We start from the raw sequence: 55,531 nt of genomic DNA on the forward strand, positions 1-55,531 counted from the left end.
AGAAGAAGTGGTTCGCCACCGTCCAGGCCAATTTCGAGAAGAACACCGGCAAGCCCCTGGCCGCCTGGATCGAGATCATGAAGGCGTGTCCCGAGACCACGCCGCGCGCCCAGGCCGCCTGGCTGAAGGCGGAATACGGCGTCGGTCAGAACCATGCCGCGCACATCCTGGACGCCTGGTCGTCCAAGGACGGCATGGGCTGGGACGAGCCGGAGGCCCTGCGCGCGGCCTTGTGGAAGGACTCGGCGTCGCTGGCGATCCTGGAGGCGGTCGAGCGGATCGCCAGGACCGATCCGACCGTCATCTCGGGCCAGCGCAAGGGCTACACCAGCTTTTCGCGCGCCGTGCAGTTCGCGGCGACGCGGCCGTTGAGGGGCGGGCGCGCCCTTCTGGGGCTGAAGCTGGAGCCGGACGCCTCCCCTCGCCTGTCGCCTTCGGTGCGCAGAGAGAGCTGGTCCGAACGCCTGGCCGCGGTCATCGAGCTGGACGCGCCCGATCAGGTCGACGCCGAGGTCGCCCGCCTGTTCGCCCTGGCCGCCGAGCGCGGCTGAGGGCCGCACCGCCGCCCGTGCATTGTTCCCGGCCTTTCGACGGCCTATCTTGACGCCATGAGTATGCGTTGGAACCCCGACAGTTGGCGGACCAAGCCCGTGGTGCAGATGCCCACGGACTATCCCGACCCGCGCGCCCTGGCCGCGGTCGAAGACGAACTGAGCGCCATGCCCCCGCTGGTCTTCGCCGGCGAGGCCAGGAAGCTGACCGAACGTCTGGCCCAGGTGGAGGCCGGAAACGCCTTCCTGCTGCAAGGCGGCGACTGCGCCGAGAGCTTCAAGGAATTCTCGACCGACAACATCCGCGACGCCTTCCGCCTGATCCTGCAAATGGCCGTTGTCCTGACCTTCGCGGGGCGCAAACCCGTGGTGAAGGTGGGCCGCATCGCCGGCCAGTTCGCCAAGCCGCGCTCGTCGTCGCTGGAGCAGATCGGCGATCAGACCCTGCCCAGCTATCGCGGCGACATCATCAACGGCATGGCCTTCACGCCCGAGGACCGGCTGCCCGATCCGCAGCGGCTGCTGAAGGCCTATAACCAGTCGGCGGCGACGCTGAACCTGCTGCGCGCCTTCGCCGGCGGCGGCTATGCCGACCTGTACAACATCCATCGCTGGACCCTGGGCTTCGCGGCCGACAACGCCTACGGCGCCAAATACCGCGACCTGGCCGACAAGATCGGCGAGGCCCTGGCCTTCATGGAGGCGGTGGGCGTGACCCCGGCCACCCATCCCGACCTGGCGCGCGTGGAGGTGTTCACCAGCCACGAGGCCCTGCTGCTGAACATGGAGAGCGCCCTGACGCGCCTGGACGGCGCCACGGGCGAATGGTTCGACACCTCCGCGCACATGCTGTGGATCGGCGAGCGCACCCGCCAGTTGGACGGCGCCCATGTCGAGTTCATGCGCGGGATCAGGAACCCCATCGGCCTGAAATGCGGCCCGACGCTGGAAGCGGACGAGCTGCTGCGGCTGATCGACGTGCTGAACCCGGACAATACGCCCGGCCGTCTGACCCTGATCGGCCGCTTCGGCGCGGACAAGGTCGGCGATCGCCTGCCCGCCCTGATGGCGGCGGCCAAGACCCACGGCAAGCGCGTCATCTGGTCGATCGACCCGATGCACGGCAATACGCTGAAGGCCGCCAACGGCTATAAGACCCGGCCGTTCGACCGCATCCTGGCCGAGGTCCGCAGCTTCATCGACGTGGCCGAGGCCGAAGGGGTGCACCCCGGCGGCGTGCATCTGGAGATGACCGGCCAGAACGTCACCGAATGTCTGGGCGGCGCCCAGGCGGTGACCGAGGACGACCTGTCCAGCCGTTATCACACCCATTGCGACCCGCGCCTGAACGCCGACCAGGCGCTGGAGCTGGCCTTCCTGGTCGCCGAGCGGTTGAAATCGGGCCGTCAGGATCGTTCGGCCGCGGCCTGACCGCTATCGACAGCGCGCCTTCCGATACATAACTGGTCTGCGTCAGACCGGAGGCCCGCATGACCCATGTCGACAGCGCCGCGGACGGCAAGGCGCCGCCCCTGATCACGGGGCGCGTGGCCTATCAGGGCGCGCCAGGCGCGTTCAGTCATGAGGCCTGCCTCAATCTGCGCCCGTGGGACACGCCGGTCGGCTTTCCGACCTTCGAGGCGGCCATCGAGGCCATGACCTCGGGCGACTGCGGCTGCGCCCTGATCCCGGTCGAAAACTCGTCCATCGGCCGGGTCGAACCGGCGGCCAGCCTGGTCGAGGCCCTGGAGCTGGAGCCGATCGCCGAGGTCTGGAGGCCGATCCGCCTGGCCCTGATGGCCCCGCCCGGCGCGCGCCTGACCGACATCAAGACGGCCGAAAGCCACCCCGCCGCCCTGGGCCAGTGCGTCCATACGCTGAAGGCCATGGGGATCGCGGCGGTCGAGGCCTTCGACACCGCCGGCGCGGCCCAGATCGTGGCCGAGGCGGACGACCCGACACGCGCGGCGGTGGCGCCCATGCCCGCCGCCGACGCCTATGGCCTGTCGATTCTGCGCAACGATCTTCAGGATTCCGCCGACAATCGGACGCGATTCGTCCTGTTGAGCATCGCTCCGGCTTGACGCCGCACGATCCTTGCGCGATCCGCATGGGGTGGATCGACCCAAGATCCCGACGGAACCGGACCCATGTCCTCGCTGCGCGCCAAGGCTGAACTGACGAACCGCTCGCGCGCGGCCGGCTATTATTTCGGCTTTTACGGCTTTCGATACGCCGGCTGAGGCGTCGGGCACGACACGCTCCTGACAGTCTCGCCGGCGACCGCTCCGCAAGAGCGGCCTTTTCGCCTGCATCGAAATTCCGTTTCTCCGAAAGCCTAGAGTCCCATGTCCAAGTCCAACATCCAGCAGATCTGGCCCGCCGCGCCCGCCGATCCGCGCGACCTGACCCCCGAGCAGATGGCCCTGGCCGCCCTGCGTCACGAGATCGACCTGGTCGACGAACAGATGCTGGCCCTGTTCGAGCAGCGCCTGCGTCTGGCCGACCGCGTCGGCAAGGCCAAGGACGCCCCAACCGGCCCGCACACCAAGCTGCGTCCCGACCGCGAACAGACGGTGCTGAACCGCATGCTGGCCCGCTGCGCGCCCGACAATGTCGAGCCGGTCGAACATCTGTGGCGCGAGATCGTCGGCTGGGGCCTGGCGCGCCAGGGCCGCCAGAAGGTTCAGGTCTGGGCGCCGGTCGATCCCGCCCGCGCCTTCGACGGCGCCCGCCAGCGTTTCGGCGCGGCGGCCGAGATCCGCACCGCCCACACGCCTGAGGCCGCCCTGGCCTTCGCGGCCCAGGAGGGCGGGGTCGCCGTTCTGGCCGTCAACTCGGGCGATCCCTGGTGGATCGGCCTACGCCGCGATTGGGACAGTCTGACGGTGTTCGACGGTTTCGGCGGCGAGACGCCGACGGCCCTGGCCGTCGCCAAGATCGACCCTGCCGCCCTGCCCAAGGGCCGCCGCGTGGTGGTGTCGGCGGGCGGCGACGCCGGCGACGGCGCGGGCGCCCGCCGCTGGGGCCTGGCCACGCATCACGGCTGGTCCCTGCACCTGACCGACGCCGTCCTGCCGCTGGGCGAACCGCACGGCTGCGTGGGGGCGATCGGGTAATCAGGCGCGAGTGGTTGGTGATTAGTGGCGAGTGGTTAGTGTGGGGTCACGCTCTGACCGCAAGCCACGGCTCATGAAGCTCTATGATCCCGGCTACGTCTCACTAACCACTAACCACCGCGAGATTGTCGATCAGCCGCGTCCTGCCGATCCAGGCGGCGGCGAGGATGCGCGCCGGGGCGTCGACCGTGCCGGAGAAGGCCGCCAGATCGTCGGCGCGGCGCACGGCGACATAGTCGATGCGGTCGAAGCCGGCCTTCAACAGGGCGGCGTGGGCGTCCTTCTCGACCGCCGCCAGCGGACGGCCCACGGCCGCCTGCGCGCCCGCCTGGGCCAGCACGCCGTTCAGGCGCCGCGCGACCTCAAGCTGGGCCGGGTCGAGGTAGGCGTTGCGGCTGGACAGGGCCAGGCCGTGATCGTCCCGGGCCGTTGGCGAACCGACGATGTCGGTCGCGATGTCCAGGTCGCGGGCCAGACGGCGCACGACCATCAATTGCTGGTAGTCCTTCTCGCCGAACACGGCGACGTCGGCCTGAACCTGATTCAGCAGCTTGGCCACCACCACCGCCACGCCGCCGAAGAAATGGGGTCGGAAATCGGTCTCCAGCCCTTGCGACGGCCCGCCGACCTCGACGCGGGTGGAAAAGCCCGCCGGGTACATTTCGACAGCCGTCGGCGCCCACATCAGATGACAGCCCGCCCCAGCCAACAGTTCGGCGTCGCGCGCCTCTTGTCGGGGATAGGTCCCCAGATCCTCATGCGCCGCGAACTGGGTCGGATTGACGAAGACGCTGGCCACCACCCGGTCGGCGCGGCGCAACGCCTCGGCCACCAGGCCCAGATGCCCCCGGTGCAGCGCGCCCATGGTCGGCACGAAACCGACGCTGAAACCTTGCCCGCGCCAGCCGCGCACGATCGCGCGCAGATCGGCGACGGTGCGGACGATGGGCAGCGGATGATCATCGGACATGGTGAAGCGATTAACCTTCGGCCTTAAGCCTGTTCCTCAACGGGACCTCAAAGCCTGCCCGCTAGGGTCCGCTTATGGCCCTGCCCGTGTCCCGTCCAGTCCTGGCTTCCGTGTTCGCTCTGGCGCTCGGCGCCTGTAGCGGCATCGAGAACGATCCCGACCGTTTCGAGTCCATGGCCCGCGCCGTCGCGGCCATCGACGTGCCGATGACGCCCGTGTCGCGCGACGCGCCCTCGGTTCCCGTCCTGGCGACCGCCGCCCAGTCGGGTCTGCGCCCGGCCTTGCAGGTTCAGGTCATGGACCCCCACGATCTGTGGGACGCCCGTGACGGCGCCGTCGAAGGCGCCGTGCGTCAGGCCGTGGTCCGCACCGCCGTCGAAGCCGCGCCCGTGGCGGCCCAGGCCGCCGTGCGCCGAGCGTCGGAACGCGCCGGTCTGCGCCCCGCCCTGGCGTCCGCCGCCGGGTCGACGGTGATCCAACTGGGCGCCTTTTCCTCGGAAGCCGCCGCCCGCGCGGCCTGGGCCGAGATCAGCAAGGGCGGCGCGCTGCCGGGCCTGTCGCCGCGTTTCGAGGCGGTCGAGGTCAACGGCAAGCGGCTGACCCGCCTCAAGGTCGGTCCCATCCCCGTCCAGGCCGCCGCCGGCCTGTGCCGCGCCGCGCGCGTGGCCGACCCCTGGTGCCGTCGCGGGGCCTGACCCCCTGCAAGTCCATCCACAAACACGACGTTAACCTGTCGTTGACCTTCGCCCGGCGCGGCCCGATTCTGAAGGTCCTGGACCGGCGCACAGTGAGTCGCGCGTCGGCCGTTTCACACGGGTTCATCGCGCATGTCGCAGCCGCTGGTCGTCGTCGTCGGCAATGAAAAAGGCGGGGCGGGCAAGTCCACCCTGGCCATCCATATCGTCACCGGCCTGCTGCACGCGGGCAGGCGGGTCGCCATCATCGACCTGGACCTGCGCCAACGGTCGATGGCGCGCTTCTTCGCCAATCGCCAGACCTGGGCCGAGGCGAACGGCCATGTCCTGCCGATGCCGACCGAGCCGGACATGGGCGACGGCAAGGCCCTGGCCCGCGCCGACGAGACCGAGCAACTGGCCCGGTTCGAGACCGCCTTCGCCGAGGCGAAACAGACCGCCGACGTCATTCTGATCGACACGCCGGGCGGCGACACCGCCCTGTCGCGCACGGCCCATGCGCGGGCCGACCAGATCATCACGCCGATGAACGACAGTTTCGTGGATTTCGACCTGCTGGGTCAGGTCGATCCGGTGACGCTGGAGCTGCAAAAACCCTCCATCTATTCCGAGAGCGTCTGGGAGGCGCGCAAGCACCGGGCCATCACCCAGGGCCGCAACGCGACCATCGACTGGGTCGTGCTGACCAACCGCCTGGCCGTGGCCGAGGCGCGCAACCGCCGCCGTCTGCAAGAGCGGATGGACAAGCTGGCGAAACGGGTCGGCTTCCGCGTCGGGCCGGGCCTGCGCGACCGGGTCATCTATCGCGAGCTGTTCCCCTTCGGCCTGACGGTGGCGGACCTGTCGAACGAGGTGCGGCCGGTGGCGGTGTCCCTGGCCCATGTCGCGGCGCGCCAGGAGTTGCGCAACCTGATGCAGGCCCTGGGCCTGGACGAGGCCCTGACCCCGCTGAACGCGGCGGCGTGAGTTGAGCCTGATCTGGCTGGCGCTGGGCGGGATCGCCCTGTGGGCCTTGATCCGGCTGGGCCGCCAGACCGAGGGACCGCGCCGGGGTCATTGGCGCGTCGCCGCGACCATCGTCGCCGCCGTCTGCATCGCCGGGGGCGTTCTGGCCTTGTCGAAGGGGGCTTGGCTGACCGGCGGCGGCCTGTCGATCGCGGGCCTGTGGCTGACCCTGGCGTCGCGCCAGAGACGGCCCGCCCCTGCCCGCGCGGACCTGTCGGACGCCGAGGCGCGCTCAATACTGGGCGTGCCCCCCGGCGCCGACGAGACCGCGATCAACGCCGCGTGGCGGCGGCTGATGACCCGCGCCCATCCCGACCAGGGCGGCACCGAGGGCCTGGCCGCGCGTCTGAACGCGGCGCGGGATCGTCTGCTGAAGCGCTAGCCCGCCGAGACGTGCCCTGACGCCTGCTTCTCCTTCAGGGTCACCAGTTCTTCGGCCATGGTCGGGTGGACGGCGCAGGTGGCGTCCCATTGGGCCTTGGTCAGGCCGGCCTTCACGGCGATGGCGGCCAGTTGGATCATCTCGGGCGCCTCTGGCCCGACGATGTGGACGCCCACGACCTTCTGGCTGGCGGCGTCGACCACCAGCTTCATCAGCACCCGTTCGTCCGAGCCGGTGAAGGCGTATTTCATCGGCCGGAACCGGGTCAGATAGACATCGACCGCGCCGGGGCAGCTATGGCGCGCCTCGCTTTCGGTCAGACCCACGACGCCGACCGGCGGCTGGCTGAAGACGGCGGTGGCGACGGCGTCGTAGTCGAAGGCCTGAGGGTTGTCGCGATAGACGGTTTCGTGAAAAGCCACCGCCTCGCGGATGGCGACGGGGGTCAGGTTCATCCGGTCGGTGACGTCGCCGATGGCCCAGATGTTGTCGGCCGTGGTCCTGGAGAAGCCGTCGACCTTGATCGCCCCGTTCTCAGTCAGCGCGACGCCCGCCGTCTCCAGCCCCAGACCCTGGACGTACGGAACCCGGCCGGTGGCGAACATGACCACGTCGGTCTCGATGTCATGGCCGTTCTCCAACCGGTTCAGCAGGCCGGTCTCGGTCTGTTCGATGGAGGCGTGTCGACTGCCCAGGATGACCTTGATCCCGCGCTTCTCGATCTCTCCGGCCAGATGGGCGCGCACGTCGTCGTCGAAGCCGCGCAGGATATTCGGCCCGCGATAGAGCAGGGTCGTCTCGACCCCCAGTCCGGCGAAAATGCCCGCGAACTCCACCGCGATATAGCCGCCGCCCGCGATCAGGATGCGTTTGGGCAGTTCCGGCAGGTGGAAGGCCTCTTCCGAGGTGATGGCGTGTTCGACGCCCGGCAGGTCGTCCGGCTTCCACGGGCGGCCGCCGGTGGCGATCAGGATCTTCTCTGCCGTGATGATCCGATCCCGGCCGCCGTCCTTCTTGAGGATTTCGACCGTATGGGCGTCTTTCAGCACGGCGCGGCCATGCACCAGATCGACCCCCGCCTTGCCCAGGTTGGCGGCGTAGATGCCGGACAGGCGGGCGATCTCGACATCCTTGGTCTGGATGAATTTGGGCCAGTCGAAAGACGCGCCCTCGAACGACCAGCCATAGCCCTCGGCGATCTCTAGGGCGTGGCTGACCTCTGACGCCATGACCATGAATTTCTTGGGCACGCAGCCGCGGATCACGCAGGTGCCGCCGACCCGGAACTCTTCGGCGACCGCGACCCGCTTGCCGCCCAGCGCCGTCAGCCGCGCCGCCCGCACCCCGCCCGAACCGGCGCCGATGACGAAGAGGTCGTAGTCGTAAGTCTCGCTCATTTTATCCGCTCATCCCGGCGAAAGCCGGGACCCAGTGCTTTGGGCGATCGGTCGTGCCGATCAGAAAGGCCGCCTATCCCATGCACCCTGCCCCACGAAAGGACTGGGTCCCGGCTTTCGCCGGGATGAGCGGGTTGAGGTTACGGAAGTAGTATGTCCACGCCCGAATCCAAGCCGATGATCGCTTCGTCCGCCAGGTCCAGGAACAGGCCGTGTTCGACGACGCCGGTGACCAATTTCAGGTCGTCGGCCAGGCGCACCGGGTCGTGGATGGCGCCGCAGCGGGCGTCATAGATCAGATTGCCGCCGTCGGTGCGCACCAGACCGCGCTCGGCCTGGCGCACGCGGGCGGGCATGGCGATGTCGTGGTCGGTCAGAACGTCGAGAATGCGGTTGGCCGTGGTCTTGTGGCCGAAGGCGACGACTTCGATCGGCAAGGCGAAGGCGCCCAGCACCGGAACCACCTTGGCCGCGTCGGCGATGACGATGCAGCGGGCCGAGGCCTCCCACACCAGTTTCTCGCGCAGCAGGGCCGCGCCGCCGCCCTTGATCAGGGCCAGACCCGGCCCGACCTCGTCGGCGCCGTCGACGGTCAGGTCGAGGCGCGGCGTGTCCTCCAGCGTCGACAGGGGCAGGCCCAGGTCGCGCGCCAGTTCGGCGGTGGCCTCGGACGTCGGCACGCAGCGCAGGCCGGTCAGGCCGCGCGCCGCCAGCGCCTTGACGAACCAGGCGGCGGTGGAGCCGGTGCCCAGGCCCACGACCATGCCGCTCTCGACGCGCAGGGCGGCGGCCTCGCCGGCTAGTTTTTTCTGGATTTCAACAGTCATGAAAGGCTCCCTCTCCCGGCGGGAGAGGGCTTGAGGCTCGCAGAGCGAAGCGATGCGCCAAGCCGAAAGGGTGAGGGGTTACGGTGCGAAACGGCGAGACCTAAACCCCTCACCCTTTCGCGCAAGTCCGATCGCTGCCGCTCCCGGGCGCTCAAGCCCTCTCCCGCCGGGAGAGGGGTCATGATTTTTGCGCCTTCTTGGCCCTCATCATGGACATGAAGCGGGCGGCCCAGCCGGGCTTCACCTCTTGCCGCGCGCGTGCCAGGGCCAGGGCGCCGTCGGGCACATCGGCCGTGATCACCGAGCCGGACCCGACCATGGACCCCGCCCCGATGGTCACTGGGGCGACCAGCGAACTATTGGAGCCGATGAAGGCCCCCTGCCCCACCGTGGTGCGGTGTTTGAAGACGCCGTCATAGTTGCAGAAGATGGTCCCGGCGCCGATGTTGGCGCCCGCCCCCACCGTTCCGTCGCCCAGATAGGCCAGGTGATTGGCCTTGGCGCCCTGGGCCATCGTAACGTTCTTCACCTCGACGAAATTGCCGATCTTGACGCCCTCGGCCAGGTCCGCGCCGGGACGCAGGCGGGCATAGGGACCGACCTCGGCCTTGGGACCGACGGTCGCGCCCTCCAGATGGCTGAAGGCGCGGATGCGGGCGCCCGACGCCACCGTCACGCCGGGACCGAAGACGACATTCGGTTCGATGGCGGCGCCGCCCTCGATCTGGGTGTCCCAGGCGAACCAGACGGTGTCGGGTGCGGTCATGGTCACGCCGCGTTCCATGGCCGTTTCGCGCTGGACCTTCTGAAACAGGGCCTCGGCCTGGGCCAGTTCGGACTGGGCGTTGACGCCCATCACCGCATCCTCGTCCGCAAAGACGGCGCGGGTCGGGGCGCCGCGTCCGCGCGCCAGTTCGACCACGTCGGTCAGATAGTATTCGCCCTTGGCGTTGTCGTTCCTGACCTGGGCCAAAAGGTCGAACAGCAGGTCGGCGGGCGCGGCCATGACGCCGGAGTTGCAGGTCGTGACCTTCAACTGATCGGGGTTCGCCTCCTTGTGCTCGACGATGGCCTCCAGCCCGCCGTCGGCGTCGATCAGCAGGCGGCCGTAGCCGGTCGGGTCGCGCGCCTCGAAGCCGACCACGGTGACGCCCTGACCGCCGAACACCGCCTCGATGTCCTCGGCCTTCAACAGGGGCACGTCGCCATAGGTGACGACCACCTGGCCCACGAAGCCCGCCAGCGCCGCCTTGGCCGCCAGGACGGCGTGGCCGGTGCCCAGCGGCGGATCCTGGACCGCCACGGCGGCGGCGCCCAGCCGCATCTCCACATGGGCGCGGACCTGGGGCGAATGGTCGCCGACCACCACCACGATCCGCTCGCAGCCCAGCCCCTGGGCCGCGTCGATGGCGTGATCCAGCATGGCGCGGCCCCCGACGGGGTGCAGCACCTTGGGCAGGGGTGACTTCATCCGCGTGCCCTGTCCGGCGGCGAGAATGATGGCGGCGCGTGCCTGGGTGGTCATGAATCGGTCCAACGGCTAGGGCGTTGCGGGAGGTCTAACCCATCGGGCGGCCCGAAGGGAGACGAGGATGATCGAACGCGACCTGGAAGGCTGGACCCTGGCGTTCGACCTGGACGGCACCCTGGTCGAAACCCATCGGGACCTGGTCGGGACGCTGAACCGGATGCTGGCGCTGAAGGGTCTGCCCGAAGTTCCGATGGAGGGCGCACGCGACCTGATCGGCGGCGGGGCGCGGGCCTTGCTGACGCACGGTTTCGCCCTGGCGGGCGCGCCGCCCGAGCAGGCGAACGATCCCGCGCTGTATGACGCCTTCATCGCCGACTACATCGAGCACATCGCCGACCATTCCCAGCCGTTCGAGGGCTGCGTCGAGACGCTGGACGGGCTGGCGGCCCGCGGCGCGACCCTGGTGGTCGTGACCAACAAGCGCAGCGACCTGTCGGAAATGCTTCTGGATCGTCTGGACCTGACACGCCGGTTCGCCGCCGTGGTCGGCCCGGACAGGGTCAGCGCCAAGAAACCCAGCGGCGCCCATCTGGTCGAGGCGGTGCGTCTGGTCGGCGGCGATCCGGCGCGTTCGATCATGGTCGGCGACGCCGAACCGGACATCGGCTGCGCCCGCGACGCCGGTCTGCCGGTGATCGGGGTGAGTTTCGGCTACACCCCCACGCCGGTCGAGGAGCTGCTGCCCGACGTCATCGTCGACGCCTTCGCCGACATCGAAGAGGCGGTCGACATGATCGTGGTCGACCACTATGTCGCGCGCGCCCTGTCGGGGGTCTGACAGCAGGGCTTGCGCCCATCAAGGCGCCGGGCTATGTCCGCGCCTCCCCGATCTGATGGATGCGTAGCTCAGCGGGAGAGCACCTCGTTCACACCGAGGGGGTCACAGGTTCAATCCCTGTCGCATCCACCATCTCCTTCCCTCATGATCGTCCGGCGACAGCGCCTTGCGGCGCGGCTGTAACCGTTTACGGTGGCGGCGAAACAAGCGCTCGGGTGAGGAAAACATGGCGGACGTCCGGCTGACCGGCGTGACCAAGGCGTTCGGCGCCGTGCAGGTGTTGAAGGGCGTGGACCTGGCGATCACCGACGGCGAATTCGTGGTCTTCGTCGGTCCCTCGGGCTGCGGCAAGTCGACCCTGTTGCGCACCATCGCCGGGCTGGAAGAGGCGACGTCGGGGACGCTGGAGATCGGCGGGCGGGTCGTCAACGACCTGTCGCCGTCGGATCGCGGCATCGCCATGGTGTTCCAATCCTATGCGCTGTACCCGCACATGACGGTGTACGAGAACATGGCCTTCGGCCTGACTCTGGCCAAGGCGGACAAGGCCGAGATCGACCGCCGCGTGCGGGCCGCCGCCGAGACCCTGAACATCACCGACTATCTGGACCGCAAGCCCAAGGCTCTGTCGGGCGGCCAGCGCCAGCGGGTGGCCATCGGCCGAGCCATCGTGCGCGAACCGCAGGTGTTTCTGTTCGACGAGCCGCTGTCGAACCTGGACGCCGCCCTCAGGGTGCGGATGCGTTACGAGTTCGCGGCCCTGCATCAGCGGCTGAAGACGACGATGGTCTATGTCACCCATGATCAGGTGGAGGCCATGACCCTGGCCGACCGGATCGTGGTGCTGAACGGCGGACGAATCGAACAGGTCGGCGCGCCGATGGAGCTATATGAGCACCCTAAGAACCTGTTCGTGGCCGAGTTCATCGGCAGCCCCAAGATGAACCTGATCGCCGCCGAGGTGGTCGAGGCCTCGGCCACGGGCGCGACGGTGAAGACGGCGGGCGGCGAGACGCTGAAAGTCGCGATCGACGCCTCGGGAGCCAAGGCGGGCGACATGGTCACCCTGGGCGTGCGGCCCGAGCACCTGACGTCAGACGGCGACGGCGGGGTGCTGAAGACCACGGCGGACTTTGTCGAAACCCTGGGCAACGCCACCTACGCCTATGTGCGGCACCCGGGCGCGAGCGAAACCCTGACGGTGCAGTTGCCGGGGGACATGCGGCCCAGAGCGGGGGATGCGATGGCGCTGCACGTGGCAGCGGACAAGGCGCATCTGTTCGACGCGGACGGAACGGCGTTCCAGCGCATCTGATCCTTCTCCCCTTGCAGGAGAAGGAAGAGGTCAGCGCATCTCGACCCGTCGCGCGCCGACCGGGATCGACAGTTCGCCGTCGGTCCAGGCCGCGTCACGGCCGTCGATCATGACGCGCGCGGGCGGCGTCGCGCCTTCGGGCCAGCGTAAGACGAAGCCGCCGGGCGGGACGGCGCCGGGGGACAGGGTCAGAACGTATCCCTGCCCTTCCCGCTTCAGCCGATAGGACAGGGCGCCATAGGGGGTGCGCAGCCGCTCGACGCCCACGCCGGTCTCGCTGTCGATCCAGGCCAGGGGAACGCCCGCCGCCAGAACCAGCGCATGGTCGCTGTCGCGTTCATAGGCCAGAAGATCCAGCGCCGAACGGATGTAGTCCGAACTGATCCACGCATGGGGCATGTCGCCGATGAAGACCGGGCGACGTTCGTCGCGCCCGGCCACCTCGGCCCAGCCGTTCCAGGCCTGGGGCCGCACGTCGTGGAAGAACCAGTCCAGGGCCTCCAGCGCGCGATCCCTCTGGCCCAGGCGCACGAAGGCGCCGACGACGCGCAGCTCATAGGGGGTGTAGACGTCCCAGTCCTGACGGTTGGACAGACGATCCTGGAAATTCGCCCAGTATTTGTCGAACGTCCGGTGCAGCAGATCCCGCGGCAGGTCGTCGATCAGGCCGCCGGGCGACAGGCCGATGGTGGTCGAGGTCGCGTCGAAATCGCCCCGGTCGGCGGCGCCGGCGATCCAGTCGATGTCATGATGGGTCGCCGTGTTGCGGATCGAAGCCATCAGGTTGGAGCGGAACTGACCGGCCGAGACGCGGATCTGGGCCGCCGTTTCCTCTTCGCCCAGAACCTCGGCGATGAAGGCGGCGTCGCGATAGCCCAGCAGGCCCCAGAAATCGTCCCAATAGGAATAGGCGGGGCGGTCGGAATAGCCCTCATGGCTGATCGACGGCGGCAGAAGCCCGAACAGATGGGCCTTGTCGGCGGCTTCATACGCCTCAGTTCGGGTCTCGGCGCGCAGGGCGTTCATATAGGCGACGGCCTTCTTCACCGGCTCCCAGACCTGGCGCAGCAGGGCGTCGTCGCGGGTGTAGCGCCAGGTCTCGGCGGCCAGGAAGATGAACTCGCCGTGGCTGTCGTTCTCGGGCACGGGGTCGGCGCCGCGTGCATCGACGCAGCACGGCACCTTGCCGTTGTCGAAGACGCGCGGAGCGTACCAGCGCAGATAGGCGGCCGACAGATCGGCGTGGCCCAGACGGTTCAGCCCCTCGGCCATCATGGCCCCGTCGCGGATCCAACTGCGGTTGTAGCTGCGGGTGCCAGGCTGGAGGCTGGGTCCCTGACGCGACATCAGCATATGGGCCAGGGACGAGCGGACCGTGTCCTCGATACGCTGGGCCTGGGGCGGCAGGATCAGATCGACGCGGTCCAGCTTTTCCCGCCAGGCGGCGGCGACCCGGCCCTCGACGGCGCCCAGAACCGCCTCTGCCGAACCGGCGGCGGGCAGGGCGGGCGCAGGCCCGGACAGGGGCGCCGTCCAGCCGAAGGTGCGGGTTTCGCCGGGCCGCAGCGTCACATCGTACAGCAGGGCGCCGGACATCAGGTCCGAGGCGTCGTCCACGATCAGTCGTTCGGCCGCGGGTGAACGACGGCCGGTCGCCAGCAGGCTCTGCGGATCGGCGCCCGCGTCGAAGGTCGCGGCGACGACGACGTCGGGACGGGCCAGGGCGCTGACGCGGATATCGTCATTGAGGACCAGGGCCGCGCCGTTCCAGTCCGCCCGCCGGATCGGGCCGACGCCGCCGGGAATGGCCAGGAATTGCAGCGGGCCGTTGACCTGATACGGCCGCGCGGCCAGCGCCAAGGTCAGGGTCAGCGGCCGGGTCGAGGTGTTGGTCAGATCATAGCGGCCATAGAGCTGCGCCCGCTCAGGCGTTCCGTCGGCGAAGGCGGTGACGGTCAGCCGCCAGTCGTCGGCGGCCCAGGTCACGGCCGGGATGGGCAGGTCGCGGTCGCGTTGGCTCTGGGTGATGTTGACGTCGGCCCAGGTGACCAAACGGCCGTTCTGCAAGACGAAGGGTTCGATGGACGGGCCGGAGCGGCGCAGTTCGATGGCGCCGTCCTCGCCGATCAGGCCGCTCTCGCCGCCGCCGTCGACGCCGACCAGGGTCCAATAGGGCTGCTCGCCGTGAAAGCCGCGCGGATAAAGACCCCGGCGGCTCTCGCCCGCCACGGCCGTCACGAAGGCGGTCGGGGTCTCGCCGAAGGCCAAGGGTTCGATCTCCAGCGCGTTCAGGGCGTAGGCCGTCTGGTCGCCGCCCTGCCGCTGCGCCAACGTCAGGCGAAGATGGCGAGCCGAGGCCTCGGGCGTGCGCACCCAGTCGACGCCGCCGTTTCCGTCGACGACTGAAACGAGCGGACGCCAGGTCTGGCCGTCGGGCGAGGTCTCGATGCGATAGGCCGAGGCGGCGCCCTTGTCGGCCCAGCGCAGGGTCAGGCCGCCGAATTCGCGCTCATAGCCCAGGTCCAGCGTCAGGCTCTGTTCGCCCAGGCCGGTGGTGCGCCAGGCGGTGGCCGGATCGTCGTCCACCGCCCGGGCGGCGACGTCGGCGCCCGATGTGCTGGAGGCCGTGGCGAGAGGGCGCGGGTCGACCGAGGGTTCGGGCGGCAGATCGCGGATCGTCAGTTGATCGACCTCGATGAAACCGCGTCCCCCCTCGCCCGCCGTGACGACGAATTCGATGCGCGCGGCGCCGGTGAAGGTCTTGTCGGTGGTCGGACCCCAGGCGAAGGCGATCTGGCGCTTCTTGATGGTGAACAGGGTCCAGCCGTTGGGCGCCGTCCAGCCCGGCACGCGGCGCCAGTGGACGTTCTCGCCACTGGCGTCGACCAGTTTGATCTCCAGCGTATTGGTTGGTCCCTGGCCCCGCACCCAGAAGGCGATCTCATAGTTGTCGGGCACGGTCAGCGGCAGGGCGCGAGCGGCGAAGGCGTAGCCCGAACGCCCGTTGAAGTCGTAGGTCAGGCGCATGGCCTTGCCGTCATGGCCAGCGACGGCGGTCACGGCGGAGTCCACATCAGTCGAAGCGTCGGCGGTCCACGGCGCAAGGCCCTCAAAGGCATCCAACACCCGTGTCTGGGCGGCGGCGGGCGTGGCGAACAGCAGGGTCAACGCTACGATCCAAAACGTTTTCAGCGCGCCCATGCCTCTACTCCATCGTCATCCTCGGGCTTGACCCGAAGATCAGGCGATCCGTCGCCCTGTCGTTATGAAAGGACGCACGAACCGACGTGCGTCCCGGTCTTCGTCTCGGCTCGTCGTCGCCTCTGATCCTCGGATCAAGTCCGAGGATGACGGAGCATGGCTTCAGCCCTTCACGCTGCCCGCGAGCATGCCGCGGATGTAGTAGCGTTGCAGGGCCAAAAAGAGGATCAGCACCGGGGCGACCGTCAGCACGGACCCGGCCATCATCATCTCGATGTCCTGAACATGCTCGCGCGACAGGGCGGCCAGGGCCACCGGCAGGGTGTAGTTGGACTGGTCCGTCAGAATGATCAACGGCCACAGAAAGTCGTTCCAACTGCCCAAAAACACGAACAAACCCAGGGTCACGATGATCGGCTGAAGCGTCGGCAGGACCACGCGGCGGAAGATCTGGCCTTCCGAGGCGCCGTCGATGCGGGCGGCCTCCAGCATCTCATCGGGGATGCTGAGCGCGTACTGACGCACCAGGAACAGGCCGAAGATGGAGGCCAGCCACGGCACCAGCGCCCCGGCGTAGGTATTCACCAGCCCCATGCCCTTCAGCATCAGAAACAGCGGCAGGGTGCCGATCTGGGCCGGGATGACCAGGGCGCCGACCAGCATCTGGAAGATGCGCTCCCGGCCCGCGAAGCGCAGCTTGGCGAAGGCGTAGCCGGCCGGAACGGTGAAGCCGAGGGCCAGGATGGTCGCCAGCGTCGCCAGGGCGAAACTGTTCCCCATGTAACGGCCCATGCCCTGACTGACGAACAGGTCGCGGTAGTGGTCGAAGGTGATGCGGCTGGGGATCAGCGGCGGCGGGAAATTCGCCGCCTCGCCGGTCGGCATCAGGCTGACCGAGACCATCCACAACAGCGGGAAAAGGACGATCAGAGCCACGACCGCGACGGCGAGGTTCAGCAGGATGACGCGGGGCTTCATGTCTCGGCCCCCATGCGGCGCGCGGCCCAGAGTTGGACCATGGTCACCGCGAAGATGCACAGGAACAGGATGAAGGCCACGGCGCTGGCGGAGCCGAGGTTCCACCATTTGAAGCCTTCCTCGTACATGAAATACAGTACCGTCACGGTCGACTGGGCCGGCCCGCCTTGCGTCATCACATAGGGTTCGGCGAACAGTTGGAAGAAGCCGGCCACCGAGATGATCGAAACCAGCAACAAGGTCGGGGCGATGGCCGGCAGGGTCACATGGCGGAACTGTTTCCACGGCCCGGCGCCGTCGATGCGCGCGGCCTCATAGAGGTCGTCCGGCACGGTCTGGAGAACCGCCAGGAAGATCAGCATATTGTAGCCGAAGATCTTCCACACCACGAACATCAGGATGGCGGGAATGGAGGTCTCGGGCTGGCCCAGCCAATCGACGGCGGGCAGGCCGACGGACTGCAGCGCCCAGTTGATGACGCCGTAGCGGGTGTGCAGCAGATAGCGCCAGACCACGGCGGTCGCGACCAGGGTTGTGACATAGGGGGCGAAGAACATCACCCGCCAGATCGGCCGCCACTTCACCACCCGCGCGTTCAGGATGACGGCGGCGGCCAGGGACGCCGCGATCGACAGGGGCACGCCCAGAACGCTGAACCACAGGGTGTTCTTCATCGCCCCCCAGAACAGGGGATTGGACAGCAACTGCTCATAGTTCCGCAGGCCGACGAAGCGTAGATTGTCGAGATCGGCCAGGGCGTAGATGTCGAAGTCGGTCAGACTGAGCAGCAGGGCCGACACGACCGGTATGACGAAGAAGATCGCGATGGCGATCAGGGCCGGGGCGACGAAGCCCCAGGCGGCGCGTTCGCGGCGGCCCATGCCGTGACGGCGCGCGGGCTTGGCGAAGGCGGCGGCGGCGGCGGCGGCGGCGGGCGCGTCGGTCATGTCGTGCGCCCCCGTTCCAGCATCCAGCGGCGTTTCTCCAACAGGCGGTCGGCGCGACGGTCGATCTCGGCGCCCGCGGCCTCGGGCGTGTATTCGCCACGCACCATACGCTCGGCCACGATCTGCATCTCGGTGACGATCCGCTCCCATTCCGGGGCCTTGGGCACGGCCTCGGCGCGGGCCAGTTGGGCCTCGAAGGCCTTCAGATAGGGATCGTTCGCCACCGACGGCGTGGACCAGGCGCTGCGACGCGCGGGCAGGTCGCCGGTGATGCGGGCGAACTCGGCCTGGACGCCCGGCTCCAGCAGATAGCGGACCAAGGCCCAGGCGGCCTCCTGGTTCGGCGAAGACTTGAACACGGCCAGGGATGAGCCGCCGGGGGCCGAGGCGCCGGGACCGGTCGGGCCGGGCACGCCGGCCGTCATCCAGCGCGTCTGAGGCGGCAGGCGACGGCGGAACTCGCCCACATTCCAGGGACCGGACATGTAGAAGCTGAAATAGCCGCGCGCGAACTCGGTCCAGACGTTGGAGATCTGGGTGTTGGAGGCGACGGGCGCCAAACCCTCGTCGAACAGGCTCTTGTAGAAGGCCAGGGCCGCGACAAAGCCGGGGCTGGCGAAGTTGCCGCGCGTGGCTTGATCGACCAGCAGCGGCTCATCGACCTGAAGTCCAAACGTCAAAAGCTGCTCGAACTCATTGATCGGCAGCAGGATCGCATAGTTCCCCTGCCCCGCAGCGCGCTTGACCGCATGCATGGCGCGCTTCCAGTCGGCCCAGGTCGTGGGCATCTGGTCCCAGCCCGCACGGGCCAACAGATCGGCGCGATAGAACAACAGGCGGGTGTCCACATACCAGGGCGTGGCCATGGCGCGGCCGTCGACGGCGTTGGTGTCCAGCACCGCCGGGAACTGGTCGGTCAAGAGATCGCGCGCGGCCGTCGGCGTCGGCGACAGGGCGCCGATGGCCGACAGCTCCGCCACCCAGGTGTTGCCGATCTGGCTGACGTCCGGCAGCGAGTCCCCGGCGTAGGAGGTCAACAGCTTCTCATGCGCCGCCGTCCAGGGGACGATCTGGATCTGGACCTTCACGCCGGGATTGCGGCGCTCGAACTCGGGGATCAGATCGCCGACGTGGTCGCCTTCGTTGCCCATGGCCCAGAAACGCAGGCGCGTGACGCCGTCGTTCGCGCCGGAACAGGCCGACAGGCCCGACGCCGCCGCCCCGGCCAACAGGCCCAGCGCCGCGCGACGATCAGGCCGGGTCTGGATCATGCCTTGTCCAGCCAACCGCCGGTGAAGCCCGCGCGTTTGAGGCCCCGGATCAGGTTCGGCTCGCCGCGCATCCGCTTCCAGACGATGTCGGAGCGGTGGTTCTCGGTCATGACCACGATCGGTCCCTGGTCGATGCCCAGATAGTCGCCATCGACCCAGCCCACGCCCGGGACCAGCTTGCCGTGCATCAGCGCGGGGATGCGGTCGGCGGTCGTCAGGGTGGGGTTGAACGAATCCAGGAAGCCCCACTGGGTGTAGATTCCGGCACCGTATTTGGCCTTCATCGCCTTGACGCAGGCGGTGACGTCTTCCGGCGCGAACGGCAGGGAGGCGGCGGCGGCCGTGGGCGCGATCGTGCCGTCGTCGCGGTCGCCGGGACCGCGCGCCGAATAGCTGAAGAATTCGCGCTCACGCCCGCCGATGGTCGCCTTGAAGTCGCCAGGACCGTCACAGGCGGTCAGCCCCCAGACATCGGCCGAATAGCCGGCCCAGCCCATCGGATTGTCGACGGCGTATTTCTTTTGCGCCTGAACCGCGCGGCGGCTGTTCTCGAAATAGTCGAAGGGGCGGTCGATCTCGGCCGACTTGGCGCGCATCCAGGCGTCCTGAACGCCGCGGAAGTCGATGAACATATGGCTGTACTGGTGGCCGAACATCGGCGCGAAATGCAGGTGCGCGGGTCCCCGTTCGTCGGTCCAGCTCCGGCCATAGGCGCCGGTCCACTGGCTCCAGACGCCCTCGCCCACCGGATGGGTCGAACTGCCCAGGGCCAGCAGCAGCACGATCATGCCCTCGTTATAGACGTGCCAGTCGTGCGGGATGTGGCCCGTCTCAGGGTGCCAGCCCATAGAGATCAGGTCGGGTCGCACGACCGCCCAGTCCCATTCGATCCGGTCATAGATCGCCTGGGCCAGGCGACGGATCTCGGCCTCGTCGGCATGGTCGCCATCGAACCAGCGCGCGGCGAACAACATGCCCGCGACCAGCAGGGCCGTGTCGACCGTCGACAGCTCGGTGGTTCCGAACCGGTGGCCGGTCTTCATGTCGAGGAAGTGGTAGAAGAAGCCCTTGTAGCCGCCGTTCCCGGTCGGCTCGGGTCCCTGCGGCAGGTCGTGGAAGAAGCGCAGGGTGGTCAGGGTGCGCGTGCGCGCCTCGTCCCGCTGCATCCAGCCGCGCTCGACGCCGACGGGCCAGCAGGCCAGGGCGAAGCCGACGGCGGCGACGGAGGCGAAACTCTCGGTCGGCCAACGGTCGCGAGTCAGGCCGTTGGAACGGTCGGTGGCCTGCAGGAACCAACGGAAGGTGCGCTCCTGAAGTTCGTCGATCTCGGGGTCCAGCGTCAGGGGCGTGGACGCATGGCCGCGGGTCCCACAGGCGCCCAGGGCCAGCGCGACGGCCCCGGCGGTCGATCCCATCAAGAACAGTCGACGATCCATGGGGCGGTCTCTCAACGCGAAACACTCATACCAAAAAAGAAGGGCCGCCTCCCCCATGCGCGGGAGGCGGCCCAAGGGTCAGGAGTCTTTACCAGCTATAGCGCAGCGTGAACTGGAAGGTCCGCGTGGGCAGGGCCTGCGACGTCGGAAGCCCGAAGGTCGGGTTCAGGGCGGCGGTGGCCGAGTTGCTGGTCCGATAGGTCTGGTTGAAGCCGTTGTAGTTGTGGAAGTCGAAGATGTTGATGCCGTCCACGATGGCTTCGATGCGTTGGCCGTTGATGTTGAAGGTCTTGGCCAAGCGCAGGTCGATCTGACGGGTCGCGAACTCCAGACCCGGCAGGAAGGGACGGCGCTCGGGATAGGCAGCGTACCAGTTCGGCTTGCCCCCGTCATAGTTGAACATGGTGAAGGGGCGGCCCGAACCCAGGGTGATGACCGACGAGGCCTTCACATCCCAGGGCAGGCGCAGGGTGCCCGAGGCGACAATGCGGTGACGCTCCACTCCCGGCGTGTTGAACCAGGGCGAGACGTCGGGCGTCATATAGTCGAAGTCGAACGGCGACATGTTCTGGTCGCGGCTGCCGTTCTGTTCACCGTCGGCCAGGGTGTAGGCGACGTTGAAGCCATAACCGCTGACCTCGGTATAGGGGCGGTCGATGGTCAGATACATGGCCTTGTAGCGACGCTCACGGTCGTTGTGGGCATAGAAGACGCTGTCGTTGAAGGCGTAGGGCTGGCTGGTGTTGGGGTTGGTGAATTGCGACGGCCGCACCGTGATGGCGTTGGAATCGTTGACGTTCAGACGGTTCCAACCGAACTCGTCGTTCGTCTTGGAATAGGAGAAGGTCAGGGCCACCTGGATGTCGTCGAACCGTTGACGAATGCCCAGGTTGAACTGGTCCGTATAGGGCACCTTCAGATCGTTCTTGATCAGGAAGATCTCGCCCCGCCCCTGAACACCGCCCAGCAGGGCGTCCAGCCCGGCGCGGGTCGCATAGATGGGGTTCCAGGCGATGGTGTCCGTGCGTCCGCCGAAGGCACCGCCCGACGGCGAGAAGTAGATGTCGCGCGACAGGTTGAACGGCGAGAACCGTTCCGAGTTGGCGAAGTTGAAGCCGACACGGTCATAGTAGCGCCCGGCGCCGCCGAACAACACGGTGTGTTCGTCGCCGAACACGTCGTAGCTGAAGCCGATCCGGGGCTGGAAGGCGCCCTTGAAGCCGTCGCGGTCGCCGTCCGAGATATAGTCGTTGATGTCGACACGACGGACATAGGTCGGATCGGCGACGATGCGGGCCAGCACGTCGCGGATGACCTGAGGCGTGGTCCAGTCGTTGTTGAAGGCGTTGGTCTCATAATCCCAACGGATGCCCAGGTTCAGTTCAAGCCGGTCGGTGACCTGCCAGTCGTCCTGGATGTAGAGACCGATCTGTTCGTTCGAGACGTCGGTCGGCACGGTGGGCAGGTTCAGCGACACCCGCGTCGGAATGGTGGTCGAACCGAAGATGTCCGGGTTGGCCGTCACGTCATAGGTGTACTGCGGGTTCCGGTTGAAATACTTCTGCACATAGTAGTCGCGCATGACGTATTTTGCGCCCATCTTGACCGTGTGACGGCCCATCCATTCGATCTCGTTGAACGTCAGATCGTTACGGAACGTCAGGCCTTCGTCCCGAATGTCCTGGTTGTTGGTGCCGCCGCCGCCGCCGAAGATGAAGTCGCCGGTGTTGTAGTTGAACTGGAAGCCCGCCGTGGTCGTGGAATTGTCGCGATAGGCGATATAGCGCGTTCCCGGCGCGTCGAAGTTGAGCGCATGCGGGTTGTACTGGGACAGCATATATTCGACAGAGAAGACGTTCAGGAAGCTGTCGCCCTGGAACTGGTGCTTCAGAACCGCCGTGCGCACGTCGATGTCGATGGCGTTGGCGCGGGTGTAAGCGTTCTGCCCGCCAAAGTCGCGGATGTCCTGCTCAGTGCGATAGGTCGCGCTCAGCTCCACGATCTGACGGTTGTCGATCTGCCAGGACAGCTTGCCGAACACCAGGTCCTGTTCGAACGGCGCCTCGAACGTGCCGAGCTGGGTGTCGAACAGGCTGGTGAATTCAGTGCGGTTCAGGAACACCGAATTGCTGCGCGTCTCGTCCTTGCGCTCATAGCTCAGGAAATAGTGCAGGGTGTCGCGGATGATCGGGCCGGCGACATAGCCGCCGTATTGCAGGCGATCCAGTTGCGGCTTGGCCTCGCCCCGGCGCTGCGAGAAGACGTTCTGCGAGGTCCAGTCCGTGTCCTGATAGGTCACGAACATATTGCCGTGCAGGTCGTTGGAACCCGAGCGGGTCACGGCGCTGATAATGGCCGAGGAGGCCTGTTCGTACTCGGCCTTGAAATTCTGGGTCAAGACGCGGAATTCCGCCACGGCCGCCTGCGGGAACGGGTTGCCGCGGCTGTCGTCTTGGCCGGCCACGCCGCCGTCGATGATGTTCGACTTCAGGTTCTGACCGTCGATGAAGACGTTGATGGCGTTGGCCGACTGGGCGCCGGCGTAGATGGTGCGTTCGGCCGGGTCCTGCTGGACCACCACGCCGGGGGCCAGGGCGGCGAAGTTCAGGAAGTTGCGGTCGACCTGGGGCAGGTCGTTGATCTGCTGCTGGGTCACATTGGTGGCGACTTCGGGGGTGCGGACCTCGAACAGGCGGCGGCCGACCACCACCACGTCCTCAACGGTCGTGCCCGAACCGGGCGCGCGGGCGGCGACGTCGAGATCGAGCGTCGCGACCTGGCCCACGCCGATCGTGACCACGTCGCTGGCGGACTGGCCGTCCGCGGTGGTGACCGCGACGCTATAGGTGCCGGGCCGCAGGCCGGGCACGACATAGGCGCCGTCGCCGCCGATGCGCCCGCGGCTGACGAAGCCGGTGTTCACGTCCGTGAGGGTGATCGAACCGCCGGTCTCGGCCCGGCCGCTGTCATAGACCGAACCGCGCAGGGTGGCGGTCGAGATCTGGGCCGCGGCGCCGCCCGCGATCAGCAGCGAGGCGGCGACCGCCAGGGCCGAGGCGGTCCCCAGGGTGCGGATGCGGTGGGTGGATCTGGACATGGTGATATTCCCCCTCAGGAAGCGAGAACCGGTTCGGGACGAGACCCGCCGGAAGGTTTCAGGACGACGGTGCTGCTGGACTGACGAACGACCAGTTCGGGCGTGACGACCTCGCGAGAGGCGTCGGCTCGGTCGGGACCGTCGATCATTCCGACCAGGCGCTCCAGCGCGCGTCGGCCGGTTTCGGCGATGTTGATGCGCATGGTCGTCAGCGACGGACGCATCAGGGCGGCGATGGGCACGTCGTCGAAACCGACCACGGCCACATCTTCGGGACAGCGGACGCCCCGGTCTTGCAAGGCCAGGAGCGCGCCCACGGCCATCATGTCGTTGGCGGCGAAGACCGCGTCGGGCCGCGAAGGGCCGGACAGCAGGCCCAGACAGGCCGCATGGCCCGCCGCCTGGGTGAAATCGCCCTGGACGCTGACGGGCTTCAGGCCCGCGTCGCGCATGGCCTTCTGATAGCCGGCCAGACGGGCCTGGGCCTCGGCGTTGTGCAGCGGGCCGCCGATATGGGCGATGCGCGTGCGGCCCTGGGCGATCAGATGCTGGACCGCCGCGACGGCGCCGTCATGGTTGTCGACGACGATCGAGGGCCGTTTGGCGTCCACGGCGCCGCCGTTCATCAGCAGCACGGGCAGACCGCCCGCCAGGCTGCCGGCCAGCTTTTCGGCGTCGAGATGGGGCGACAGCACGATCAGGCCATCGACCCGCCCGCGCATCGAGCGGATGGCGGCGGCCGCCTCTTCCGCATGGTCGTGCGAACTGGAGACGATCAGGTGATAGCCTGCGTGACGCGCGGCCAGGTCTAGGCCGCGGATCAGCTCGGAGAAGAATTCGCCGAACAGGTCAGGCAGAATCACGCCGACGCTGTTGGTCTTGCTGGTCGACAGGCTGCGGGCGCCGCTGTGCGGGACGTAGCTGAGGGCCTCGACCGCCTCCATGACGCGGGCGCGGGTCGCCTCGGTCACCTGGCCGGCGCCGGTCAGCACGCGCGACACCGAGGCCACCGAGACCCCCGCGCGGCCCGCGACGTCGCGAATCGTGGCCGGCTTCACCATGCCGACCGTCGCGCGCCGATGTCAGGGATCGCCCCGTTTTCCAACTCGTCCTCCCTGTCCCGCCGGTCCCGGCTCCCTTATTGAGAGTCCGTCCGCGAAAAACTTGTAACCGATTACATGACACACTAGCCATCCGCCCCGCAAGTGCCCTAGTTTGGCCACACCCGACGCGCTGACAGCGCCCCTCCCTCCGCGACCCGGCCGCAAACCGGCGCGGAACCTCAGTGACCACGTATCGACAAGGCAGGCCCGAATGAGCGCCAGGTATCAGTTTCCCGACGGTTTTCTGTGGGGCGCGGCGACCGCGGCCTATCAGATCGAGGGGTCCTCGATGGCCGATGGCGCGGGCGAGTCGATCTGGGACCGATTCAGCCACACTCCGGGCAAGATGCTGAACGGCGACACCGGCGACGTGGCCTGCGACCACTACAACCGCTGGCGTGAAGACATCGAACTGATGAAGCGTCTGAACCTTCAGGCGTACCGGTTTTCGGTCAGTTGGAGCCGGGTGATTCCCGAGGGTCGCGGCGCGATCAATCCGAAGGGTCTGGACTTCTACGACCGTCTGGTCGACGGCCTTCTGGAGGCCGGAATCACGCCGCTTTGCACCCTGTATCACTGGGATTTGCCGGCGGCGCTGGATGATCGGGGCGGCTGGCTGAACCCCGACATCGCCGACTGGTTCGCCGACTACGGCCAGGTGCTGTTCGAGAAGTTCGACGGCCGGGTAAAGACCTGGGGCACGATCAACGAACCGTGGGTCATCGTCGACGGCGGCTATCTGCACGGCGCCCTGGCGCCGGGCCACAACTCGGCCTTCGAGGCGGTGATCGCCGGTCACAATGTGTTACGCGCCCACGGAGCGGCAGTGAAACGCTATCGCCAGGTCGGCAAGCACGACATCGGCATCGTCTTGAACATCGAGCCGAAATACCGCGCCTCGGACAAGCCCGAGGACGAGGCCGCGCGCCGTCGCGCCGAGGCTCAGATGAACCGCTGGTTCCTGGACCCGCTGATGGGCCGCGGCTACCCCGAGGAGTTGAAGGACGTCTATGGCGAGGCCTGGCGCGAATTCCCGGCCGAGGATTTCGAACTGATCGCCCAGCCGACCGACTGGATGGGCCTGAACTGGTACACCCGCTCGGTGCCCGAGAACGCGCCCGACGCCTGGCCGGTGCGCGCCCGGCCGGTGAAACAGGTCCAGCACGCCCATACCGAGACCGGCTGGGAAGTCTTCCCGCAAGGGTTGACCGACACCCTGGTCTGGCTGCACGAACAGACCAACGGCCTGCCGCTGATGGTCACCGAGAACGGCTCGGCCTGGTACGATCCGCCCCACGCCATCGACGGCCGCATCCACGACCCGATGCGGGTCGACTATCTGAAGAACCACCTGAAGGCGGCGCACGACGCCATCGGCAAGGGCGTGGACCTGCGCGGCTATATGGCCTGGTCGCTGCTGGACAATCTGGAATGGTCGCTGGGCTATTCCAAGCGGTTCGGCATCACCCACGTGAACTTCCTGACCCAGGAGCGGACCATCAAGGATTCGGGTCTGCTGTACGCCGAGGTGATCAAGACCCACGGCGCGGTGCTGGACACATTTTATTAGGCGGCTTCGGGCGCAACGTCGCCATCGGTCCACTCCGGCTCACCAAAGGCCGCAGCAAACAGGATGGCGCGCAGTTGCGCGGGCGGCCCAAGGCGTGGGGAAAAGTACAGACCTCCCCATCGACGCCCTTCGACGGATATGTCGTAGCCTGTGATCGGCCCATCCGGGCGCAGATCGACGCCTCCTCCCAGCAGCGGGATTTCGGCGTCCATGAAACGCGGCGCCGACCAGAGGCAAGGGTCTGCGAGTAAGGCGGCGATACGGGAGCGGACAGTGTCATTCAGTTCGACTCGCCGCCAAGGGGACCAGACACCCCAGGGATCGTCGGGATTCTGGCGGGCGTAAGCCTCCCATCCACTCGATGAGCGACGAGCCACGACCTCGCGCGCCTTGTCTTCGGTGGAGAGCGGCGCGCGGCTGCTCCAAATTCGCAGACTGACGACCGGATTGGCCGTTCGCCAATTCACGTCGAGCGGCGCATTCGCCCAGCTCGCCCAAGCGGTCTCCAGGGATTGTTCCGTCGGATCGTCGTTCAAATGAGTTGGCAAACGAGCGCGATCCACGGCTCTGAACGCGGGACATTGATCCAGTACGGGCGGCGCGGGCCGGCTGGCCGGATACGGCGCCAGGACGGCGGACAATCCGACAAGCACCGTAACTGGCCCTCTCATTGTCATGGCGCCGACTGAACCCGCGCATAGAAAACTTCGATCAGGTCGAGCCGGTCCTGGAACGGCGTCGGCTTGGCCTCGGGTCCATCGTTGGTGAACTCCAGCAGCCGATCCGGTTCGCGGCCGAACTCGGGCCAGGCGGGGCGGCCCTGGCCGTTCGGATCGCCGATCTTGGCGAAGGTCGTCCAATAGTCGGCCATGGCGGTCGCGGCGCGGGCATCCCGGTCGCCCAGCGGACGCCCGACCGTGTGCAGATTGTCGAAGACATAGGGCCGTTCCGACGCATGGGTGGCGCCGCCGCTGGGTTCGGGATTGGAATCCGGCACGACGTCGAAACGATAGAGGAAGGTCGGATTGCCCGCCCGGGCATGCAGCCGGGCCAAGGCCCGCACCGGCTCGTTGAAGGCCAGGTCGCTGACGACATGGGCGTTGTAGCCGTCCAGACCGCCATAGGCCGCGTGGAAGGCGACACGCTCATCCACGGTCATGGCGTCGTCCAGTTCGCCATAGGGGCTGACCTCGGTCGGCCTGACCCACCAGAACTCGGCGCTGTTCGTGCCCAGGATCAACGGAACCGGCGCCTGACGCCCGGCCGCGAAGGCGGTCATGACGTCCTCGGTCACCACCTGGCCGTCGATCGGCAGGTTGTCGCCGCCGTAGAAGCTGGGCGCGGGGCGCAGCAGCCGTTCGGCCGGGACCGCGCGTAAGGCCTCGGCCGAGGCGCCGATCCTCGCCTGGTCGGCCCAGGCCGCGCCGCGATCCTGCAATGACGGTCGGCCTGAGGCGCTGGGCTGGTCCAGCGGCGCGCCCTCGTCACGGCCCAGACCCGACTGGATCACCGCCTTGTGGAACAGACCCCGCGCACGCGGCGAGATCATCAGCCGCGTCACGGCCGCGCCGCCCGCCGACTCACCGAAGACAGTGACGTTCCCGGCGTCGCCGCCGAAGCCGCCGATATTGTCGTGCACCCATTCCAGGGCGGCGACGATGTCCATCATGCCGTAGTTGCCGCCCACCTCGCCGTTCGGCCGCTCAGCCGCCAGGGCGGGATGATCGAAGAAGCCGAGACGGCCTAGGCGGTAGTTGATCGTCACCACCACCACGCCGCGCCGCGCCAGGTTCGCGCCGTCGTACAGGGCCGCCGTGCCCGAACCATTGTTGAAGCCGCCGCCGTGGATCCAGACCATGACCGGCAGCGGTCCCGCCCGGTTCGTCGGCGTCCAGACGTTCAGGGTCAGGCAGTCCTCGCTCATCGGCGGGGGACCGACGCCGGGGTCGCCGTTGGCGGGCGGCTGGACGCACAGGGCGCCGTAATCGACGGCCGGGCGCGGATCGGTCCAGGTCGGTGCGGCCTGGGGCGGACGCCAACGCAGCGGCCCGACCGGCGGCGCAGCGTAGGGCAGCCCCTTGAAGCTCTCGATCCCCTCGGCCGTGCGGCCGACCACCGGTCCCTGACGGGTCTCGGCGCGCGGGGCGTCGGGTGCGGACGGGACGGTCATCAGGGTCAAGGCGGCGAACAGACTGGCGAGGATCATCAAGCCACCCTAGAGGCCGCGCGCCCGCCGCGAAGTCAAAAATCGTGACGAATCGGAACCAGGTCCGGCCGTGATCGTTCTGGCGTCGCGCGAAAGCGGGGCCGGCGTTGAAGCAATTGGCGAAATCGGACGACCAGGCCTTTGACGCCGGATACGATCTCGGCTCGTCCCACCGGGCCGCCGCGACCATCGCGCATCACAGCCTGGCCTTGGAGACCCAACACGACCGCCTGGTCGAAATGTTCATGCAGGCGCCGGGATTCATCGCCGTCCTGGGCGGGCCGAGCCATGTGATCCAACTGACCAACGAGGCCTATCTGCGCCTGGTCGGCCGCGACGGGATCGAGGGGCGGCCGATCCGCGACGCCTTGCCGGACATCGTCGGCCAGGGCTTTTTTGAACGATTGGACGCCGTCTACGCCACCGGCGAACCCTATGAGGGCCGCCACCAGTCGGTGCGGCTGGTGCGCACGCCGAACGGGCCGCCCGAGGAGGTGTGGCTGGACTTCATCTATCAGCCGATCCGCGACAGCGACGGCGGCGTGGCGGGCATCTTCGTCCAGGGTCAGGACGTCACCGACACGGTGCGCGCGGCCGAGCGCCAGAAGCTGATGATCGACGAGTTGAACCATCGGGTGAAGAACACCCTGGCCACGGTGCAGTCGATCGCCATGCAGACCGCCCGGCACCACCCCGATCCGCAACGGTTCGCCGAGGCCTTTCAGGCGCGGCTGATGTCGCTGTCGCACACCCACGACCTGTTGACCCGCAGCCATTGGGAGGGCGCCGATCTGCGCGCGGTCTTGCAGCATGAGACGGACGCGCGCGGAGGTCCCACGCGGATCGTGCCGAACGGCCCGCCCGTAGCGCTGGATTCCGCCCAAGCCCTGTCGCTGGGGATGATCTTTCACGAACTGGCGACCAACGCCGGCAAGTACGGCGCCCTGTCGACGCCCGACGGCCGGGTGTTCGTGGACTGGTCCCTGGCCGACCAGCGCGCGCCGCGCCTGACCCTGAACTGGCGCGAGAGCGGCGGCCCGCCGGTGGCCGAGCCGCACAGGCGCGGTTTCGGCAGTCGGCTGATCGAACGGAACGTCCGGCACGATCTGGCGGGCGAGGTCGAACTGGACTACGCAGCAGGAGGATTCACGGCGGAAATTTCTCTTCCGCTGGACAAGGGGCGCTAGACGCGATGGACGGACTGGCGGGCAAGCGCATTTTGGTGGTCGAGGATGAATCGCTCGTCGCCATGCTGATCGAGACGATCCTGGAAGACCTGGGCTGCACGCCCGTCGGACCCGCCGCCTCGGTCGATGAGGGCCTGGCCCTGGCGCGTGGAAACGCGGTGATCGACGCCGCCCTGCTGGACGTCAATGTGGCCGGGCGTCAGGTGTTTCCGGTGGCCGAGGCGCTGGCGGCGCGCGGCGTGCCCTTCGTCTTCTCGACCGGCTATGGCGAGGCGGGCCTGCCCGACGAATGGCGCGGCCGCCCGACCTTGCAGAAGCCCTTCACCGAAGACGCGGTGCAGACGGCGATCCGCGCCGCGCTAAGCCTCTAGCGCCTCAGATCCTTCAGCACGGCGTGGGCGGCGTTGTGGCCCGGCGCGCCGGTGACGCCGCCGCCCGGATGCGCCCCGGCGCCGCACAGATACAGGCCCGGAACCGGCATCCGGTGATCGGCGTGGCCCAGCACCGGCCGGGCGCTGAACAACTGATCCAGCGTCAGCCGCCCGTGGAAGATGTCGCCGCCGACCAGGCCGAAGCGCCGCTCCAGATCGCGCGGTCCCAGCGCCAGCCGCCCCACGACCGACGCCTTGAACCCCGGCGCATGACGCTCGACCGTCTCGATCATCAGATCAGCCACCGTGTCGCGATGCGCGTCCGCCAGGTCGGGCGAGACATGCTGACAGAACAGGCTGGCGACGTGCTGACCCGCGGGCGCCAGACTGTCGTCCAGGGTCGAGGGGATCAGCATTTCGACGATGGGATTGGACGACCAGCCGTTCAGACGCGCTTCGGCATGGGCGCGGTCCATATAGGCCAGGCTGGGGGCGATGATGATCCCGGCGGTCAGGTGATCGCCCTTCTCCGGCAGGGCCGTGAAGCGCGGCAGCTCCGACAAGGCGACGTTCATGCGGAAGGTGCCCGAGCCGGACGCATAGCGGCCCATCCGCTCGGTGAAGTCGGCCGGGACCATGGCCGGATCAACCAGACGGTCGAATAGCAGGCGCGGGTGCAGGTTGGAGACGACGGCGCGGGCGCGGATCGTCTCACCCGCCTCGGTGACGGCCCCGATCGCCCTGCCCTTTTCGGTCAGAACCTCGGCGACCGGCGCATCCAGCCGGATATCGACGCCTTGTTCAGCACAGGCCGCGGCCATGGCCTGGGTGATGGCGCCCATGCCGCCGACGGCGTGGCCCCAGGCGCCCTTCTTGCCGTTCACCTCGCCGAAGACATGGTGCAGCAGCACATAGGCCGAGCCGGGGGTATAGGGGCTGGCGTAGTTGCCGACCACGCTGTCGAAACCGAACAGGGCCTTGATCGGATCGCTGTCGAACCAGCCGTCCAGCCAGTCGCCCGCCGACTTGGCGAACAGGTCCAAGAGGTCGCGCCGTCCCTGCACGTCCAGCGCCGCCGCCTGACGCCCCAGACGCCCGGCCGACAACAGCTCCGGCAGGGCCGACAGCCAGCCGCCCTCGGCCATGTTCGGCGGCGCGCGCAGGACCCAGTCACGCAGGACGGCGGCCACGACCTCAAGCCGCTGTTCGTATTCCGGCAGGCGTTCGGCGTCGCAGGTGGAGAATTTGGCGACCTGCGTCTGGGTCAGCCCCTCGCCCGCCAGCAGATAGCGGCCGTCATCCAGCGGCAGGAAGTTGGCCATCCTGCGCTCGACCACCCGCAGGCCGTGCCGGGCCAGGTCCATGTCGGCGATGACGCGCGGGTTCAGCAGGCTGACGGTGTAGCTGGCGGTCGAGTTACGGAAGCCGGGGTGGAATTCCTCGGTCACCGCCGCCCCGCCGACGACGCCGCGCCGTTCCAGCACCGTCACCTTCAGCCCGGCGCGCGCCAGATAGAAGGCGCAGACCAGCCCGTTGTGGCCGCCGCCCAGGATGACGACGTCGGTCATCGCCCCGGCCATGGATCAGGCGGCGGGGGAAGAGCGGGCCATGCGCTCGCCCAGCTCGGTCAGCGCCCGACCCTTGTCCATGACGACCTGGCCGCAACGCTGTGCATTGGCGTTGAGATCCGCGTCGGTCAGGGTCGTGACGAATTCGTGGAACCGCTCCAGCCAGTCCGTCCGAGCGTCTCGCCCCTCAAGCCTGCCGAGGAAGTAGAAGACACCGACGGCCGCGCTTTCGGCCTGTCCAGGCTGGGAGGCCAGCACGCTGTAAAGCGCCATGCAGTGCAGATCGGCGGTCTCTTCGGCGCTCAACGGCCGTTCCGGTTTCGACTGCGCCAGGGTCGGCGCAGGGGTCAGGACCGACACCGCCAGCACGGCCGACACGGCCAAGAGGGTTTTTCTCATCCGGCGTCTCCTTCGGCGACCGTGGCCAGGACGGCGCCGTCTGGCGCCTGATCGCCGACCGCGACATTGACGGCTTCGACCACCCCGTCGAACGGCGCGGTCAGAGCGTGCTCCATCTTCATGGCTTCCAACACCACCACGGTCTGGCCCTTGGTCACCGCATCCCCGGCCTTGACCGGCACGGCGACGATCCGGCCCGGCATGGGCGCGCGCAGAGAGCCGTCGGAGGCTGTGCCGGTCGCCCCTGAACCTCGGGCCGACTCGGCACCCGAGCTGATCTCATAAGCCTCGCCATCGAGGAAGAGCACGGGGCGACCGATGGCCTGGTTCAGCCGAACGCCATCCACGACCAGGCGCGCACCCTCGTCGATGACGGATGTCGAACAACCATCGATGAGAACCCGCCATGTCAAACGGTCTCGCCAGTTGTCGCTCCGGTTGTCCGGCAGGCTGGCGTCACCGATCACAAGTTGGCCATTGATCTTGATGCGCTGTTCGCTGCGTTCAGAACCGTTCAATCGAAAACCGTGCGCGCCGGTCATCGAACTCCAGACATCCGCCTCCCACTCTCCTCGGCGACTGAGATTCTCCATGCCCGCAAGCGCCAGACCGGCGGCCTTGACGGCATGCGGCATGTCAGAGGCGAGCAGAGATTCGAGTTCAGCGGCGATAAAGCCCGTGTCGACGTCGCCGGCCACGAAACGTGGATGTGAAGCGCAGCGAGCAAGGAAGGCTGCATTGGTCTTGATGGGCCAGACCTCGACCTGACGGCACAGATGGGCGAGCTGCGCCGCCGCATCTTCCCGAGTGTCGGCCTCCACGATGAGTTTGGCGATCATGGGATCGTAGAACTGACTGACCTCGCCGCCTTCTTCGACCCCGGTATCGACGCGATGTTCGTAAGGTAGGGAGAAGCGCTCCAGCTTGCCGATGCTGGGCAGGAAGCCGTTCGCGGGGTCTTCGGCGTACAGCCGCGCCTCCATGGCCCAGCCTTTCAGCGCGATCTGATCCTGCTTCAGCGGCAGGGGTTCGCCCGCCGCCACGCGGAACTGCCATTCGACCAGATCGACGCCGGTGACGGCCTCGGTCACCGGGTGTTCGACTTGCAGCCGGGTGTTCATCTCCATGAACCAGATGCGGTCGGCCTTCAGCCCGTCCGAAGCGTCGGCGATGAACTCGACCGTGCCCGCGCCCACATAGTTCACCGCCTGGGCGGCGCGGACGGCGGCGGCGGTGACGGCGGCGCGGGCGGCGTCGTCCATGCCGGGCGCCGGGGCCTCCTCGATCACCTTCTGGTGGCGGCGTTGCAGGCTGCAGTCACGCTCGAACAGGTGGACGACATTGCCGTGGCCGTCGCCGAACACCTGCACCTCGATATGGCGCGGACGGGTGATGTAGCTTTCGATCAGCACGCGCGGATCGCCGAAGGACGACTGGCCCTCGCGCTGGGCGCTGGCCAGACCGTCGGCGAAATCCTCAGGCCGGTCGACGCGCTTCATGCCCTTGCCGCCGCCCCCGGCCACGGCCTTGATCAGCACCGGATAGCCGATGCGGGCGGCCTCTGCCGTCAGATGCTCCGTCGACTGGTCCGCGCCTTGATAGCCGGGCGTGACCGGCACGCCCGCCTGATCCATCAGATTCTTGGCCGCGTCCTTCAGGCCCATGGCGCGGATGGCGGATGGCGGCGGGCCGATCCAGACGATGCCGGCGGCCATGACGGCCTCGGCGAAGTCGGCGTTCTCGGACAGGAAGCCATAGCCGGGATGGATGGCCTCGGCGCCGGTCTGTTTGGCGGCGGCCAGCACCTTGGCGGCGTCCAGATAGGACTCCCGCGCCGGGGCCGGGCCGATCAGCACGGCCTCATCGGCCTCACGCACATGCAGGGCGTCGGCGTCGGCCTCGGAATAGACGGCGACGGTGCGCACGCCCATGCGCTTGGCGGTGCGGAAGACGCGGCAGGCGATCTCGCCGCGATTGGCGACCAGGACGGACTTGAACATGGGCCACCGTTAGCCAATCGGCGGGATCGGGGGAAGGCGTCGCGTCATGCGGGCAACGCCATGGCGATGTCGGACGCAGGCGGCTATGAGAGCGGGTCGCATCCACCCGGAGGCCTTCCTTGTCGCGTAATCCGTTCGATCGCCTTGGGCGTGTCCTCCGCAAGCGTATGCGCAATTGGTTGTCCCAACCGCCTGTGAGCGTCGCCCCCGGGCAGCCGGCGCCGACGGCGGGGATGCCGATTGAAGAGCGGATGACCAGGCTTGAGCACCTGAACCACTCCATTTTCATGGAGGCCAAGGAGATCAAGCTGATGCTGGCGGCCCATACCCTACCCCCTGCCTCGGTCTGGAAAGGCAAGCCGGAGAACATTGAGGGCGCCCCAGGCGTCAACGCCTTCCCCATGTCGACCATCTGTCGCCAGGACAGTTTCGAGCAGCCGCATTTCGCTTATTGGGCGCGCCGCATCGGCGAGGGTGTGCGCTATCACCGCAAGCTGTGGGAATTCGTCTTCGTCCTGCAGAGCTTGTGGGAGCGTGGCGTCATCAAGCCCGGCGCCAAGGGCCTGGGATTCGGCGTTGGGCAGGAGGCCTTGCCCGCCTTCTTCGCTTCGCAAGGCGTGCGCATCATGGCTACGGACATGACCGCCGAACAGGCGGCCCGCGCCGGCTGGATCGCCAGCAACGAGCACGCGGCGGGCAAGGCCGCCCTCGCCCGACCGGGCATCTGTCCGCCAGAACTGTTCGAGACCAATGTCGATTTCAGCGTCTGCGACATGAACGCCATTCCCGAGACCCTGCGGGGCTTCGACTTCTGCTGGTCGGCCTGCGCCTTCGAGCATTTGGGATCGATCGAGGCGGGTCTGCAGTTCGTCGAGAACTCTCTGGACACGCTGAAGCCCGGCGGCTGGGCCGTCCACACCAGCGAATACACCATGAGTTCAAACGACGTGACCATCGCCACGGGCGACACCGTCCTGTTCCGCAAGCGGGATTACGAGGAACTTGCCCGCCGTCTGACCGAGAAGGGCCACCACGTCGCGCCGTTCGACTTCACGCCCGGCGACGGGCCGATCGACCGCTATCTGGACATCCTGCCCTATCGACCCGAGCCGCACGTCATCATGGCCCTGTGGGGTCACCAGACGACTTCGATCGGCGTGATCGTGCAGAAAGCGGGCGGTTAGGCCGCCGCCTACTCCGCCCAGCGGGCCTTGCGCTTGTCCAGGAAGGCGCGGACGCCTTCCTGGCCCTCGTCCGAGACGCGGGCGCGGGCGATGCGTTTGGCGGTGTCTTCCATCAGGCCGTGATCGATCCGCCTGCCCGCCACATCGTGGACCAGGCGTTTGGCGTCGCCCATGGCGCCGGGCGCGCAGGCGCGGACGGACTGGCTGAAGTCGGCGATGAAGGCGTCGATCTGGTCCGCATCGTCCAGGACTTGATCGACCAGGCCGAACCACTGGGCCGCCTCGGCGTCGAAGACGTCGCCGGTCAGGAACAGGGCGCGGGCGGTGCGGGCGCCGACGGCTTCGATCACATAAGGGGCGATGGTCGCCGGGATCAGGCCCAGCTTGACTTCCGAGAAGGCGAATTTGGCGCCCTTGACGGCCACGGCCATGTCGCAGGCGGCGACGATGCCCGCCCCGCCGCCCATGGCCGCCCCCTCGACGATCGCCACCGTCAGGGCCGGAATGTCGTGCAGCGCCTTGAGCATGACCGCCAGGCCCATGGCGTCGTCGCGGTTGTCGGCCTCGCTCCAGCCGGCGGCGTCGCGCATCCAGCCTAGATCGGCCCCGGCGCTGAACGTGCCGCCCGCGCCATGGATGAAGACCACCCGCACATGATCGGCGCCGTGCAAGGTCTCGAACGCCTCGTGCAGGGCGCCGATGGTGGCCGCGTCGAAGGCGTTCTTCTTGTGCGGCCGGTTGATGGTGATGAAGACCACCCCGTCGGGCGTCGCCTCGACGCGCACCAACTGCTCATTGGCGTCGGGCGCCGGGTCGGCCACCAGCGGATGGACGATGCGATTGATCTCGGCGGCCTCGGCGTCGGTGATGTCGAGGGCGTTCAGGTCGGGATCGGTCGGCTTGGTCATCATCGGCTCCGTTTCGTCCTTGTCCCTTTGCAGGAGAAGGGCGTGACTTACATCCTGAAAACACCGAACGACGTTTCCGGTATCGGCGCGTTCAGCGAGGCGCTGATCGCCAGGCCCAGCACGTCGCGCGTCTGGACTGGGTCGATGACGCCGTCGTCCCACAGGCGGGCAGTGGCGTAATAGGGGTTGCCCTCGTCCTCGTATTTCTGGCGGATCGGGGCTTTGAAGGCTTCGGCCTGATCGTCGGTCCAGCTTTCGGCGTCGCGGTGGACGGTGGCCAGCACCGAGGCCGCCTGTTCGCCGCCCATCACGCTGATGCGGCTGTTCGGCCAGGTGAACAGAAAGCGCGGCGAATAGGCGCGGCCGCACATGCCGTAGTTGCCGGCGCCGAAGCTGCCGCCGATCAGCACGGTGAATTTCGGCACTTCCGCGCTGGCCACGGCCGTGACCAGCTTGGCCCCATTCTTGGCGATGCCCTCGGCCTCATAGCGGCCGCCGACCATGAAGCCCGAGATGTTCTGCAGGAAGATCAGCGGAATCTTGCGCTTGCAGGCCAGTTGAATGAAGTGCGCGCCCTTCAGGGCGCTCTCGGAGAACAGCACGCCGTTATTGGCCAGGATGGCGACCGGATAGCCCCAGATGCGGGCGAAGCCGCAGACCAGGGTCGTGCCGTACAGGGCCTTGAACTCGTCGAACTCTGAGCCGTCGACGATGCGGCCGATGACCTCGCGCACATCATAGGGGGCGCGGACGTCGTCGGGGATGACGCCGTACAGATCTTCGGGATCGAGCGCGGGCGGACGGGCCTCGCGCAGGTCGATATCGACCGTCTTGACCGTGTTCAGGTCGGCCACGATGGACCGGACGATCTCCAGCGCGTGCTCGTCATTTTCGGCCACGTGATCGACGACGCCGGACTTGCGGCCGTGGGTTTCGGCCCCGCCCAGCTCTTCGGCCGAAATGACCTCGCCGGTCGCGGCCTTCACCAGCGGCGGCCCGGCCAGGAAGATGGTGCCCTGATTGCGCACGATCACCGTCTCGTCCGACATGGCCGGCACATAGGCGCCGCCGGCGGTGCACGAACCCATGACGCAGGCGATCTGGGGGATGTCCCGCGCGCTCATCCGCGCCTGGTTGAAGAAGATGCGGCCGAAATGGTCGCGGTCGGGAAACACCTCGGCCTGGTGCGGCAGGTTGGCCCCGCCGGAATCGACCAGATAGACGCACGGCAGACGGTTCTGCTCGGCGATCTCCTGCGCCCGCAGGTGCTTCTTCACCGTCATGGGGAAGTAGGCGCCGCCCTTCACCGTCGGATCGTTGGCGACGATCATCACCTCGCGCCCCGAAACCCGGCCGACGCCGCAGATCATGCCCGCGCCCGGCGCCTCGTCGCCATACATGCCGTTGGCGGCCAGTTGGCCGACCTCCAGGAAGGGCGAACCGGGGTCCAGCAGGCGCTCGACCCGGTCGCGCGGCAACAACTTGCCGCGGCTGACGTGGCGTTCGCGCGACTTTTCCGACCCGCCCAGGGCCGCCTTGGCCACATGATCGCGCAAGGCGTCACGCAGTTGACGGTTATGGACCTCCAGCGCCTTGAAGCGGGCGCTGCTCTTATCGACGGAGGAAGTCAGCTTGGGCATGGCCTTCCCTTACCGGCGAGGATGCACGGGGGGAAGGGCGCGGCGCGCGGTTCGGCGCCGCGCCGACCGTCACAGCTTGGGCGCCCGATCCGCCGCTGCCTGAACTTCCTGAGCCTGACGTTGCTGTGTGGCCGCCTGGGCGCTTCGGCTGGCGATCTCGGTCTGCCGCAGCGTGATCCGGGGGTCCTGCATGATGACCTGCAAGGTCTTGGTCAGGGCAGGATTGGCGTCGGCCCGGTCCATATTGGCCGTGACCGTCAAGCCGCACTGATCCTTGAGATCATAGGGGCAGCCGCGCGCCAGCGGATCTTCCAGGCTGGTCACCAGCGCGCCGTCGAGACGCCGCACGGACTGGTGCGTCTCTCTGGGGGCGCCGCCGTAGTCGGTTCGAACCAGGGTTCCATACTTGGTCCCGAGTTGGCGCAAGGCGGCGTCGAAGGCCGGCTCCTGTCCCGGCTCGTATTGCAGGATGCGGTTGATCTCGACGACCTGCTCCTGGTCCGACACGCCGATCAGGCGCACGCTGAATTGCTCGCCCTCGCGCTCGCCGACGATCGACCGATAGCCGTCGGGCCGGGGCGGCGTAAGCTCCACCACCAGTCGAGGGTCCGAGCAGGCCACGGCCTTGAAGGCGTCATCCACCGCCATGCCCAGGGTCACGCCCGCCACGTCGGCTCCGTTTTTCGGTCGCGCATTGACGGCCCGGCAGTCGAGCCGTTCGGCCGCCGCCGTACCCCCCGCCGCGGCCGGGTCAGACGCCGAGGCCTCAGCGCCGTCCTGGCCCTTCGCCGTCGAGGCGGCGTCTTCCTTGGAGCCGCACGCGGCAAGCGCGAGGACCAGCAGTGGAACAGCGACCGTTTTCTTCATGGTTTCCTTCCCTTACGACCCGCTCGGCCTAACGCCGATTTTCAACGGCTGCTCATTCAATGCAAGATGGAATCCGCATCCGATTGCACCATGGCCCTGCGAAGGGCAGAAATGGCCGAGGCGTTCCGGCGTCGGTCAACCTTTCATATTCCACCTTGGAATCTGGCATAAAGCCGCATGAGCAAGACCGGGCAGCAAACACTTGAGGCCGCCCTGGCCCGCGTCTTTGAAGGCCGGATGATCGACCGCGCCAGTTGGTTCGCCCTGACCGGCGGCGAGACGCTGTTCCATGCGGGCGATCCGTCGGACACCCTTTATCTGGTGCGAGCGGGCCGCCTGGGAGTGTTCCGACACGAACCGGGCCAGCCCAGCCAACTGATCGGCGTGGTCCGCGCGGGAGAACCGGTCGGTGAAATGGCCATGCTGGCCGGCGCGCCGCATACGGCCAGCGTCGTGGCCCTGAGGGACAGCGAGATCCTGGCCATGCCGCGCGACGCCTTCTTCGAGGCCGCGCGGACCGAGCCGGACCTGATGGTCGAGCTGTCGCGGTTGATGATCCACCGCGCGCGCGAGCGCCGCTCTGGGGCGACGGAACCCAGCGTCTTCGGGTTCGTCAGCGCGCGCCAGCGGCCGATCCGGGCCTTCGTCGAACGGGTGGCGACGGCGGTCCAGGCCATGGGCTTCAGTTGCGGGATCATCGACCACTCGGCCCTGAGTTCGGCCAAGGAATGGTTCTCACGCGTCGAGGACAGCCACGACTACGTCCTCTATGTCGCGGAATCGGACGAACCGACCTGGGCCGCCCTGTGCGCGCGCCAGGTGGACCGGCTGTTCGTGATCGGCGATCCGCGGCTGGTCCCCCCGACCACGATGCCGCGCCGCGCCGGGCCGGATGACGCCCACCGCCGCCCGGACCTCATCCTGTTGCGCGACGCGGGCATGGCCAAGCCGGCCAACACCCGCGTCTGGCTGGACGCTCTGGACCCCGCCCGCTGGTTCCACTGTGTCGACGACGTGGCCGAGGACGCCGCCCGCATCGCCCGGCTGGTCAGCGGCACGGCGGTCGGCATCGTCTTTTCCGGCGGCGCGGCGCGCGCCTATGCCCACATCGGCGTGGTCCAGGCCCTGCGCGAGGCGCGGGTGCCGTTCGATTTCATCGGCGGTGCCTCCATGGGAGCGGTGGTCGCCGCGGGTCCGGCCCTGGGCTGGAGCGACGACGAACTGGACTGCCGCATCCGCAAGGCCTTCGTGGAATCCGATCCCCTGTCCGACTTGGCCTTCCCCATCGTCGCCATGACCCGCGCCAAGAAGGTCGAGCGACTGTTGCAGGACGCCTATGGCGAGGTTGAGATCGAGGACATGCCCCTGCCCTTCTTCTGCATCTCGTCCAACCTGACGAGCGGGCACGTCAGGATTCACCGCCGTGGCCTGCTGCGCGAAGCCATGCGGGCCTCGATCTCCATTCCGGGCGTCATGCCGCCGGTGGTGATGGACGATCAGGTGCTGGTCGATGGGGCGGTGCTGAAGAATTTTCCCACCGACATGATGCGCCAGTTGAACGCGGGACCGATCATCGGGTCGGACGTCAGCCAGGCGCGTGGGGTCGATCCGGCCTCGCTGCACAACCCGTCATGGATACGCTGGATCCTGTCCGGCGCCTGGAAGAAGGGACCGCCGATCGTGTCGATCCTGATGCGATCGGCGACCCTGGTGACCGACGCCGAGATGGAAGGCTCTCGCGCCATGACCGACCTGCTGATCCTGCCGATGCCCGAAAGCATGGATATCCGGGACTGGAAATCCTACGACGGGCCGGTCGAGGCGGGGTATGCGGCGGCCGTGGCGGCGCTTTCGACCCTGAGCGGCCCGGTGCATCTGATGCGCCGGCAAAGACGGCTCAGCGACGTCGAGCGACCAGAAACAGACGCGGAAACGGCAACAGAGTCACCCCGTCCGGCCGCATCGGAAACGCCCGCGTGAGCGCGTCGCCCAGCGCGTCCTCGAACGCCGCGCTGAGCGCCGGATCGTCGGCCAGCGCGGTCAGATAGGGCCGAAGCGCCGTGCCGCGCATCCACTCCAGAACCGCATCCTCGCCGGTCAGGGCGTGCAGATAGGCGGTGGACCAGACATCGACGGTCTCACACCCCTCGGCCGCCAGGTCGTAGTAGCGGGCGGGGTCCAGCAACGGCGGCGTACGTTCGACGTCCGACAGCACCGGCGCCCAAGGTCCCTGCCCCGCCGTTTCACGCAGCAGGGCGTGATGACGCGTCGCGTGCCCCAGGGGCATCTGCACCGCCAGGACGCCGCCAGGCGTCAGGGCCTGAACCAGTCGCGGAAACAGGGTCTCGTGATCCGGGAGCCAATGCAGCGAGGCGTTGGCGAAGATCAGGTCGGCGGGGCGATCCGGCGTCCAGGCGGAAATGTCGCCCTGGACCCAGTCGACGGCGGCGTCCAGGGCGCGGGCGCGCTCCAGCATGGCGGCGCTGGAATCCAGCCCATGCACGACCGCGCCTCGATGGCGGCGACGCAGAAGCGCCGCGTGATGGCCGGGACCGCAGCCCAGATCCCAGATCTCGCGCGGGTCGAGGTCGTCGGGCAGACGCAGCATCAGGTCCAGGGCGGCGCGGTCGCGCTCGGCCTCGAAACGGGCGTACTGGTCGGGGTTCCATTGCGCGCGCGCGGGATCGGTCATGGCGGCCAGCCTAGAGCCTGATCGTCTGAGGTGAAATCGCTTCGCGATTCCGCCGATGCCGTGAATCAGGCTCTCGCATCATGCTGGACTGAAATCTGAGCCGAGCTGGACCGCGTCCGCCGCAATCGACTTCGGTCTGGACGATCGGGGATGGTACCGCCTCTCAGGCTTGAACTGAGGACCTCCGGTTCCACAAACCGGCGCTCTAACCAACTGAGCTAAGGCGGCGCTGTCCGCGCGAGAGGCGCTCTCTACCGGGGTTGCCTCGCGCGATCAAGCGTGACGCGCGGATATGACGTCGCCACAAAAAGAAAACGCCCCGGACCAGGGTCCGGGGCGCATCCTTCACATCGTGGTGCGTCAGTCGCCGAGCTGGAAGCGAACCGTATAGTTCACTCTCGCTCCGACGGCGGCGCCGTCGACGGTGCGCGGAGCGATCCGCGACCGGCGGGCGGCCGCCAGGGCGGCGGAGCCGAAGCCGGCGCCGGACGGATCTTCCGACGTCACCGAGCAGTTCTGCAGGCTGCCGTCCGGTTGGACGACGCAGCTAACGCTGACCGTACCCGCTTCGATGCCGCGGCTCTGAGCGCGCTCGGGGAACTCCGGCGTGACCTTGCGGGCCCACGTCGGGTTGGTGATCACCGAGGGACGCGGCGGAGCCGGAGGCGCCGGAGGCGGCGGCGGACCAGGGACGATGACGGGCGGGCCGGTGTATTCGACACGGTCCTCCTTCTTCGTCGGCTCGATCGGCAGCGTGACCGGCGGCGGCGGCGCGTTCGGCGAGACGACAGGTTCACGAACCTGAAGCTTCGGCGGCGGCGGCGTGTCCGGCGGCGGCGGCGGCGGCGGCGGCGGCGGCGGAGGCGGAATCGGCTCCACCAGCTCCACGTCGACCGAGTCGTCCGAGTAGTCGAACACCTGCAGCTTGAACTTGGCCTGCTGGAGATAGAACAGCAGGATGGCGAACAGGATGCAGACGACCAGCAGGCTCAAGGCCCAGGTCGAGGGCTTGACGCCCATGAACCCGCTGCCGCGCGGCGCGTCGTAACGAGAGCGGTGGTATTCAATGTCGGTCATTGCTCACCTTCTCCCTATTCCGTCGACGTGTCTTCGCCGACCAGGGCCACGGAATAGAAACCGTTGTCCTGGAGAGCATTCATGACCTGCATGAAGTCGCCGTAGCGCGTCTGCTGGTCGGCACGAATGAAGATCCGCTCGTCCGCCGGGTTGCGCCGGCCGATCTGCGTGGTCAGCTCCGAACCCATGGATCCCACGTCGGTCTTGAAGTCGCCGATGTAAACATCGCCGTCATTCTGGATCGAGATGAAGATGGGCTTCGGCGGGTTTTGCGCCGGGGGCGCGACGGCCCTGGGAAGCTTCACCTCCACCGACACGGTGGCCAGAGGCGCGGCCACCATGAAGATGATGAGGAGAACGAGCATGATGTCCACGAACGGCGTGACGTTGATCTCGCTGTTCGCTTCGACGTGATACTTCCCGCCGCCTCCACTATCGAGTTTGGCGGCCATGCCCCTTACGCCCCCTTGTCGAGCTGACGCGAGATCGCGTTCGTCAGTTCGGCGCTGAAGCCGTCAGAGCGGGTGCCGTAGGCCGAGATGCGGGTGTTGAAGTAGTTGTAGAAGATAACCGCCGGGATGGCCGCGAACAGGCCGATGCCGGTGGCCAGCAGGGCTTCGGCGATGCCGGGGGCCACGACGGCCAGGTTGGTCGTGTTCGATTCGGCGATGCCGATGAACGAGTTCATGATCCCGTACACGGTGCCGAACAGACCCACGAACGGGCCGGTCGAACCGACCGAGGCCAGGAACTGCTGGCCGCCCGACAGGCGCTTGGCCAGGCCGGCCTGAACGGCGGCGACGGCGTTCTGAGCGCGCAGCAGGGCCGAGTCGCGGTGATCGCCGGTGACCGACAGACCCGCTTGACGCGACAGTTCGATTTCTTCGGTGGCCGCGGCGGCCATGTCGGCCAGCGGATTGCCGTCGAACTCGTCCGAGGTGGCGACCCGACGCATGTCCGCGATGGTGCGGGCGCCGCGGAAGGCTTCCAGGAAGCGGTCGGTCGAACGGTTCAGCGCGCCGAACTCGAACATTTTGATCAGCAGCAAGGTCCAGGAGAAGATCGAGGCCAGCAGCAGGCCGATCATGACGACCTTCACGACCAGGGTCGCGCCCATGAACATGGAGATCGGGGTGATGCCGCCCGCGCCGTGACCGCCCGTGGCGGCCTCGCCGACGGTGGCCGGGTCTTCACTGGAGGCGGCCGGAGCGGCGGCCGGAGCGGCCGGGGTCGCGGCCGGAGCGGCGGTGGTCGCGGCGGCCGGGGCCGGAGCGGCCGGGGCCTGGGCCAGGACCGGCGTGCCCGCCATCAGGACGGCAGCGCCGGCCATGGCGAGGATGATGTTGGTCTTCTTGAGCATTTTTCGCCAGTTCCTGCTGTTTGGTCTGACTCGTGGGAACCAAAGCGACCGCCCCGAAGGACATTCGCCCGTGAATGAAAAATCGTTCACTGGACCGGCCCGAAGACCAGGCCCAGAGAAACGCCTACCTGAAGCGTCTGGTTGCGTTGAAACATCCAGACCGGCCGACGAACTTTCGGAACCGAGATTCCAAACGTCGTCGCCCGTTCGCCCCTTAGGGAAGCGGTCGAGCTTCCTTTGAAGAACGCATACCAGAGCGTCAAGTGCGCAATGCGCCTTTTCGCCTGACGGTGGAAACACGGGTCTCAGGGCAATAAATCTGCGGAAACGGCGACGTTATGGTGAAGACTTGCCCGTGAACGGACGAAGCGTCCGGCCGTCGCCGTGGTATGGCCCGCGCGCGCGACAATATGCGCCGCCACGGAACCTTGTTCGGGAAATGGGGAAGTGGTGCCTGGGGGCGGATTCGAACCACCGACACGCGGATTTTCAATCCGCTGCTCTACCAACTGAGCTACCCAGGCGCGCCGCATTCGGTCGCGGGAGCGGGGTCTATAAGCGAGGCCCCCCGGCCTTGTCCAGCGCCCGTTTCACTCTTCGTCGTCAGGCGGCGGGGCGTCGTCCAGAGGCTCGGCCGGAACGGCGTAGACGCCCGACAGCCAACGTTGCAGATCGACATCCGCGCAGCGTCGCGAGCAAAAGGGCCGATAGGCCGCATCCGGCGGCGCCTTCTTGCAGATCGGACAGGTCACCATGAGTCAGGTCTCCACGATGGCCGACCGGCCCGGGGCGACGGTCGGGTCGGCGCGCAGGGCCGCACGGGGACCCAGCCGGGCGACGAAGGGCGCAGCCGCCTGGGCTTCATCCGGCGCGCAGACGGCGGTGAAGCGGGGCATGGTCGTGTCCGACAGAATCGCATGCCGCAGCCGACGGGTCAGATCCATGGCGCGGGTCATGACGCCGGGTCGCCGGTCTCCGTCGTTCAGACGATCCTCGATCGGCGTGCGGCCCCACGGCAGCGCCAGTTGCAACAGGCCGAACCGGCTGAGCGGGCCGAACACGGCCCCATCTGCGTCGAAGGCGGCGCGGGCCAGCGGGTTGACGACATCGGCGTTCAGATTGGTCCCCACCAGATCGATGACGACCAGCCCGCCCCAGTTGGCCAGCCGGATCAGACGCGCCGCGTGGATCAGCCCCTCGCGATTCGCCCGCTCGCGGCCCTTCTTGGCGTCCTTTCCGGGCAGATGAGCGTAGTCGATATCGACCGCGATCAGGGCGCGCGTGCGCTGGACGGCCAGATCGACGCCCGCCTCGGCGAAGAAGTCGCCCTGGCCCAGCGCCTCTTCTTCGGCATCCCATGACGCCTGAATGGCCGAAAGGCCGGTCTGGACCTCCACGCCGGGGGCGAGGGCGGCCAGGATCGCCCGAACATCGGGACCAGGCGTCAGCAGGCGCGGCGCCCCCTGCCCCTGCCCGATCAGGCGCAGCGTCGGTCCCTTGCGTTCGCGCGGCTCGGCCGTGACCTCGACCTCGATGTGGTCGCCCTCGCGCAGGACCCGGTCCTTCGGCAGGGGCAAGAACCCCGGCGCGGTCTCGACGCCCAGATCGACGAAGGCGGCCCTGTATCCCGCCTCGACATCCAGCACCCGGCCGACGCAGCGAGCGCCCAGCCGGTGTTGGGGCGGGTCGTCCTCGCGCTGGATGATCAGGCGTTCAAAGCGGCCGTCGCGGGCAACCATGCCCCGGATCTCGCCGGGCGTGTCGTCCAGAAAGGCTTCGACCTCGCCCCTCACCGCCGCCAGCCCGCGCCTTCGAGCAGATGTGCGGCTTCATAAAGGGGCAGGCCCATGACCGAGGGATGGCTGCCGACGATGCGCCGCACGAAGGCTCCGGCCGGTCCCTGGATGCCGTAGCCCCCCGCCTTGCCGCGCCAGTCGCCCGTGGCGACATAGGCGGCGATCTCGGCCTCGGACAGAATCTTGAAGGTGACGCGGGTCTCGTTGACGCGGGTCGTGGTCTTTCCATCGGCGACCACCGCCACGCCGGTGAAGACCCGGTGGTTGCGGCCCGACAGCAGGCGCAGGAAGCGCGCGGCCTCGGCCTCGTCAGCGGCCTTCTCCAGAAAACGACGGCCCACCGCAACCACGGTGTCGGCGGCCAGGACCACGGCGCCAGGCGCGCGGGCGGCCACGGCCTGGGCCTTGGTCCGCGCCAGACGCTCGGCCAAACGCGGCGGCGTCTCGCCCTTCAGCGGGGTCTCGTCGATGTCGGCGGGTTCGATGCGGTCGGGAACGATCCCGATCTGCGCCAGCAGTTCGATGCGGCGCGGGCTGGCCGAGGCCAGCACAAGAGGCGGACGCGCCACGCGCCCGTCCTTACTTGAAGCGGTAGGTGATGCGGCCCTTGGTCAGGTCGTAGGGCGTCATCTCGACCAAGACCTTGTCGCCGGCCAGCACGCGGATGCGGTTCTTGCGCATCTTGCCGGCGGTGTGGGCGATGATCTCGTGGTCGTTCTCGAGCGTCACGCGAAAAGTGGCGTTCGGCAGCAGTTCGCTGACCACGCCGGGAAACTCGAGCAGTTCTTCCTTAGCCATGCGGCCTCTCACGCCCTTGGTGAAACGACGACGACCCCGCCGGGCGTGGGCGGGGATCGAGGAGCGGGCCTATGCCGGAAAACGGGAGAAAAGTCGAGGCGGTCACCGCCGACACAGGGCGAAGACCAGGGTGAACAGTCGCCGCGCCGTCTCATGGTCGATGGCGATCTTGCCGTCCAGACGGCTGCGCAGCAGCTCGGCGCCTTCGTTATGCATGCCGCGACGGCCCATATCGACCGACTCGATCTGGCTGGGCGAGGAGCCGCGCAGGGCTTCGTAATAGCTGTCGCAGATCAGGCCGTAGTCCTTCAGCACCGCCTTCAGCGGGGTCAGCGACAGGCCGTGTGCGCGGGCGTAGTCGGGACCGGACACCTCGAACACCAGCCGGCTGTCCTGCAACGACAGGGTCAGGGCGTAGGGACCGCCCGCGGCGCCCGCCGGTGCAAAGCTGTTCTTTTCGACCAGGTCGAAGACGGCGACCCGACGTTCATGCTCGATCTCGGCCGTGGCGGCGGGCAGGCTGGCCGCGTCCAACGTCACCGAGGCCAGACGATGATCACCGGTCCCGCTCATTCGGCTGACGCCTCTTGCAGATGGGTCGGGGCGATGCGGGCGGGCCAGCGTTCAGACAGATCGGTGACCACGGCGTCCAAACATTCCACGTCGATGCGCAGATCGCCGCCGCCCGCGAACATCAGGATGACGCGGCCGCCCGGCGCCTCGACCGGCTCGAAGTCGATGGCCAACAGCTCCAGGGCCGTCTCCGGCCCGCGCGGCAGTCGGCGGCTCTTGACCGCGTCGACGTCGCCGAACTGCATAGCCGCCATCACCCGCGTGCCGCCGCATTCCCAGCAGAACCGCGACAGGGCCAGGGTGACGCGGCGTGCGCTCTTTTCCCAGACGATATCGACCGGCCGCAGGATGGAGTCCTGAAGCGCCGCCGACATGATCTGCAAATCGTCGGCGTCGGCCGCCAGCAGACGCAGCGGCAGGACGGGTTTGGCCGGTTCGGCGTCAGTGGCCATCCGAATCGTCCTCGCCATGGATGCGGCGGATCACGGCGCCGCAGGCCCCCAGCTTTTCTTCCAGCCGCTCGAAGCCGCGATCCAGGTGATAAACCCGGCCCACGGTGGTTTCGCCCTGGGCGGCCAGGCCGGCGATGACCAGGCTGACCGAGGCGCGCAGGTCGGTGGCCATGACCTGGGCGCCGCGCAGGCTTTCGACCCCCGTCACCCGCGCCTCGCCGGCGTGGACGCTGATCTCGGCGCCCAGGCGCGCCAGTTCGGGCGCGTGCATGAAACGGTTCTCGAAGATGTTCTCGTGGATGACGCTTTCACCCTCGGCCGTGGTCATCAGGGCCATGAACTGGGCCTGCAGGTCGGTGGCGAAGCCGGGATAGACCTCGGTCGTGACGTTCACGGCCTTCAGCCGACGCGCCGGATCGCGACGCACGATGACGCCGTCGTCGGTCGGGGCGACGTCGACGCCCGCCTCGATCATCTTGTCCGTCAGAACCTGGATCAGGTCGGCGCGCGCCTTGGTCAGGCGGACCTCGCCCCCCGCCATGGCGGCGGCGACGGCATAGCTGCCCATTTCGATCCGATCGGGAATGACCGCCCAGTCGGTCCCGCTCAGCGAGGTCACGCCGGTGACGGTCAGAACGTCAGTGTCCAGCCCCTCGATCCGGGCGCCCATGGCGATCAGACAGCGGGCCAGGTCGCCGATCTCCGGCTCACGCGCGGCGTTCTTCAGCACCGTGGTCCCCTGGGCCAGGACGGCGGCCAAAAGGGCGTGTTCAGTGGCGCCGACCGAGACGAAGGGAAACTCGATCTCGGCCCCGTGCAGGCCGCGCGGCGCATGGGCCGAGACATAGCCCTCTTCCAGCTCGATCTCGGCGCCCAGGCGGGCCAGGGCGTCCAGATGCAGGTCCACCGGCCGCGCGCCGATGGTGCAGCCGCCCGGCAGCGACACCTTGGCGTGTCCCGTGCGCGCCAACAGCGGTCCCAGCACATTGAACGAGGCCCGCATCTGCCGGACCAAGTCATAGGGGGCGAAGGTGGAGGTGATCTCCCGGGCGTCGAACAGGGTCTGTTGCCCGTCCGGGCCGTCCGACTCGGTCACCGTGATGCCGAACTGGCGCAGAAGCTGGCCCAGGAATTTGGTGTCCGCCAGGCGCGGCATATTGGTCAGCCTGAGCGGTTGGTCCGTCAGGATGGAGGCGGCCATCAGCTTGATGGCGGAGTTCTTGGCGCCGCTGATCGGGATTTCACCGTGCAGCTCGGCGCCGCCCTGGATGGCGATGCGGTCCATGTCGTCCTTAAGCGGCCGACGAAGCGGGACGCCTCGGCGGATCGGCTATCTAGCAAGGCCGAACACTGGTGCGAAAGGCCGCGTGTCGATGACATTCAGTTGCGCTTGTCGTCAGTCGCCGGACGGGCGGCCTTGCGGCGCCTCAGATTGTCGCGCAGGGCCGCGGCCAGACGGGCGGCGCGTTCGGCTTTCGCTTTCGCTTCGGGCGTCACTTCAGGGCCTTGGGGCTTTTTGGGCGGCGCGCTCATGCGTCCATGTCACCCGGATCAAAACTTTTGCGCAAGCGCGCGATTTGGGGCTTTCCCCCCGGCGGTCGTTTGGCTATACGGCCGCTTCCTCACGAGCGAAATCGGTTGAGCCGCCTTGGCGGCTAGGCTCAGATTTCGTTCAACTTAAGAATTTGACCAATCCTTGGGTTCGGATCGCTCGCGATCCAAAACAGGATTGGTCGCCGCCGCCGTAGCTCAGTGGTAGAGCGCATCCTTGGTAAGGCTGAGGTCGGCAGTTCAATCCTGCCCGGCGGCACCACTACAGACGAAAGGCCCGGTCGATCGACCGGGCCTTTTGCGTTTCACGCCTCAGTCCAGCGCGGACGGCGGATGGGCCGGGGACCGATGACGGCGGATACGCTCGTCCCAGGCGTCCTGGCGATTGTCGGCCGGACGGGCGCTGAAGGGCGCGTCGGGATCGCGGTAGTAACGGTCCAGGCCGCGCGGGTCGCGATAATAGGGGAACAGGCCGTTCTCGGTCTGACTGTAACTCAGGTCGATGCGGCCGGTCTCGCCGACCGGGATCGACATCCAGACGCCGACGTCGCGATAGCCGCCGGTGCCGATGCCGGCCGTGACCTCGCCGTGCATCTTGCGGTCGTCGGTCGGACCCTGGTCCTCGACGAAGACGGGACCGCCCGACTGACGACGGTCGATCCAGCGGGCGATCTGTTCGTCGGTGGTCAGATTATGCGGCGTGGCGGACTGGATGGTGGTGGCCGGCGCATCGGTCGGCGTGGCCGGGTCGGCCGTCGCGGCCAGGGGCGGCGCGGGCGTGGCCGGGGCCGTGGCGATGACGCCGTCCGGGCCTTCATACGCCGCGAGGGCCAGGGCCATCAGACTGATGAGCATCGCGTCCACTCCCGTTCAAACGTCACCTTAGCGCCAAATGGGGCGAAGGTCAGGCCGTTCCGTCGCCGCGCCCCAGCGGGTCAGGCAGGGGTTCGCCTTGCGGCGTGAAGCTCAAGGCGACCGAATTGATGCAATAGCGGTTGCCGGTCGGCGGCGGCCCGTCGGGGAAGACATGGCCCTGATGGCTGTCGCAGCGGGCGCAGCGGGTCTCGATCCGCACCATGCCGTAGCTGGTGTCGCGGACCTCGCGGACATGATCGGGGTCGACCGGCTCTGTGAAGCTGGGCCAGCCGGTGCCGCTCTCGAACTTGGTCACGGCGCGGAACAGCGGCAGGCCGCATTCGCGACAACAGAAGACGCCCGGCCGCTTCTCACCCAACAGCGTCCCGCAGAAGGGCGCCTCCGTGCCGTGGGCCAGAAGCACGCGCTTCTCTTCGGCGGACAGGTCCGCTTCCAGCGCCGCGCGCTGGGATTCGGAAGGCGGGGTCAGGTCGAAACCGGCGGCGGATCGGGTCATGGCTCTGAAATAGGAAAGGCCGGGCGAGGGTTCCACCCCGCCCGGCCCTGATCCGTTATTCGGCGACGCTTATTGGAACAGCGTGCCGACCCAGGCGCGCACCGCAGCCTCATCAGCCGGGTTGCCGGTGTAGGCCAGGCCCTGAGCCGGGGTGAAGGGTTGGTTGTCGCCGCGCTGGCGCGTGATCCACGCCTTGTGACCGTAGCTCAGCTCCGCATAGTTCGACGGCAGACGCACCACCGTCGGCTCGATGAAGATCGAGTCCACGCCGGTGGTCGAACCGACCAGACGCACGTTCGGCAGGCGGGTCAGCAGGTCCAGGGTGTCCAGGCAGCCGCCGGTGCAGCCGCCGTCGACCAGAACGACGACCTGACCCTGAACCGGGTTGGCGGCGCCGGTGTCCGGCACGGCGGCGCGGCCGGGCATGGCGAAGGTTTCCTGACCAGCGGCCAGGGCGGCGTCGAAGGCGGCCACGATGGCGGCCGTCTGTTCGATCACCGGACCCGATTCCTGCACGAAACGCGGATCGGCCTGCATACGGCCCAGGGTGTCCACGAACCACTGACGGTTCGCCTGGGTGGCGCGATAGGTGATGGTGCCGGCTTCGGGTTGGCGGCTGACCGTGAACTCGGGCGTCCAGATGCGGTTGGCCAGGCCATAGCCGCGCGCCGTCGAATTCTGCGACGAGCCTTCGGCGCCGCGCAGGTCGATGACCACGCCCTGGGCGCCGCGAATGGCGTCCACCTGGCTCTCGACCTGACCGAAGAAGGCGGCCCAGTCGGCGTTGTCCGCCAGCGAATGGACATTGATCCACGGACGGCCGTTGACCGTTTCGACGGCCAGCGGCGTGGCGCCCGGCGTATAGACGGTGGCGCGATAGGCGGCCTCGATGGCGGCGCGATCCACCGGCTGGATCTTCAGCTCATAGTCGCGTTCGCGACGGCCCTGACGGAAGGTGCAGGTCTGCGGCATTCCCCGGGTGAAGGGATTGTTGCGGTTCCACAGCAGATAGGGCGCCGTGCGGACGCGGCCGGACGCCGTCTCCAGGTCCCCTTCCCAGCGGTCCAGCTTGGCCCGCGCCAGATCCTCGGCGGTTTCACCGTTGCAAGAGACCAGGGTCGCGCCGACGGGCGGCGCGCCGCGCAGGCCCTGGCGGACATAGGCGACCTCGTAGTGATCGCCCGCCCAACGCGTGGTGAAGCCCGGCCAGGCCGTGGCGAAGAACGGTCCCAGACCTTCATAGGTCGGGCGGATCGTCGTGTTCCCGTCGCGGAAGCCGTTGGCGTAATAACGCATCAGATAGGCGTGGCTGTCGCCGCTCTGAACCTGACCGGCCTTGGACTGCGCGTCCACCAGGCCGGCGTCCAGCCAGGCGCGGAAACGATCACCCGCCGCGCCGGGGATGACGGCGGCGGGATGGTTGTCGCGCAACTGGTCGTGGGCGGCCTGTAGATCCTGGCGGGCCAGACCGCGGAAATCCTGAGCGGCGGCGGCGCCGGCCGATACGGTCAGGGCCAAGGCCGAGGCGGCGGAAATCAGTCGAAGCATGGTGGGGGGCACTCCGGGAGGGTCTCGCGTTCGTGAAAGCGTTAAAGCTCATCCGCGACAGGCTTGCAAAGCCCGCACGCCTGTCACGGGTTCCATTCGGGTTTACTCGCCGGTGTCTGCGTCTTAATCGGGGCGGCCCGATCACGATGCGGTCAGGTCGCCGGACGCCGTTCTATGTTCAAGAAAATCCTCATCGCCAACCGCGGCGAGATCGCCGTTCGGATCATCAAGACCTGCCGCCGCATGGGCATTTCCACGGTCCAGGTCTATTCCGAGGCCGACGCCGGATCGCTGGCGGTCGAGATGGCCGATGAGGCGGTCCTGATCGGCCCGGCGCCCGCCGCCCAGTCGTATCTGCTGGCGGACAAGATCATCGAGGCCGTGCGGCAAACGGGCGCGGAGGCAGTGCATCCCGGCTTCGGCTTCTTGAGTGAGAACGCGGGCTTCGCGCGGCGTCTGCGCGATGAGGGAATCGCCTTCATCGGTCCCAATCCCGAGGCCATCGAGGCCATGGGCGACAAGATCACCTCCAAGAGATTCGCCGCCGAGGCGGGCGTCTCGACCGTGCCGGGCCACATGGACCTGATCGAGACGCCGCAAGAGGCGGTGAAGATCGCCCGCGAGATCGGCTATCCGGTCATGATCAAGGCCTCAGCCGGGGGTGGCGGCAAGGGCATCCGCGTGGCCGAGGGCGACGCCGACATGGCCGAAAGCTTCGCGGCGGTGAAGGCCGAGGCCCTGAACGCCTTCGGCGACGACCGGGTCTTTCTGGAGAAATTCATCGTCGATCCGCGCCACATCGAGATCCAGGTGCTGGGCGACAAGCACGGCCATGTCGTCCATCTGTTCGAGCGCGAATGCTCGATCCAGCGCCGCAACCAGAAGGTCATCGAGGAGGCCCCCTCCCCGCTGATGGACGAAAAGACCCGCGCCGAAATGGGCGCCCAGGCCGTCGCCCTGGCCAAGGCCGTGAACTACGACAGCGCCGGGACCGTTGAATTCGTCGCCGGTCAGGACAAGTCCTTCTATTTCCTGGAGATGAACACCCGGCTGCAAGTCGAACATCCGGTGACCGAACTGATCACCGGGGTCGATCTGGTCGAACAGATGATCCGTTCGGCCTGGGGCGAAACGCTCGCCTTCACCCAGCAGGACCTGAAGATCGACGGCTGGGCGGTCGAGAGCCGCATCTACGCCGAAGACCCCTATCGCGGCTTCCTGCCCTCGATCGGCCGCCTGGTCCGCTATGAGCAGCCGCAAGAAGGGGAATGGGACGGTTCTGTCGTGCGCAACGATTCCGGCGTGCGCGAGGGCGACGAGGTGTCGATGTTCTACGACCCCATGATCGCCAAACTGTGCAGTTGGGCGCCGACGCGCGACGCCGCCATCGACGGCATGGCCCGCGCGCTGGAAGAGACGCACCTGGCCGGTGTCGGCCACAACATCCCCTTCCTGTCGGCGGTGATGGATCAGCCCCGCTTCCGATCCGGCGCCCTGACCACCCGCTATATCCAGGACGAATTCCCCGACGGCTTCCACGGCCTGGTCCCTGACCGGCGCCAGACCGACATTCTGATCGCCGCCGCCGCCGCCATGAACGAGATCGCCTCGGACCAGGCGGGAGACCCTTCGGATCGCACCGACTGGACCGTCATGATCGACCGTGACGCGCACGGCGTCAGCCTGTCCTATGACGACGAAGAGGCCCTGATCCTGGACCTGGAGGACGAGGACCGCGCCCTGCGGTTGGAAGCCATCGACTGGCGGCCGGGCCTGGCCCAGTTCCGCGCCGTTCTGGACGATCAGCCCTTCACCGCCGAGGTCCGTCGGGTCGCCGATGGCTGGGACATCCGCCACCGCGCCGCCCGCGCCCGGGTGCGCGTCCTGACCCCGCGCCACGCCGAACTCTACGCTCGCCTGCCCGAAAAACAGGCCGCAGACACGTCCAAACAGGTGCTGTCGCCGATGCCGGGTCTGGTCGTGTCGATCCCTGTCGTGATCGGCCAAGAGATCAAGACCGGCGAGACCGTGGCCATCATCGAAGCCATGAAGATGCAGAACATCCTCAAGGCCGAACGCGACGGCGTGGTGAAGGCCATCGGCGCCAAGGCCGGCGACCCTGTGGCGGCCGACGACGTGCTGGTGGAGTTCGACTAGTGGCCGACGCCGGCCTCAAGCAGAAGCTCTTCGGCTTCCACGGCAGGCTGAGACGTCGGGACTGGTGGCTTTTGGGACTGGCCGTCGCCTTGGTGCAGGTGGCCGTCATGCTCTCTGTCCATTTGCTTGTCTCCGAGCAGGGCGAGCCGTTCCTTGGAATGCTGCGGATAACCGAAAGCGGCCTGATCGTTTCCACGTCATGGTGGGCGGCGACCGGGATCAGCGCCCTGGCTCTGTGGCCCCAACTCGCCATGGGCGTGAAGCGGGGTCATGACATCGGATGGAGCGCCGCATGGACGACCGTCCTCTATTTGATCAGCTTTCTGGGGGGGCTGGCGCCGTATGATTTCGGCGCCGCGCTCGGTGCTCAGATCGATGCAGGTCGAACCGAATTCTTTGTGCCGCTGGCTCTGCTCGTCGTCAGCATGATCGTGAATGTGGTGCTGGTCGCCGCCTTCGGTTTCGTCGATGGAAGGCCGGAAGCCAACCGCTACGGAACGTCGCCCAAATTCGAGAGCACGGACGCGGGCGAATGACGATCCTGACGGACCTCTATCTGACAGCGTCCGGCCGGATCGGGCGGCGGGTCTTCGTCTTCGGCGTGCTGCCGCTGGCCGCGGCCTGGACGGCCCTGACGCTGCTGGCGCCGGACGCACCCGTCTGGATCGCGCGGCTGTTGGCCGCCGTCCTGCTCTACCTCGCCGCCTGCGTGACGGCCCAGAGGCTGCATGACCGGGGCCGGGCCGGATGGTGGGCGGGACCGCTGCTGCTGGCCGTCGTCCTGGCCTGGATCTGGCGCGAGACGCCGTTCGGTTGGGCGCTGGGTGTGCTGTTGCTGGCGCCGTTGTTCGATCTGGCGATACGGCCGGGACAAGCGGGCTTCAACCGCTACGGGCCGCCGCCGCGCTGATCAGACCGGCGCCTTTCCCGCGACCACCGGTCCGAACACGTCCTGAAACGCCGCCTTCAGGGCCGCGTCGGCGTCGTCCATCGAGGCGGTCAGACCCAGGTCCAGCAGACTGGTGACGCCGTGCTCGGAGATGCCGCACGGCACGATGCCGGCGAAATGGTCCAAATCGGGGTCCACGTTCAGGCTGATGCCGTGAAAGCTGACCCAGCGGCGCACCTTGACGCCGATGGCGGCGATCTTGTCCTCACGCGACCAGCCCGCCCCCTTGCGCTCGACCCAGACGCCGACGCGGCCGTCGCGCACCCCGGCCGGGACGCCCAGCCGATCCAGAGCGCCGATGATCCAGGCCTCCAGCCCGCGCACGAAGCCGCGCACGTCGCGGCCGCGCCGGTTCAGATCCAGCATGACATAGGCCACCCGCTGGCCCGGCCCGTGGTAGGTGAACTGCCCGCCCCGCCCCGTGCGATGCACCGGAAACCGGTCGGGCGTCAGCAGGTCCGCGTCCTTGCTGGACACCCCGGCGGTGTACAGCGGCGGATGCTCCAGCAGCCAGATCAGCTCCCCCGCCTCGCCCGCTGAAATGGCCGCCGCGCGGGCCTCCATGGCCGCCACGGCCTCGTCATAGCCGACCCGTCCCGACGACACGGCCCATTCGACGGGCGCGCCGTCACCGCGAATCGATTCGTTCAAAGCCGGGCTTAACGGGTGGGAAAGCATGCCGCCTCAATGTGCATGCGGGGGG

At 67.9% G+C, this 55,531-nt stretch carries 52 protein-coding genes and 4 tRNA genes; 19 read left to right on the top strand and 37 right to left on the bottom strand.

The window, feature by feature from the left end:
- The 4 genes from V7D63_RS01140 to V7D63_RS01155 all read left to right on the top strand — a co-directional run.
- Nucleotides 1-551 (top strand): DUF4287 domain-containing protein (locus V7D63_RS01140; protein ID WP_333590419.1); only part of this gene is annotated, 551 nt, incomplete at its 5' end.
- Nucleotides 552-608: 57 nt separating this feature from the next.
- A complete protein-coding gene (locus tag V7D63_RS01145) occupies nucleotides 609-1,982 on the top strand; it encodes a class II 3-deoxy-7-phosphoheptulonate synthase (RefSeq protein ID WP_333590420.1) in 1,374 nt (457 codons plus the stop codon).
- A 59-nt stretch (nucleotides 1,983-2,041) separates the two neighbouring features.
- On the top strand, nucleotides 2,042-2,635 hold the full coding sequence (locus V7D63_RS01150; RefSeq protein ID WP_333590421.1) for a prephenate dehydratase domain-containing protein: 594 nt from the start codon (nucleotides 2,042-2,044) through the stop codon (nucleotides 2,633-2,635).
- Between the two features lie 264 nt (nucleotides 2,636-2,899).
- A complete protein-coding gene (locus V7D63_RS01155) occupies nucleotides 2,900-3,670 on the top strand; it encodes a chorismate mutase (RefSeq protein ID WP_333590422.1) in 771 nt (256 codons plus the stop codon).
- A 103-nt stretch (nucleotides 3,671-3,773) separates the two neighbouring features.
- On the opposite strand, the gene panC is transcribed toward V7D63_RS01155, so the two are convergent.
- Nucleotides 3,774-4,640: a pantoate--beta-alanine ligase gene (gene panC, locus V7D63_RS01160; RefSeq protein ID WP_333590423.1), complete on the bottom strand. Its 867-nt coding sequence runs from the start codon at nucleotides 4,638-4,640 to the stop codon at nucleotides 3,774-3,776.
- An 86-nt stretch (nucleotides 4,641-4,726) separates the two neighbouring features.
- On the opposite strand from panC, the gene V7D63_RS01165 reads away from it, so the two are divergent.
- From V7D63_RS01165 to V7D63_RS01175, 3 genes are all read left to right on the top strand, one after another.
- Nucleotides 4,727-5,335, top strand: coding sequence for an SPOR domain-containing protein (locus tag V7D63_RS01165; RefSeq protein ID WP_333590424.1), 609 nt, complete (start codon nucleotides 4,727-4,729; stop codon nucleotides 5,333-5,335).
- Between the two features lie 132 nt (nucleotides 5,336-5,467).
- Entirely contained in the window at nucleotides 5,468-6,301 is an 834-nt protein-coding gene (locus V7D63_RS01170) for a division plane positioning ATPase MipZ (protein ID WP_333590425.1), read from the top strand.
- Between the two features lies 1 nt (nucleotide 6,302).
- Nucleotides 6,303-6,722, top strand: a complete 420-nt coding sequence (locus V7D63_RS01175; RefSeq protein ID WP_333590426.1) for a molecular chaperone DnaJ — start codon at nucleotides 6,303-6,305, stop codon at nucleotides 6,720-6,722.
- Here the strand turns inward: V7D63_RS01175 and gor are convergent.
- From gor to glmU, 3 genes are all read right to left on the bottom strand, one after another.
- A complete protein-coding gene (gor, locus tag V7D63_RS01180) occupies nucleotides 6,719-8,119 on the bottom strand; it encodes a glutathione-disulfide reductase (RefSeq protein WP_333590427.1) in 1,401 nt (466 codons plus the stop codon). The two genes, V7D63_RS01175 and gor, sit on opposite strands and share 4 nt — an antisense overlap.
- 140 nt (nucleotides 8,120-8,259) lie before the next feature.
- The gene (rpiA, locus tag V7D63_RS01185; RefSeq protein ID WP_333590428.1) at nucleotides 8,260-8,946 is read right to left on the bottom strand and encodes a ribose-5-phosphate isomerase RpiA; all 687 of its coding nucleotides are present in this window, start codon (nucleotides 8,944-8,946) and stop codon (nucleotides 8,260-8,262) included.
- A gap of 178 nt (nucleotides 8,947-9,124) precedes the next feature.
- Nucleotides 9,125-10,471 (bottom strand): bifunctional UDP-N-acetylglucosamine diphosphorylase/glucosamine-1-phosphate N-acetyltransferase GlmU, encoded by a 1,347-nt coding sequence (glmU, locus tag V7D63_RS01190; RefSeq protein ID WP_333590429.1) that lies wholly within the window; start codon nucleotides 10,469-10,471, stop codon nucleotides 9,125-9,127.
- 67 nt (nucleotides 10,472-10,538) lie between these two features.
- On the opposite strand from glmU, the gene V7D63_RS01195 reads away from it, so the two are divergent.
- From V7D63_RS01195 to V7D63_RS01205, 3 genes are all read left to right on the top strand, one after another.
- Nucleotides 10,539-11,255, top strand: coding sequence for an HAD hydrolase-like protein (locus V7D63_RS01195; RefSeq protein ID WP_333590430.1), 717 nt, complete (start codon nucleotides 10,539-10,541; stop codon nucleotides 11,253-11,255).
- A 57-nt stretch (nucleotides 11,256-11,312) separates the two neighbouring features.
- A tRNA-Val gene (locus V7D63_RS01200) sits at nucleotides 11,313-11,387 on the top strand.
- A 94-nt stretch (nucleotides 11,388-11,481) separates the two neighbouring features.
- On the top strand, nucleotides 11,482-12,570 hold the full coding sequence (locus tag V7D63_RS01205) for an ABC transporter ATP-binding protein (protein WP_333590431.1): 1,089 nt from the start codon (nucleotides 11,482-11,484) through the stop codon (nucleotides 12,568-12,570).
- Between the two features lie 30 nt (nucleotides 12,571-12,600).
- Here V7D63_RS01205 and V7D63_RS01210 read toward each other — a convergent pair whose 3' ends face one another.
- The 7 genes from V7D63_RS01210 to V7D63_RS01240 all read right to left on the bottom strand — a co-directional run bounded on the left by V7D63_RS01210 (nucleotide 12,601) and on the right by V7D63_RS01240 (nucleotide 24,561).
- Nucleotides 12,601-15,771 (bottom strand): discoidin domain-containing protein, encoded by a 3,171-nt coding sequence (locus tag V7D63_RS01210; RefSeq protein ID WP_333590432.1) that lies wholly within the window; start codon nucleotides 15,769-15,771, stop codon nucleotides 12,601-12,603.
- Nucleotides 15,772-15,933: 162 nt separating this feature from the next.
- Nucleotides 15,934-16,749 (bottom strand): carbohydrate ABC transporter permease, encoded by an 816-nt coding sequence (locus tag V7D63_RS01215; protein WP_333590433.1) that lies wholly within the window; start codon nucleotides 16,747-16,749, stop codon nucleotides 15,934-15,936.
- A complete protein-coding gene (locus V7D63_RS01220; protein WP_333590434.1) occupies nucleotides 16,746-17,696 on the bottom strand; it encodes a carbohydrate ABC transporter permease in 951 nt (316 codons plus the stop codon). The genes V7D63_RS01215 and V7D63_RS01220 overlap by 4 nt, the downstream gene beginning before the upstream one ends.
- Nucleotides 17,693-18,967: a sugar ABC transporter substrate-binding protein gene (locus V7D63_RS01225; RefSeq protein WP_333590435.1), complete on the bottom strand. Its 1,275-nt coding sequence runs from the start codon at nucleotides 18,965-18,967 to the stop codon at nucleotides 17,693-17,695. The genes V7D63_RS01220 and V7D63_RS01225 overlap by 4 nt, the downstream gene beginning before the upstream one ends.
- Nucleotides 18,964-20,403 carry a glucoamylase family protein gene (locus V7D63_RS01230; RefSeq protein ID WP_333590436.1) on the bottom strand — a complete coding sequence of 480 codons (1,440 nt, stop codon included), beginning with the start codon at nucleotides 20,401-20,403 and terminating at the stop codon, nucleotides 18,964-18,966. Before V7D63_RS01230 ends, V7D63_RS01225 begins: the two co-directional genes overlap by 4 nt.
- A gap of 88 nt (nucleotides 20,404-20,491) precedes the next feature.
- Nucleotides 20,492-23,500: a TonB-dependent receptor gene (locus tag V7D63_RS01235; protein WP_333590437.1), complete on the bottom strand. Its 3,009-nt coding sequence runs from the start codon at nucleotides 23,498-23,500 to the stop codon at nucleotides 20,492-20,494.
- A gap of 14 nt (nucleotides 23,501-23,514) precedes the next feature.
- A complete protein-coding gene (locus V7D63_RS01240) occupies nucleotides 23,515-24,561 on the bottom strand; it encodes a LacI family DNA-binding transcriptional regulator (protein ID WP_333590438.1) in 1,047 nt (348 codons plus the stop codon).
- Nucleotides 24,562-24,814: 253 nt separating this feature from the next.
- Between V7D63_RS01240 and V7D63_RS01245 the strand changes: the two genes are divergently transcribed.
- Nucleotides 24,815-26,173: a GH1 family beta-glucosidase gene (locus V7D63_RS01245; protein WP_333590439.1), complete on the top strand. Its 1,359-nt coding sequence runs from the start codon at nucleotides 24,815-24,817 to the stop codon at nucleotides 26,171-26,173.
- Here the strand turns inward: V7D63_RS01245 and V7D63_RS01250 are convergent.
- Both V7D63_RS01250 and V7D63_RS01255 read right to left on the bottom strand, forming a co-directional pair.
- A complete protein-coding gene (locus V7D63_RS01250) occupies nucleotides 26,170-26,709 on the bottom strand; it encodes a hypothetical protein (protein ID WP_333590440.1) in 540 nt (179 codons plus the stop codon). The two genes, V7D63_RS01245 and V7D63_RS01250, sit on opposite strands and share 4 nt — an antisense overlap.
- 137 nt (nucleotides 26,710-26,846) lie before the next feature.
- Nucleotides 26,847-28,379, bottom strand: coding sequence for a carboxylesterase/lipase family protein (locus V7D63_RS01255; RefSeq protein ID WP_333590441.1), 1,533 nt, complete (start codon nucleotides 28,377-28,379; stop codon nucleotides 26,847-26,849).
- Between the two features lie 107 nt (nucleotides 28,380-28,486).
- Between V7D63_RS01255 and V7D63_RS01260 the strand changes: the two genes are divergently transcribed.
- Nucleotides 28,487-29,566, top strand: a complete 1,080-nt coding sequence (locus V7D63_RS01260; RefSeq protein WP_333590442.1) for a sensor histidine kinase — start codon at nucleotides 28,487-28,489, stop codon at nucleotides 29,564-29,566.
- Between the two features lie 5 nt (nucleotides 29,567-29,571).
- Nucleotides 29,572-29,937: a response regulator gene (locus tag V7D63_RS01265; protein WP_333590443.1), complete on the top strand. Its 366-nt coding sequence runs from the start codon at nucleotides 29,572-29,574 to the stop codon at nucleotides 29,935-29,937.
- On the opposite strand, the gene V7D63_RS01270 is transcribed toward V7D63_RS01265, so the two are convergent.
- From V7D63_RS01270 to V7D63_RS01280, 3 genes are read right to left on the bottom strand one after another with little or no spacing between them, the layout of a single operon-like run.
- A complete protein-coding gene (locus V7D63_RS01270) occupies nucleotides 29,934-31,517 on the bottom strand; it encodes a phytoene desaturase family protein (RefSeq protein WP_442882103.1) in 1,584 nt (527 codons plus the stop codon). The genes V7D63_RS01265 and V7D63_RS01270 overlap by 4 nt on opposite strands.
- A gap of 3 nt (nucleotides 31,518-31,520) precedes the next feature.
- The gene (locus V7D63_RS01275; protein ID WP_333590445.1) at nucleotides 31,521-31,904 is read right to left on the bottom strand and encodes a hypothetical protein; all 384 of its coding nucleotides are present in this window, start codon (nucleotides 31,902-31,904) and stop codon (nucleotides 31,521-31,523) included.
- Nucleotides 31,901-33,904 carry an acetyl/propionyl/methylcrotonyl-CoA carboxylase subunit alpha gene (locus tag V7D63_RS01280; RefSeq protein WP_333590446.1) on the bottom strand — a complete coding sequence of 668 codons (2,004 nt, stop codon included), beginning with the start codon at nucleotides 33,902-33,904 and terminating at the stop codon, nucleotides 31,901-31,903. Before V7D63_RS01280 ends, V7D63_RS01275 begins: the two co-directional genes overlap by 4 nt.
- Before the next feature lie 251 nt (nucleotides 33,905-34,155).
- Between V7D63_RS01280 and V7D63_RS01285 the strand changes: the two genes are divergently transcribed.
- Nucleotides 34,156-35,088: an SAM-dependent methyltransferase gene (locus tag V7D63_RS01285; protein ID WP_333590447.1), complete on the top strand. Its 933-nt coding sequence runs from the start codon at nucleotides 34,156-34,158 to the stop codon at nucleotides 35,086-35,088.
- 8 nt (nucleotides 35,089-35,096) lie between these two features.
- On the opposite strand, the gene V7D63_RS01290 is transcribed toward V7D63_RS01285, so the two are convergent.
- The 3 genes from V7D63_RS01290 to V7D63_RS01300 form a co-directional block, all read right to left on the bottom strand.
- Nucleotides 35,097-35,996, bottom strand: coding sequence for an enoyl-CoA hydratase-related protein (locus tag V7D63_RS01290; RefSeq protein ID WP_333590448.1), 900 nt, complete (start codon nucleotides 35,994-35,996; stop codon nucleotides 35,097-35,099).
- Nucleotides 35,997-36,043: 47 nt separating this feature from the next.
- Nucleotides 36,044-37,636 (bottom strand): carboxyl transferase domain-containing protein, encoded by a 1,593-nt coding sequence (locus V7D63_RS01295; protein ID WP_333590449.1) that lies wholly within the window; start codon nucleotides 37,634-37,636, stop codon nucleotides 36,044-36,046.
- 69 nt (nucleotides 37,637-37,705) lie between these two features.
- Nucleotides 37,706-38,503 carry a hypothetical protein gene (locus V7D63_RS01300; protein WP_333590450.1) on the bottom strand — a complete coding sequence of 266 codons (798 nt, stop codon included), beginning with the start codon at nucleotides 38,501-38,503 and terminating at the stop codon, nucleotides 37,706-37,708.
- A 177-nt stretch (nucleotides 38,504-38,680) separates the two neighbouring features.
- Between V7D63_RS01300 and V7D63_RS01305 the strand changes: the two genes are divergently transcribed.
- Nucleotides 38,681-40,483 carry a patatin-like phospholipase family protein gene (locus tag V7D63_RS01305; RefSeq protein ID WP_333590451.1) on the top strand — a complete coding sequence of 601 codons (1,803 nt, stop codon included), beginning with the start codon at nucleotides 38,681-38,683 and terminating at the stop codon, nucleotides 40,481-40,483.
- On the opposite strand, the gene V7D63_RS01310 is transcribed toward V7D63_RS01305, so the two are convergent.
- The 14 genes from V7D63_RS01310 to V7D63_RS01375 form a co-directional block, all read right to left on the bottom strand.
- Nucleotides 40,401-41,195, bottom strand: coding sequence for a methyltransferase domain-containing protein (locus V7D63_RS01310; RefSeq protein WP_333590452.1), 795 nt, complete (start codon nucleotides 41,193-41,195; stop codon nucleotides 40,401-40,403). The genes V7D63_RS01305 and V7D63_RS01310 overlap by 83 nt on opposite strands.
- A gap of 151 nt (nucleotides 41,196-41,346) precedes the next feature.
- Nucleotides 41,347-41,423: transfer RNA gene (locus tag V7D63_RS01315), tRNA-His, on the bottom strand.
- A 132-nt stretch (nucleotides 41,424-41,555) separates the two neighbouring features.
- Complete coding sequence (locus V7D63_RS01320; protein WP_333590453.1) at nucleotides 41,556-42,272, bottom strand: TonB family protein; 717 nt, start codon at nucleotides 42,270-42,272, stop codon at nucleotides 41,556-41,558.
- Nucleotides 42,273-42,286: 14 nt separating this feature from the next.
- The gene (locus V7D63_RS01325; protein WP_333590454.1) at nucleotides 42,287-42,724 is read right to left on the bottom strand and encodes a biopolymer transporter ExbD; all 438 of its coding nucleotides are present in this window, start codon (nucleotides 42,722-42,724) and stop codon (nucleotides 42,287-42,289) included.
- 5 nt (nucleotides 42,725-42,729) lie between these two features.
- Nucleotides 42,730-43,632: a tonB-system energizer ExbB gene (gene exbB / locus V7D63_RS01330; RefSeq protein WP_333590455.1), complete on the bottom strand. Its 903-nt coding sequence runs from the start codon at nucleotides 43,630-43,632 to the stop codon at nucleotides 42,730-42,732.
- Nucleotides 43,633-44,080: 448 nt separating this feature from the next.
- Nucleotides 44,081-44,156, bottom strand: a tRNA-Phe gene (locus V7D63_RS01335).
- 66 nt (nucleotides 44,157-44,222) lie between these two features.
- Nucleotides 44,223-44,387, bottom strand: a complete 165-nt coding sequence (locus tag V7D63_RS01340; protein WP_333590456.1) for a DNA gyrase inhibitor YacG — start codon at nucleotides 44,385-44,387, stop codon at nucleotides 44,223-44,225.
- 3 nt (nucleotides 44,388-44,390) lie between these two features.
- On the bottom strand, nucleotides 44,391-45,425 hold the full coding sequence (locus tag V7D63_RS01345; RefSeq protein WP_333590457.1) for a ribonuclease E/G: 1,035 nt from the start codon (nucleotides 45,423-45,425) through the stop codon (nucleotides 44,391-44,393).
- Nucleotides 45,422-45,997: a Maf family protein gene (locus V7D63_RS01350; RefSeq protein ID WP_333590458.1), complete on the bottom strand. Its 576-nt coding sequence runs from the start codon at nucleotides 45,995-45,997 to the stop codon at nucleotides 45,422-45,424. Before V7D63_RS01350 ends, V7D63_RS01345 begins: the two co-directional genes overlap by 4 nt.
- Nucleotides 45,998-46,007: 10 nt before the next feature.
- On the bottom strand, nucleotides 46,008-46,226 hold the full coding sequence (infA, locus tag V7D63_RS01355) for a translation initiation factor IF-1 (protein ID WP_003164348.1): 219 nt from the start codon (nucleotides 46,224-46,226) through the stop codon (nucleotides 46,008-46,010).
- 102 nt (nucleotides 46,227-46,328) lie between these two features.
- Nucleotides 46,329-46,799 (bottom strand): UPF0262 family protein, encoded by a 471-nt coding sequence (locus V7D63_RS01360; protein ID WP_333590459.1) that lies wholly within the window; start codon nucleotides 46,797-46,799, stop codon nucleotides 46,329-46,331.
- Nucleotides 46,796-47,251, bottom strand: coding sequence for a DUF2948 family protein (locus V7D63_RS01365; protein ID WP_333590460.1), 456 nt, complete (start codon nucleotides 47,249-47,251; stop codon nucleotides 46,796-46,798). Before V7D63_RS01365 ends, V7D63_RS01360 begins: the two co-directional genes overlap by 4 nt.
- Nucleotides 47,241-48,536, bottom strand: a complete 1,296-nt coding sequence (gene murA / locus V7D63_RS01370) for a UDP-N-acetylglucosamine 1-carboxyvinyltransferase (protein ID WP_333590461.1) — start codon at nucleotides 48,534-48,536, stop codon at nucleotides 47,241-47,243. Before murA ends, V7D63_RS01365 begins: the two co-directional genes overlap by 11 nt.
- 95 nt (nucleotides 48,537-48,631) lie before the next feature.
- Nucleotides 48,632-48,784 carry a hypothetical protein gene (locus tag V7D63_RS01375; RefSeq protein ID WP_333590462.1) on the bottom strand — a complete coding sequence of 51 codons (153 nt, stop codon included), beginning with the start codon at nucleotides 48,782-48,784 and terminating at the stop codon, nucleotides 48,632-48,634.
- Nucleotides 48,785-48,989: 205 nt separating this feature from the next.
- Between V7D63_RS01375 and V7D63_RS01380 the strand changes: the two genes are divergently transcribed.
- Nucleotides 48,990-49,064: transfer RNA gene (locus V7D63_RS01380), tRNA-Thr, on the top strand.
- Nucleotides 49,065-49,114: 50 nt separating this feature from the next.
- Here the strand turns inward: V7D63_RS01380 and V7D63_RS01385 are convergent.
- From V7D63_RS01385 to V7D63_RS01395, 3 genes are all read right to left on the bottom strand, one after another.
- Entirely contained in the window at nucleotides 49,115-49,657 is a 543-nt protein-coding gene (locus V7D63_RS01385) for a hypothetical protein (protein ID WP_333590463.1), read from the bottom strand.
- 49 nt (nucleotides 49,658-49,706) lie between these two features.
- Nucleotides 49,707-50,174 (bottom strand): peptide-methionine (R)-S-oxide reductase MsrB, encoded by a 468-nt coding sequence (gene msrB, locus V7D63_RS01390; RefSeq protein ID WP_333590464.1) that lies wholly within the window; start codon nucleotides 50,172-50,174, stop codon nucleotides 49,707-49,709.
- A 69-nt stretch (nucleotides 50,175-50,243) separates the two neighbouring features.
- A complete protein-coding gene (locus tag V7D63_RS01395) occupies nucleotides 50,244-51,722 on the bottom strand; it encodes a hypothetical protein (protein ID WP_333590465.1) in 1,479 nt (492 codons plus the stop codon).
- 174 nt (nucleotides 51,723-51,896) lie between these two features.
- Between V7D63_RS01395 and V7D63_RS01400 the strand changes: the two genes are divergently transcribed.
- The 3 genes from V7D63_RS01400 to V7D63_RS01410 are packed head-to-tail and all read left to right on the top strand — an operon-like array spanning nucleotide 51,897 to nucleotide 54,789.
- Nucleotides 51,897-53,879 (top strand): acetyl/propionyl/methylcrotonyl-CoA carboxylase subunit alpha, encoded by a 1,983-nt coding sequence (locus tag V7D63_RS01400; protein ID WP_333590466.1) that lies wholly within the window; start codon nucleotides 51,897-51,899, stop codon nucleotides 53,877-53,879.
- Nucleotides 53,879-54,415, top strand: coding sequence for a DUF805 domain-containing protein (locus V7D63_RS01405; protein WP_333590467.1), 537 nt, complete (start codon nucleotides 53,879-53,881; stop codon nucleotides 54,413-54,415). The genes V7D63_RS01400 and V7D63_RS01405 overlap by 1 nt, the downstream gene beginning before the upstream one ends.
- Nucleotides 54,412-54,789: a DUF805 domain-containing protein gene (locus V7D63_RS01410; RefSeq protein ID WP_333590468.1), complete on the top strand. Its 378-nt coding sequence runs from the start codon at nucleotides 54,412-54,414 to the stop codon at nucleotides 54,787-54,789. The genes V7D63_RS01405 and V7D63_RS01410 overlap by 4 nt, the downstream gene beginning before the upstream one ends.
- Here V7D63_RS01410 and lipB read toward each other — a convergent pair whose 3' ends face one another.
- The gene (gene lipB / locus V7D63_RS01415) at nucleotides 54,790-55,506 is read right to left on the bottom strand and encodes a lipoyl(octanoyl) transferase LipB (RefSeq protein WP_333590469.1); all 717 of its coding nucleotides are present in this window, start codon (nucleotides 55,504-55,506) and stop codon (nucleotides 54,790-54,792) included.
- Nucleotides 55,507-55,531: the final 25 nt, after the last annotated feature.

The sequence above is a fragment of the Brevundimonas sp. genome (assembly GCF_036732845.1).
GTDB lineage: Bacteria > Pseudomonadota > Alphaproteobacteria > Caulobacterales > Caulobacteraceae > Brevundimonas.

Excerpts from the sequence above, each read along its gene's own strand:
- V7D63_RS01155 (WP_333590422.1), top strand. The coding sequence starts at position 2,900 with ATGTCCAAGTCCAACATCCAGCAGATCTGGCCCGCCGCGCCCGCCGAT.
- V7D63_RS01255 (WP_333590441.1), bottom strand. The coding sequence starts at position 28,379 with ATGATCCTCGCCAGTCTGTTCGCCGCCTTGACCCTGATGACCGTCCCG.
- gor (WP_333590427.1), bottom strand. The coding sequence starts at position 8,119 with ATGAGCGAGACTTACGACTACGACCTCTTCGTCATCGGCGCCGGTTCG.
- glmU (WP_333590429.1), bottom strand. The coding sequence starts at position 10,471 with ATGACCACCCAGGCACGCGCCGCCATCATTCTCGCCGCCGGACAGGGC.
- V7D63_RS01235 (WP_333590437.1), bottom strand. The coding sequence starts at position 23,500 with ATGTCCAGATCCACCCACCGCATCCGCACCCTGGGGACCGCCTCGGCC.
- V7D63_RS01400 (WP_333590466.1), top strand. The coding sequence starts at position 51,897 with ATGTTCAAGAAAATCCTCATCGCCAACCGCGGCGAGATCGCCGTTCGG.
- V7D63_RS01295 (WP_333590449.1), bottom strand. The coding sequence starts at position 37,636 with ATGCCCAAGCTGACTTCCTCCGTCGATAAGAGCAGCGCCCGCTTCAAG.
- rpiA (WP_333590428.1), bottom strand. The coding sequence starts at position 8,946 with ATGACTGTTGAAATCCAGAAAAAACTAGCCGGCGAGGCCGCCGCCCTG.
- V7D63_RS01275 (WP_333590445.1), bottom strand. The coding sequence starts at position 31,904 with ATGAGAAAAACCCTCTTGGCCGTGTCGGCCGTGCTGGCGGTGTCGGTC.
- V7D63_RS01225 (WP_333590435.1), bottom strand. The coding sequence starts at position 18,967 with ATGATCCAGACCCGGCCTGATCGTCGCGCGGCGCTGGGCCTGTTGGCC.
- V7D63_RS01340 (WP_333590456.1), bottom strand. The coding sequence starts at position 44,387 with ATGGTGACCTGTCCGATCTGCAAGAAGGCGCCGCCGGATGCGGCCTAT.
- V7D63_RS01410 (WP_333590468.1), top strand. The coding sequence starts at position 54,412 with ATGACGATCCTGACGGACCTCTATCTGACAGCGTCCGGCCGGATCGGG.
- V7D63_RS01210 (WP_333590432.1), bottom strand. The coding sequence starts at position 15,771 with ATGGGCGCGCTGAAAACGTTTTGGATCGTAGCGTTGACCCTGCTGTTC.
- V7D63_RS01150 (WP_333590421.1), top strand. The coding sequence starts at position 2,042 with ATGACCCATGTCGACAGCGCCGCGGACGGCAAGGCGCCGCCCCTGATC.
- V7D63_RS01365 (WP_333590460.1), bottom strand. The coding sequence starts at position 47,251 with ATGGCCACTGACGCCGAACCGGCCAAACCCGTCCTGCCGCTGCGTCTG.
- lipB (WP_333590469.1), bottom strand. The coding sequence starts at position 55,506 with ATGCTTTCCCACCCGTTAAGCCCGGCTTTGAACGAATCGATTCGCGGT.
- V7D63_RS01305 (WP_333590451.1), top strand. The coding sequence starts at position 38,681 with ATGAGCAAGACCGGGCAGCAAACACTTGAGGCCGCCCTGGCCCGCGTC.
- V7D63_RS01375 (WP_333590462.1), bottom strand. The coding sequence starts at position 48,784 with ATGAGCGCGCCGCCCAAAAAGCCCCAAGGCCCTGAAGTGACGCCCGAA.
- V7D63_RS01270 (WP_442882103.1), bottom strand. The coding sequence starts at position 31,517 with ATGGCCGGGGCGATGACCGACGTCGTCATCCTGGGCGGCGGCCACAAC.
- infA (WP_003164348.1), bottom strand. The coding sequence starts at position 46,226 with ATGGCTAAGGAAGAACTGCTCGAGTTTCCCGGCGTGGTCAGCGAACTG.
- V7D63_RS01320 (WP_333590453.1), bottom strand. The coding sequence starts at position 42,272 with ATGACCGACATTGAATACCACCGCTCTCGTTACGACGCGCCGCGCGGC.
- V7D63_RS01205 (WP_333590431.1), top strand. The coding sequence starts at position 11,482 with ATGGCGGACGTCCGGCTGACCGGCGTGACCAAGGCGTTCGGCGCCGTG.
- murA (WP_333590461.1), bottom strand. The coding sequence starts at position 48,536 with ATGGACCGCATCGCCATCCAGGGCGGCGCCGAGCTGCACGGTGAAATC.
- V7D63_RS01145 (WP_333590420.1), top strand. The coding sequence starts at position 609 with ATGAGTATGCGTTGGAACCCCGACAGTTGGCGGACCAAGCCCGTGGTG.
- V7D63_RS01395 (WP_333590465.1), bottom strand. The coding sequence starts at position 51,722 with ATGCTTCGACTGATTTCCGCCGCCTCGGCCTTGGCCCTGACCGTATCG.
- V7D63_RS01230 (WP_333590436.1), bottom strand. The coding sequence starts at position 20,403 with ATGGATCGTCGACTGTTCTTGATGGGATCGACCGCCGGGGCCGTCGCG.
- V7D63_RS01310 (WP_333590452.1), bottom strand. The coding sequence starts at position 41,195 with ATGACCGATCCCGCGCGCGCGCAATGGAACCCCGACCAGTACGCCCGT.
- V7D63_RS01360 (WP_333590459.1), bottom strand. The coding sequence starts at position 46,799 with ATGAGCGGGACCGGTGATCATCGTCTGGCCTCGGTGACGTTGGACGCG.
- exbB (WP_333590455.1), bottom strand. The coding sequence starts at position 43,632 with ATGCTCAAGAAGACCAACATCATCCTCGCCATGGCCGGCGCTGCCGTC.
- V7D63_RS01280 (WP_333590446.1), bottom strand. The coding sequence starts at position 33,904 with ATGTTCAAGTCCGTCCTGGTCGCCAATCGCGGCGAGATCGCCTGCCGC.
- V7D63_RS01220 (WP_333590434.1), bottom strand. The coding sequence starts at position 17,696 with ATGACCGACGCGCCCGCCGCCGCCGCCGCCGCCGCCGCCTTCGCCAAG.
- V7D63_RS01300 (WP_333590450.1), bottom strand. The coding sequence starts at position 38,503 with ATGAAGAAAACGGTCGCTGTTCCACTGCTGGTCCTCGCGCTTGCCGCG.
- msrB (WP_333590464.1), bottom strand. The coding sequence starts at position 50,174 with ATGACCCGATCCGCCGCCGGTTTCGACCTGACCCCGCCTTCCGAATCC.
- V7D63_RS01325 (WP_333590454.1), bottom strand. The coding sequence starts at position 42,724 with ATGGCCGCCAAACTCGATAGTGGAGGCGGCGGGAAGTATCACGTCGAA.
- V7D63_RS01285 (WP_333590447.1), top strand. The coding sequence starts at position 34,156 with ATGACCAGGCTTGAGCACCTGAACCACTCCATTTTCATGGAGGCCAAG.
- V7D63_RS01195 (WP_333590430.1), top strand. The coding sequence starts at position 10,539 with ATGATCGAACGCGACCTGGAAGGCTGGACCCTGGCGTTCGACCTGGAC.
- V7D63_RS01290 (WP_333590448.1), bottom strand. The coding sequence starts at position 35,996 with ATGACCAAGCCGACCGATCCCGACCTGAACGCCCTCGACATCACCGAC.
- V7D63_RS01215 (WP_333590433.1), bottom strand. The coding sequence starts at position 16,749 with ATGAAGCCCCGCGTCATCCTGCTGAACCTCGCCGTCGCGGTCGTGGCT.
- V7D63_RS01240 (WP_333590438.1), bottom strand. The coding sequence starts at position 24,561 with ATGGTGAAGCCGGCCACGATTCGCGACGTCGCGGGCCGCGCGGGGGTC.
- panC (WP_333590423.1), bottom strand. The coding sequence starts at position 4,640 with ATGTCCGATGATCATCCGCTGCCCATCGTCCGCACCGTCGCCGATCTG.
- V7D63_RS01385 (WP_333590463.1), bottom strand. The coding sequence starts at position 49,657 with ATGCTCATCAGTCTGATGGCCCTGGCCCTCGCGGCGTATGAAGGCCCG.
- V7D63_RS01170 (WP_333590425.1), top strand. The coding sequence starts at position 5,468 with ATGTCGCAGCCGCTGGTCGTCGTCGTCGGCAATGAAAAAGGCGGGGCG.
- V7D63_RS01265 (WP_333590443.1), top strand. The coding sequence starts at position 29,572 with ATGGACGGACTGGCGGGCAAGCGCATTTTGGTGGTCGAGGATGAATCG.
- V7D63_RS01245 (WP_333590439.1), top strand. The coding sequence starts at position 24,815 with ATGAGCGCCAGGTATCAGTTTCCCGACGGTTTTCTGTGGGGCGCGGCG.